Origin of the sequence: Pseudomonas sp. efr-133-TYG-103a (assembly GCF_030209235.1) — a bacterium.
Classification (GTDB): Bacteria; Pseudomonadota; Gammaproteobacteria; order Pseudomonadales; family Pseudomonadaceae; genus Aquipseudomonas.
Map to the genome: position 1 here is coordinate 57,672 of NZ_JARVSK010000005.1, position 57,116 is coordinate 114,787.

At 59.8% G+C, this 57,116-nt stretch carries 51 protein-coding genes, 2 tRNA genes and 1 pseudogene (2 of these 54 cut by a window edge); 36 read left to right on the top strand and 18 right to left on the bottom strand.

The genetic code is table 11. The annotated features are described in order from the left end of the window. A protein-coding gene (gene yhbY, locus QRN36_RS04495; protein WP_093465544.1) for a ribosome assembly RNA-binding protein YhbY crosses the window boundary here: on the bottom strand, positions 1-7 show its 5' portion. It extends 302 nt beyond the left edge of the window; the window shows 7 of its 309 coding nt (coding positions 1-7); its start codon is at positions 5-7; the stop codon falls past the left edge of the window. Between the two features lie 102 nt (positions 8-109). Here yhbY and rlmE point away from each other — a divergent pair, with 102 nt between their 5' ends. The 20 genes from rlmE (at position 110) to QRN36_RS04595 (ending at position 21,790) form a co-directional block, all read left to right on the top strand. Beyond that, positions 110-760 (top strand): 23S rRNA (uridine(2552)-2'-O)-methyltransferase RlmE, encoded by a 651-nt coding sequence (gene rlmE / locus QRN36_RS04500; RefSeq protein WP_093464329.1) that lies wholly within the window; start codon positions 110-112, stop codon positions 758-760. A gap of 187 nt (positions 761-947) precedes the next feature. Further along, complete coding sequence (gene ftsH / locus QRN36_RS04505; RefSeq protein WP_285422982.1) at positions 948-2,858, top strand: ATP-dependent zinc metalloprotease FtsH; 1,911 nt, start codon at positions 948-950, stop codon at positions 2,856-2,858. Between the two features lie 8 nt (positions 2,859-2,866). Next, a complete protein-coding gene (folP, locus tag QRN36_RS04510; protein WP_285422983.1) occupies positions 2,867-3,718 on the top strand; it encodes a dihydropteroate synthase in 852 nt (283 codons plus the stop codon). 16 nt (positions 3,719-3,734) lie between these two features. Next, the gene (gene glmM, locus QRN36_RS04515; RefSeq protein ID WP_285422984.1) at positions 3,735-5,078 is read left to right on the top strand and encodes a phosphoglucosamine mutase; all 1,344 of its coding nucleotides are present in this window, start codon (positions 3,735-3,737) and stop codon (positions 5,076-5,078) included. Between the two features lie 65 nt (positions 5,079-5,143). Continuing rightward, positions 5,144-5,899, top strand: coding sequence for a triose-phosphate isomerase (tpiA, locus tag QRN36_RS04520; RefSeq protein ID WP_285422985.1), 756 nt, complete (start codon positions 5,144-5,146; stop codon positions 5,897-5,899). A gap of 4 nt (positions 5,900-5,903) precedes the next feature. Further along, a complete protein-coding gene (secG, locus tag QRN36_RS04525; RefSeq protein WP_093464314.1) occupies positions 5,904-6,287 on the top strand; it encodes a preprotein translocase subunit SecG in 384 nt (127 codons plus the stop codon). A gap of 45 nt (positions 6,288-6,332) precedes the next feature. Next, positions 6,333-6,418, top strand: a tRNA-Leu gene (locus QRN36_RS04530). A 97-nt stretch (positions 6,419-6,515) separates the two neighbouring features. Further along, a tRNA-Met gene (locus tag QRN36_RS04535) sits at positions 6,516-6,592 on the top strand. A 129-nt stretch (positions 6,593-6,721) separates the two neighbouring features. After that, positions 6,722-7,180, top strand: coding sequence for a ribosome maturation factor RimP (gene rimP / locus QRN36_RS04540; protein ID WP_081566696.1), 459 nt, complete (start codon positions 6,722-6,724; stop codon positions 7,178-7,180). Between the two features lie 59 nt (positions 7,181-7,239). Continuing rightward, positions 7,240-8,721 (top strand): transcription termination factor NusA, encoded by a 1,482-nt coding sequence (gene nusA / locus QRN36_RS04545; protein ID WP_093464311.1) that lies wholly within the window; start codon positions 7,240-7,242, stop codon positions 8,719-8,721. A gap of 27 nt (positions 8,722-8,748) precedes the next feature. Next, positions 8,749-11,283, top strand: a complete 2,535-nt coding sequence (gene infB, locus QRN36_RS04550; RefSeq protein WP_285422986.1) for a translation initiation factor IF-2 — start codon at positions 8,749-8,751, stop codon at positions 11,281-11,283. 158 nt (positions 11,284-11,441) lie between these two features. Next, the gene (rbfA, locus tag QRN36_RS04555) at positions 11,442-11,840 is read left to right on the top strand and encodes a 30S ribosome-binding factor RbfA (protein WP_093464305.1); all 399 of its coding nucleotides are present in this window, start codon (positions 11,442-11,444) and stop codon (positions 11,838-11,840) included. Between the two features lie 4 nt (positions 11,841-11,844). Beyond that, a complete protein-coding gene (truB, locus tag QRN36_RS04560) occupies positions 11,845-12,762 on the top strand; it encodes a tRNA pseudouridine(55) synthase TruB (protein ID WP_285422987.1) in 918 nt (305 codons plus the stop codon). 150 nt (positions 12,763-12,912) lie between these two features. Further along, on the top strand, positions 12,913-13,182 hold the full coding sequence (rpsO, locus tag QRN36_RS04565; RefSeq protein ID WP_002555121.1) for a 30S ribosomal protein S15: 270 nt from the start codon (positions 12,913-12,915) through the stop codon (positions 13,180-13,182). 174 nt (positions 13,183-13,356) lie between these two features. Continuing rightward, the gene (gene pnp, locus QRN36_RS04570; protein ID WP_093464301.1) at positions 13,357-15,462 is read left to right on the top strand and encodes a polyribonucleotide nucleotidyltransferase; all 2,106 of its coding nucleotides are present in this window, start codon (positions 13,357-13,359) and stop codon (positions 15,460-15,462) included. Between the two features lie 291 nt (positions 15,463-15,753). Then, complete coding sequence (locus QRN36_RS04575; protein WP_285422988.1) at positions 15,754-16,104, top strand: BON domain-containing protein; 351 nt, start codon at positions 15,754-15,756, stop codon at positions 16,102-16,104. Positions 16,105-16,498: 394 nt separating this feature from the next. Further along, positions 16,499-17,992 carry a sensor histidine kinase gene (locus QRN36_RS04580; protein WP_285422989.1) on the top strand — a complete coding sequence of 498 codons (1,494 nt, stop codon included), beginning with the start codon at positions 16,499-16,501 and terminating at the stop codon, positions 17,990-17,992. Continuing rightward, a complete protein-coding gene (locus tag QRN36_RS04585) occupies positions 17,989-18,609 on the top strand; it encodes a response regulator transcription factor (protein WP_093464294.1) in 621 nt (206 codons plus the stop codon). Before QRN36_RS04580 ends, QRN36_RS04585 begins: the two co-directional genes overlap by 4 nt. A 302-nt stretch (positions 18,610-18,911) precedes the next feature. After that, positions 18,912-21,263 (top strand): bifunctional diguanylate cyclase/phosphodiesterase, encoded by a 2,352-nt coding sequence (locus QRN36_RS04590; protein WP_285422990.1) that lies wholly within the window; start codon positions 18,912-18,914, stop codon positions 21,261-21,263. Positions 21,264-21,424: 161 nt separating this feature from the next. Further along, complete coding sequence (locus QRN36_RS04595) at positions 21,425-21,790, top strand: response regulator transcription factor (protein ID WP_285422991.1); 366 nt, start codon at positions 21,425-21,427, stop codon at positions 21,788-21,790. A gap of 371 nt (positions 21,791-22,161) precedes the next feature. Here QRN36_RS04595 and QRN36_RS04600 read toward each other — a convergent pair whose 3' ends face one another. Continuing rightward, positions 22,162-22,734 (bottom strand): hypothetical protein, encoded by a 573-nt coding sequence (locus tag QRN36_RS04600; protein WP_285422992.1) that lies wholly within the window; start codon positions 22,732-22,734, stop codon positions 22,162-22,164. A 505-nt stretch (positions 22,735-23,239) separates the two neighbouring features. Between QRN36_RS04600 and QRN36_RS04605 the strand changes: the two genes are divergently transcribed. Further along, positions 23,240-24,241, top strand: a complete 1,002-nt coding sequence (locus QRN36_RS04605; protein ID WP_285422993.1) for a response regulator — start codon at positions 23,240-23,242, stop codon at positions 24,239-24,241. A gap of 3 nt (positions 24,242-24,244) precedes the next feature. Beyond that, positions 24,245-25,204: a diguanylate cyclase gene (locus tag QRN36_RS04610; RefSeq protein ID WP_285422994.1), complete on the top strand. Its 960-nt coding sequence runs from the start codon at positions 24,245-24,247 to the stop codon at positions 25,202-25,204. 248 nt (positions 25,205-25,452) lie between these two features. On the opposite strand, the gene QRN36_RS04615 is transcribed toward QRN36_RS04610, so the two are convergent. The 8 genes from QRN36_RS04615 to QRN36_RS04650 all read right to left on the bottom strand — a co-directional run bounded on the left by QRN36_RS04615 (position 25,453) and on the right by QRN36_RS04650 (position 33,171). Beyond that, positions 25,453-26,250, bottom strand: a complete 798-nt coding sequence (locus QRN36_RS04615; RefSeq protein ID WP_285422995.1) for an ABC transporter ATP-binding protein — start codon at positions 26,248-26,250, stop codon at positions 25,453-25,455. A 41-nt stretch (positions 26,251-26,291) separates the two neighbouring features. Continuing rightward, on the bottom strand, positions 26,292-27,080 hold the full coding sequence (locus tag QRN36_RS04620) for an ABC transporter permease (protein WP_285422996.1): 789 nt from the start codon (positions 27,078-27,080) through the stop codon (positions 26,292-26,294). Continuing rightward, positions 27,077-27,988: an ABC transporter permease gene (locus QRN36_RS04625; protein WP_285422997.1), complete on the bottom strand. Its 912-nt coding sequence runs from the start codon at positions 27,986-27,988 to the stop codon at positions 27,077-27,079. The genes QRN36_RS04620 and QRN36_RS04625 overlap by 4 nt, the downstream gene beginning before the upstream one ends. A gap of 4 nt (positions 27,989-27,992) precedes the next feature. Continuing rightward, complete coding sequence (locus QRN36_RS04630) at positions 27,993-29,111, bottom strand: ABC transporter substrate-binding protein (RefSeq protein WP_093464275.1); 1,119 nt, start codon at positions 29,109-29,111, stop codon at positions 27,993-27,995. A gap of 34 nt (positions 29,112-29,145) precedes the next feature. Next, positions 29,146-30,057, bottom strand: a complete 912-nt coding sequence (locus tag QRN36_RS04635) for a TauD/TfdA family dioxygenase (RefSeq protein ID WP_285422998.1) — start codon at positions 30,055-30,057, stop codon at positions 29,146-29,148. A gap of 292 nt (positions 30,058-30,349) precedes the next feature. Beyond that, complete coding sequence (locus tag QRN36_RS04640) at positions 30,350-31,111, bottom strand: hypothetical protein (protein WP_285422999.1); 762 nt, start codon at positions 31,109-31,111, stop codon at positions 30,350-30,352. Between the two features lie 284 nt (positions 31,112-31,395). Next, complete coding sequence (locus QRN36_RS04645) at positions 31,396-32,283, bottom strand: SMP-30/gluconolactonase/LRE family protein (protein ID WP_285423000.1); 888 nt, start codon at positions 32,281-32,283, stop codon at positions 31,396-31,398. A gap of 63 nt (positions 32,284-32,346) precedes the next feature. Next, positions 32,347-33,171 carry an NAD(P)-dependent oxidoreductase gene (locus QRN36_RS04650; protein ID WP_285423001.1) on the bottom strand — a complete coding sequence of 275 codons (825 nt, stop codon included), beginning with the start codon at positions 33,169-33,171 and terminating at the stop codon, positions 32,347-32,349. A 202-nt stretch (positions 33,172-33,373) separates the two neighbouring features. Between QRN36_RS04650 and QRN36_RS04655 the strand changes: the two genes are divergently transcribed. From QRN36_RS04655 to QRN36_RS04680, 6 genes are all read left to right on the top strand, one after another. Further along, the gene (locus tag QRN36_RS04655) at positions 33,374-34,318 is read left to right on the top strand and encodes a substrate-binding domain-containing protein (protein ID WP_285423002.1); all 945 of its coding nucleotides are present in this window, start codon (positions 33,374-33,376) and stop codon (positions 34,316-34,318) included. Between the two features lie 94 nt (positions 34,319-34,412). Continuing rightward, positions 34,413-35,924, top strand: coding sequence for a sugar ABC transporter ATP-binding protein (locus QRN36_RS04660; protein ID WP_285423003.1), 1,512 nt, complete (start codon positions 34,413-34,415; stop codon positions 35,922-35,924). 4 nt (positions 35,925-35,928) lie between these two features. Next, positions 35,929-36,900: an ABC transporter permease gene (locus QRN36_RS04665; protein ID WP_285423035.1), complete on the top strand. Its 972-nt coding sequence runs from the start codon at positions 35,929-35,931 to the stop codon at positions 36,898-36,900. Between the two features lie 140 nt (positions 36,901-37,040). Next, a complete protein-coding gene (locus QRN36_RS04670; RefSeq protein ID WP_093464255.1) occupies positions 37,041-38,126 on the top strand; it encodes an alcohol dehydrogenase catalytic domain-containing protein in 1,086 nt (361 codons plus the stop codon). A 187-nt stretch (positions 38,127-38,313) separates the two neighbouring features. After that, positions 38,314-39,846: an FGGY-family carbohydrate kinase gene (locus QRN36_RS04675; protein WP_285423004.1), complete on the top strand. Its 1,533-nt coding sequence runs from the start codon at positions 38,314-38,316 to the stop codon at positions 39,844-39,846. 2 nt (positions 39,847-39,848) lie between these two features. After that, complete coding sequence (locus QRN36_RS04680; RefSeq protein ID WP_285423005.1) at positions 39,849-40,586, top strand: SDR family oxidoreductase; 738 nt, start codon at positions 39,849-39,851, stop codon at positions 40,584-40,586. 75 nt (positions 40,587-40,661) lie between these two features. On the opposite strand, the gene QRN36_RS04685 is transcribed toward QRN36_RS04680, so the two are convergent. Beyond that, positions 40,662-41,675 (bottom strand): LacI family DNA-binding transcriptional regulator, encoded by a 1,014-nt coding sequence (locus QRN36_RS04685; protein ID WP_285423006.1) that lies wholly within the window; start codon positions 41,673-41,675, stop codon positions 40,662-40,664. A gap of 276 nt (positions 41,676-41,951) precedes the next feature. Between QRN36_RS04685 and QRN36_RS04690 the strand changes: the two genes are divergently transcribed. Together QRN36_RS04690 and QRN36_RS04695 are read left to right on the top strand one after the other, a co-directional pair. Further along, complete coding sequence (locus QRN36_RS04690; RefSeq protein ID WP_285423007.1) at positions 41,952-43,154, top strand: MFS transporter; 1,203 nt, start codon at positions 41,952-41,954, stop codon at positions 43,152-43,154. Positions 43,155-43,158: 4 nt separating this feature from the next. After that, a complete protein-coding gene (locus QRN36_RS04695) occupies positions 43,159-43,626 on the top strand; it encodes a metallophosphoesterase family protein (protein ID WP_285423008.1) in 468 nt (155 codons plus the stop codon). A gap of 5 nt (positions 43,627-43,631) precedes the next feature. Here QRN36_RS04695 and QRN36_RS04700 read toward each other — a convergent pair whose 3' ends face one another. Further along, complete coding sequence (locus QRN36_RS04700) at positions 43,632-44,423, bottom strand: substrate-binding domain-containing protein (protein WP_285423009.1); 792 nt, start codon at positions 44,421-44,423, stop codon at positions 43,632-43,634. A gap of 248 nt (positions 44,424-44,671) precedes the next feature. Between QRN36_RS04700 and QRN36_RS04705 the strand changes: the two genes are divergently transcribed. Beyond that, complete coding sequence (locus QRN36_RS04705; RefSeq protein WP_285423010.1) at positions 44,672-45,988, top strand: PAS domain-containing methyl-accepting chemotaxis protein; 1,317 nt, start codon at positions 44,672-44,674, stop codon at positions 45,986-45,988. 96 nt (positions 45,989-46,084) lie between these two features. Here QRN36_RS04705 and QRN36_RS27505 read toward each other — a convergent pair whose 3' ends face one another. From QRN36_RS27505 to QRN36_RS04715, 3 genes and pseudogenes are all read right to left on the bottom strand, one after another. Then, complete coding sequence (locus QRN36_RS27505) at positions 46,085-46,948, bottom strand: methyl-accepting chemotaxis protein (protein ID WP_373568697.1); 864 nt, start codon at positions 46,946-46,948, stop codon at positions 46,085-46,087. A gap of 39 nt (positions 46,949-46,987) precedes the next feature. Continuing rightward, positions 46,988-48,010, bottom strand: a pseudogene (locus tag QRN36_RS27510) (methyl-accepting chemotaxis protein); the annotation flags it as partial. Positions 48,011-48,272: 262 nt separating this feature from the next. After that, entirely contained in the window at positions 48,273-48,698 is a 426-nt protein-coding gene (locus QRN36_RS04715) for a hypothetical protein (protein WP_285423012.1), read from the bottom strand. A gap of 269 nt (positions 48,699-48,967) precedes the next feature. Between QRN36_RS04715 and rclC the strand changes: the two genes are divergently transcribed. Further along, positions 48,968-49,549 (top strand): reactive chlorine resistance membrane protein RclC, encoded by a 582-nt coding sequence (gene rclC / locus QRN36_RS04720; RefSeq protein WP_285423013.1) that lies wholly within the window; start codon positions 48,968-48,970, stop codon positions 49,547-49,549. A 267-nt stretch (positions 49,550-49,816) separates the two neighbouring features. After that, complete coding sequence (locus QRN36_RS04725) at positions 49,817-50,965, top strand: acyltransferase (RefSeq protein WP_285423014.1); 1,149 nt, start codon at positions 49,817-49,819, stop codon at positions 50,963-50,965. A 31-nt stretch (positions 50,966-50,996) separates the two neighbouring features. Here the strand turns inward: QRN36_RS04725 and QRN36_RS04730 are convergent, their stop codons facing one another. Both QRN36_RS04730 and QRN36_RS04735 read right to left on the bottom strand, forming a co-directional pair. After that, positions 50,997-52,232: a TIGR03862 family flavoprotein gene (locus QRN36_RS04730; RefSeq protein WP_285423015.1), complete on the bottom strand. Its 1,236-nt coding sequence runs from the start codon at positions 52,230-52,232 to the stop codon at positions 50,997-50,999. A gap of 197 nt (positions 52,233-52,429) precedes the next feature. Beyond that, complete coding sequence (locus QRN36_RS04735; RefSeq protein WP_285423016.1) at positions 52,430-53,347, bottom strand: histone deacetylase; 918 nt, start codon at positions 53,345-53,347, stop codon at positions 52,430-52,432. A gap of 126 nt (positions 53,348-53,473) precedes the next feature. Between QRN36_RS04735 and QRN36_RS04740 the strand changes: the two genes are divergently transcribed. The 3 genes from QRN36_RS04740 to QRN36_RS04750 all read left to right on the top strand — a co-directional run bounded on the left by QRN36_RS04740 (position 53,474) and on the right by QRN36_RS04750 (position 55,627). Next, on the top strand, positions 53,474-54,037 hold the full coding sequence (locus QRN36_RS04740) for a GNAT family N-acetyltransferase (RefSeq protein WP_093464229.1): 564 nt from the start codon (positions 53,474-53,476) through the stop codon (positions 54,035-54,037). Positions 54,038-54,161: 124 nt separating this feature from the next. Continuing rightward, on the top strand, positions 54,162-55,031 hold the full coding sequence (tesB, locus tag QRN36_RS04745) for an acyl-CoA thioesterase II (protein WP_285423017.1): 870 nt from the start codon (positions 54,162-54,164) through the stop codon (positions 55,029-55,031). Continuing rightward, a complete protein-coding gene (locus QRN36_RS04750) occupies positions 55,028-55,627 on the top strand; it encodes an HAD family hydrolase (protein WP_285423018.1) in 600 nt (199 codons plus the stop codon). The genes tesB and QRN36_RS04750 overlap by 4 nt, the downstream gene beginning before the upstream one ends. 805 nt (positions 55,628-56,432) lie before the next feature. Here the strand turns inward: QRN36_RS04750 and QRN36_RS04755 are convergent. Continuing rightward, positions 56,433-57,116, bottom strand: the 3' portion of a protein-coding gene (locus tag QRN36_RS04755) for an alpha/beta hydrolase (RefSeq protein WP_285423019.1). The gene runs 306 nt beyond the window's last position; only the last 684 of its 990 coding nucleotides appear in the window; its start codon lies off the right edge, out of view; it ends in the stop codon at positions 56,433-56,435.

The following is a 57,116-nucleotide window of genomic DNA, read 5'->3' on the forward strand; positions in this document are numbered from 1 at the left end:
GCGGCATAATCTGACCCTTTTCGTCTGATTCTGTAAAATTGGTGGCCATTTTACCCGAGGCCCCGTGGCTCCGCCCAGTTAATCACGACGCATATCATCGAGGTGCCCCGTGGCCCAGCGTTCCAAGAGCAGCCATAACTGGCTGAGAGAGCATTTCAACGATCCTTTCGTCAAACAGGCGCAGAAGGATGGCTATCGCTCGCGAGCGAGTTACAAGCTTCTCGAGATTCAGGAAAAGGACCGCCTGATCCGCCCGGGCATGACTGTGGTCGACCTCGGCGCGGCGCCCGGTGGCTGGTCTCAGGTGACCAGTCGTCTGATTGGTGGTCAAGGTCGCCTGATCGCATCCGACATTCTGGAAATGGACAGCATCCCCGATGTGACCTTTATTCAAGGGGATTTCACAGAAGATGAGGTGTTCAAGCAGATCCTGGCGGCGATCGGTAATACACAAGTAGACCTTGTGATTTCTGATATGGCCCCCAATATGAGTGGATTGAGCGCTGTGGATATGCCACGCGCCATGTTCCTTTGTGAGTTGGCGCTCGACCTGGCGGGTCGGGTCCTGCGTCCGGGTGGTGATTTTCTGATCAAGGTCTTCCAGGGTGAAGGCTTCGATGTGTACCACAAGGAGGTTCGCAAGATGTTCGACAAGGTACAGATGCGCAAGCCTCTGTCCTCCCGCGATCGGTCCCGTGAGCAGTACCTGCTGGGCCGGGGTTTCAAGGGCGGTTACGAAGCACCGAGCGACTTTGAGTAAAGGCAATAGCTTTTTTCAAATGGCTTTATTCATGAAGCGTAACGAACATCTTGTAGTCAAAGTTTCACAAAGGGTTACAGACGCCGCCTGCCACGCCTGTAGGATCTGTAGTAAGTTAGGCCGGTGAATATCATGCGAGGCACGCTCCAGCGTGGAGCTTGCTTCAGAGGGTAGCTAATTGAACGATATGGCAAAGAATTTGATCCTGTGGTTGATCATCGCTGCGGTCCTGGTGACCGTGATGAACAACTTCTCCAGCCCGAACGAGCCGCAGACCCTCAACTACTCCGAGTTCATCCAGCAGGTGAAGGATGGCAAGGTCGAGAAAGTTGCCGTTGACGGTTACGTCATCACGGGTAAACGCAGCGACGGCGACTCCTTCAAGACCATTCGTCCTGCCATTCAGGACAACGGCCTGATCGGCGATCTCGTCGACAACAACGTCGTTATTGAAGGCAAGCAGCCTGAACAGCAGAGCATCTGGACTCAGTTGCTCGTCGCCAGCTTCCCGATTCTCGTGATTATTGCCGTCTTCATGTTCTTCATGCGCCAGATGCAAGGCGGCGCTGGAGGCAAGGGCGGGCCGATGAGTTTCGGCAAGAGCAAGGCGCGTCTGCTCTCCGAAGATCAGGTCAAGACCACGCTGGCTGACGTCGCCGGTTGCGATGAAGCTAAAGAAGAAGTCGGCGAGCTCGTTGAATTCCTGCGTGACCCGGGCAAGTTCCAGCGTCTGGGCGGCCGTATTCCGCGCGGTGTGCTGATGGTCGGTCCTCCGGGTACCGGTAAAACCTTGCTGGCAAAAGCCATTGCCGGTGAGGCCAAAGTGCCATTCTTCACCATTTCCGGTTCTGACTTCGTCGAAATGTTCGTGGGTGTCGGTGCGAGCCGCGTTCGTGACATGTTCGAGCAAGCCAAGAAGCACGCGCCTTGCATCATCTTCATCGACGAAATCGACGCCGTGGGCCGCCATCGTGGCGCGGGCATGGGCGGTGGTCACGATGAGCGTGAGCAGACCCTGAACCAATTGCTGGTCGAGATGGACGGCTTCGAGATGAATGACGGCATCATCGTCATCGCTGCGACCAACCGTCCCGACGTGCTTGACCCCGCGCTGCTGCGTCCAGGCCGTTTCGACCGTCAGGTCGTGGTCGGTCTGCCAGACATCCGTGGCCGCGAGCAGATCCTTAAAGTGCACATGCGTAAAGTGCCAATGGGCGACGACGTCAATGCTGCGGTTATCGCACGTGGTACGCCTGGTTTCTCCGGTGCGGACCTGGCCAACCTGGTCAACGAAGCTTCACTGTTCGCTGCTCGTGTCGGCAAACGCATCGTCGAGATGAAAGAGTTCGAGCTGGCAAAAGACAAGATCATGATGGGCGCCGAGCGCAAATCGATGGTCATGTCCGAGAAGGAGAAGCAGAACACCGCTTATCACGAAGCCGGTCACGCGATCGTCGGTCGGGTCGTGCCTGAGCATGATCCGGTATACAAGGTGTCGATCATCCCGCGCGGTCGTGCGCTGGGTGTGACGATGTTCCTGCCGGAAGAAGATCGCTACAGCCTGTCCAAGCGCGCGCTGATCAGTCAGATCTGCTCGCTCTATGGCGGTCGTATCGCAGAAGAGATGACGCTGGGCTTTGACGGTGTCACCACCGGTGCGTCCAACGACATCATGCGTGCCAGTCAGATTGCGCGGAACATGGTCACCAAGTGGGGCCTGTCCGAGAAGCTCGGCCCGCTGATGTATTCGGAAGAAGAGGATGGCGGTTACCTGGGTCGCGGCGGTGGCGGTCAAAACGCCAGCCTGTCCGCTGACACAGCGCGCCTGATCGACTCCGAAGTGCGCAGCATCATCGACCAGTGCTACGGCACCGCGAAGCAGATCCTTACTGACAATCGCGACAAGCTGGACGCGATGGCCGACGCACTGATGAAGTACGAAACCATCGACGCCGAGCAGATCGATGACATCATGGCTGGCCGCACGCCTCGCGAGCCGCGGGACTGGGAAGGGGGTTCCGGAGCGTCCGGTACGCCAACCGCTCCTGTCGGGCCGCGCCCGGAAACGCCGATCGGCGGTCCAGCTGCTGACCACTAAGGGCTGACATGACTTCTGTGCTTCACCCGACCCGGTTGCCTTGCGGCAACCGGGTTCTTGATTTATCCCGGACTCATGTCATGGGAATCCTCAACATCACCCCTGATTCGTTCTCTGACGGCGGTCGTTTCGCACGGCGCGACCTGGCGCTGAGCCATGCCGAAGCCATGGTGGCTGCTGGAGCGACGCTGATCGATGTGGGTGGCGAGTCCACTCGCCCTGGCGCCCGCGCCGTTTCTCCCGTGGAAGAACTTGAGCGCGTAGCGCCCATCGTGGAGGCGATCAGCCGGGAGCTGGATGTGGTCATTTCGGTCGACACGTCTACGCCTGCGGTCATTCGCGAAACCGCTCGGCTGGGGGCGGGGCTGATCAATGACGTGCGGTCCCTGCGTCGTGATGGCGCGCTCGACGCTGCGGTCGCGACCGGGCTTCCGGTGTGCCTGATGCACATGCGTGGCGAACCGACCGACATGCAGAACGACCCGCACTACGATGATCTGGTCGGGGAGGTCAGCGCTTTTCTGCAGGCGCGTATGGATCAATGTGTCGCCGCCGGTATCCCGGCTGACAAGATTATCCTCGACCCTGGCTACGGCTTCGCCAAAACCCTTGAGCACAATCTGAGCCTGTTCAAGCATATGGACGCGCTGCATGCACTGGGCCGCCCGCTGTTGGTGGGTGTGTCACGCAAGAGCATGATCGGCAAAGTGCTGGACAAGCCGGTTGATCAGCGCCTGTACGGAGCGCTTGCGCTGGCCGCAATGGCGATGATCAAGGGCGCGAGAATTTTACGTGTGCATGATGTGGCGGAAACCGTCGACGTCGTGCGCATGATTGCTGCTGTTGAATCGGCAAAATAAGAAATCTGGAGCACCCATGAGCACTAAGAAATATTTCGGAACCGACGGCATTCGCGGTCGTGTAGGCCAATTCCCGATCACTCCCGATTTCATGCTCAAGCTGGGATGGGCCGCGGGGATGGCTTTCCGCAAGATGGGCGCTTGCCGGATTCTGGTAGGTAAGGACACACGTATTTCAGGCTACATGTTCGAATCGGCGCTGGAGGCAGGTCTTTCGGCTGCCGGTGCCGACGTGATGCTGCTCGGTCCTATGCCGACGCCAGCCATTGCCTACCTGACACGAACCTTCCACGCTGAAGCGGGCATCGTCATCAGCGCTTCGCACAATCCGCACCACGACAACGGCATCAAGTTCTTCTCCGGGCAGGGCACCAAGCTGCCGGACGAGATCGAAATGATGATCGAAGAGTTGCTGGACACGCCGATGACGGTCGCTGAGTCGGAGAAGCTCGGCAAGGTTTCGCGTATCAACGACGCGGCCGGTCGCTACATCGAGTTCTGCAAGAGCAGCGTTCCCACCAGTACCGATTTTGCGGGCCTCAAGCTGGTTGTCGATTGCGCCCATGGCGCGACGTATAAGGTGGCGCCGAATGTCTTTCGCGAACTGGGCGCGCAGGTCAGTGTGCTGTCCGCAGCGCCCAACGGCCTGAACATCAATGACAACTGCGGCTCGACGCACATGAGTGCGCTGCAGGCGGCTGTCGTGGCTGAGAAAGCCGATCTTGGCATCGGTTTCGACGGTGACGGCGACCGCGTGCTGATGGTCGATCATACTGGCGCGGTAGTGGACGGTGACGAGTTGCTGTACATCATTGCGCGCGACTTGCACGAGCGCGGGCGCTTGCAGGGCGGCGTCGTCGGGACCCTCATGAGCAACTTGGGTCTTGAGCTGGCGCTTGCCGATCTGAACATCCCTTTCGTGCGCGCCAATGTGGGCGATCGCTACGTCATCGCCGAGTTGCTCGAGCGGAACTGGCAGGTCGGTGGCGAGAACTCCGGCCACGTTGTCTGCTTCCAGCACACCACCACAGGCGATGCCATCATCGCCGCGCTGCAGGTGCTGCTCGCGTTGCGTCGTACGGGCGAGAGCCTGGCTCAGGCGCGTCAGGGGCTGCGCAAGTGTCCCCAGGTGCTGGTCAATGTTCGCTTCGAGGGCGGCTCGGTCGATCCGGTCGAGCATCCGGCGGTCAAGGAGGCTTGCGCCCGCGTGACAGCGGCCATGGGTGGTCGCGGCCGCGTATTGCTGCGCAAGTCCGGGACAGAGCCGCTGGTGCGCGTCATGGTCGAAGGCGAGGACGAAACCCTGGTCGCCGGCTATGCCGATGAACTGGCAAAACTGGTTGCTGAAGTTTGCGCCTGATTCGGCTTGCCAGTGTTGAAACTGTTGGGTAACATCTGCGCCCACTTTGACCGACGAGGTACAGCATGCGTCGCCCTATGGTAGCTGGTAACTGGAAAATGCACGGTACCTGCGCCAGCGTCGCTGAGCTGGTCGAGGGTCTGGCAAACATGACCCTCCCAAGCGGTGTTGACGTCGCGGTATTTCCGCCAAGTCTGCATATCAGCTTCGTTGTCGATTGTCTGGAAGGACAGCCGATTCAAGTGGGCGCGCAGAACTGCGCGCACGAGGCGGGACAAGGTGCGTTGACGGGCGAGCTATCTTCGACCCAGTTGGCGGATGCAGGTTGCAAGCTGGTGCTTGTAGGGCATTCGGAGCGTCGCCAGATAATGGGCGAGAGCAATGAAGTCCTTGTCCGCAAGTTTGCGGCGGCCCAGGCAAGTGGACTGACCCCGGTGCTGTGCATCGGTGAAACACTTGAGCAGCGCGAGGCAGGCAAAACGCTCGAAGTTGTCGGTCAGCAGATCGACAGCGTCATCGAAGAGCTTGGCATCGATGCTTTTGTGAATGCGGTGATTGCTTACGAGCCGGTCTGGGCCATTGGTACCGGGCTGACGGCCTCGCCGGAACAGGCGCAGGAAGTGCACGCAGCCATTCGTGCGCAGTTGGCGAAAGAGAATTCTGAAGTCGCGCAAGGTGTGCGTCTTCTATATGGCGGCAGCGTGAAGGCGGCCAATGCGGCTGAACTGTTCGGCATGCCGGATATCGATGGGGGCCTCATTGGTGGTGCCTCCCTGAATGCAGATGAGTTCGGTGCGATCATTCGCGCCGCGGGAAACTGAAAAAATGCTGGAAACAGTCGTAGTCGTTCTTCATCTGCTGGGTGCCCTGGGCGTTGTTGCTCTGGTTTTGCTGCAGCAGGGTAAAGGTGCGGACGCTGGCGCGTCGTTCGGAGCAGGTGCATCAAATACTGTCTTCGGAGGTCAAGGTTCCTCTACCTTTCTTAGTAAGTTTACTGCTATACTTGCCGCCTGTTTCTTCTTGACCAGCTTGGGGTTAGGTTACTTTGCTAAAGAGAAAGCTCACCAGCTGACTCAAGTAGGTTTGCCAGATCCAGCAGTGTTGGAAGTGAAGCAAAAACCGGCGACAGATGATGTTCCGGTCCTGGAAGGACAACAGAAACCAGCCGCTGCACCAGCTGACGTTCCTGCCGCTCCAGAACAGAAGTAACACGGGATTCGCAGTCGTTATTGGGACTGCAAAAAGAGTTGTAATGCCGAGGTGGTGGAATTGGTAGACACGCAACCTTGAGGTGGTTGTGCCCATAGGGTGTAGGGGTTCGAGTCCCCTTCTCGGTACCAATTAACAAGATAGCCCGCAGTAGCGGGCTTTCTTGTAGGTGGATGTGTCGGATTGACCCGATTCGGGATCGGTCGTATACTTCCGCCCCAGCTTTGTCGCGGGGTGGAGCAGTCTGGTAGCTCGTCGGGCTCATAACCCGAAGGTCGTTGGTTCAAATCCAGCCCCCGCAACCAGTTTTAGCGGAGCCCCTTTTCAGGGGCTTTTTGTTAGCTGGACACTTTATTACGCCGCTGTTGACGGCGTTTTTCATGATGGGCGCTTTGCCCATTTTTTATTTGCACAGCATGCACGAGGGGGTTCAGGTGTCGAGCAAGCTAGAACAGTTGCAGGCCTTGCTGGCCCCGGTGGTCGTGGCCCTTGGCTATGAATGCTGGGGTATCGAGTTTTCGGCCCAAGGTCGTCACTCAATGTTGCGCGTTTATATCGATAAAGAGGGCGGTGTGCTGGTGGACGATTGCGCCATCGTCAGCCGCCAGATCAGCGGTGTTCTGGACGTAGAAGATCCGATCAGCTCCGAATATACGCTCGAAGTTTCTTCTCCTGGCATGGAACGCCCGCTGTTCACGATCGAGCAGTTTGCAGCCTTTGCCGGGGAACAAGTGAAGATAAAGCTGCGTTCGCCCTTCGACGGTCGACGCAACTTTCAAGGCCTTCTCCGCGGGGTGGAGGAGCAGGATGTCGTGGTGCAAGTGGATGATCACGAATACCTGTTGCCGATCGATCTGATCGACAAGGCCAACATTATTCCCACGTTTGACTGAGACGTGCCAGATACTGCGGATCCCGCGGATCCAATGGCTTGCGAAAGGCGAGGCGTACGATGAGCAAAGAAGTACTGCTGGTTGTTGAGTCGGTATCCAATGAAAAGGGCGTACCGGCCGGTGTGATTTTTGAAGCGCTGGAAATAGCTCTGGCTACGGCCACTAAAAAGCGTTTCGAAGACGAAGTTGACCTGCGTGTGGAAATCAACCGCCACACAGGTGCATATGAGACTTTCCGTCGCTGGACTGTCGTTGAGGAAGACGATCTCGACGATCCGGCTATCGAAACGTGGCCGAGCAAGGTCGCCGAGACTCATCCCGGCGCCAAGGTCGGTGATGTAGTAGAAGAAAAGATCGAGTCCATCGAGTTCGGTCGTATCGCTGCCCAGACTGCCAAGCAAGTCATTGTGCAGAAAGTTCGCGAAGCTGAACGCGCTCAGGTGGTTGACGCTTATCGTGAGCGCCTTGGCGAAATCATTTCCGGCACTGTTAAAAAAGTTACACGAGACAATGTCATCGTCGACTTGGGCAACAATGCCGAGGCTCTGCTGGCGCGTGAAGACATCATTTCGCGGGAGACTTTCCGTGTGGGTGTTCGCGTTCGTGCATTGCTCAAAGAGATCCGCACTGAAAACCGCGGTCCTCAGCTGATCCTGTCGCGCACTGCGCCAGAGATGCTGATCGAGCTGTTCCGGATTGAAGTTCCGGAAATCGCCGAAGGTCTCATCGAGGTGATGGCTGCCTCTCGTGATCCTGGTTCGCGTGCAAAAATCGCAGTTCGCTCCAAGGACAAACGCATCGACCCGCAAGGCGCCTGCATCGGCATGCGCGGTTCGCGTGTCCAGGCAGTTTCCGGCGAGTTGGGCGGCGAGCGTGTGGATATCGTGCTGTGGGACGACAACCCTGCACAGTTCGTCATCAACGCCATGTCGCCTGCCGAAGTGGCAGCGATCATCGTTGATGAAGACGCCCATGCCATGGACATCGCTGTCGGCGCGGACAATCTGGCCCAGGCGATTGGCCGCGGTGGTCAGAATGTGCGCCTGGCGAGTCAGTTGACTGGCTGGACCCTGAACGTAATGACCGAATCGGACATCCAGGCCAAGCAGCAAGCGGAAACCGGCGACATCCTGCGCAACTTCATCGACGAGCTGGAAGTCGACGAAGAACTCGCACAGGTGCTGGTAGACGAAGGCTTCACCAGCCTGGAAGAGATTGCCTACGTACCGTTGGAAGAAATGCTCAACATCGACGGCTTTGACGAAGACATCGTCAACGAGCTTCGTGCTCGTGCCAAGGATCGCTTGTTGACTAAAGCCATCGCTACTGAGGAAAAGCTGGCAGACGCCCATCCGGCCGAAGACCTGCTCTCGCTTGAGGGTATGGACAAGGATTTGGCGATGGAACTGGCGGTGCGCGGCGTAATTACCCGCGAAGACCTGGCCGAGCAGTCTATTGACGATCTGCTCGACATCGACGGCATTGACGATGATCGTGCCGGCAAGTTGATCATGGCCGCCCGAGCCCATTGGTTCGAGTAAGTAAATGCGGCCTGAGGAGAGAAGTGCATGACGCAAGTCACGGTGAAAGAACTGGCCAAAACGGTCGACACACCGGTAGAGCGCCTGTTACAGCAGATGCGTGAGGCAGGTCTGCCGCACACCGCCGCCGAGCAAGTTGTGACCGATAACGAAAAACAAGCCCTGTTGACGCACCTGAAAAGCGGCCACAAGGCTAAAGTGGAAGAACCGCGCAAGATCACTTTGCAGCGTAAAACCACCAGTACTCTGCGCGTTGCTGGCAGCAAGAGCATCAGCGTTGAAGTGCGCAAGAAGAAAGTCTTCGTACAGCGCAGCCCGGAAGAGATCGAAGCCGAGCGCAAGCGCGAGCAGGAAGAGCGTCGTGCGGTAGAAAACGCCGCTCGTCAAAAGGCTGAAGAAGAAGCCCGTCAGCGTGCCGAAGAAGAAGCGCGCCGTCAGCCTGCGCCTGCTCCGCAAGCATCGGAAGCGGTTGCTGCGCCGGCTCAGTCCGAGCCAGCGCCTCAGGTCGCCGCCGAGCCTGTGCAGGAAGCTCCGGTCGCTGCACCGGCTCCAGTTGCCGAGCGCAAGAAGGACGAACAGCGTCGTCCTGACAAGCCACGCAACGACGACAACAATCGTCGCGGCGGTGGTGGTGATGGCGAGCGCAAGAACGCTCCTCATCGCGCTTCGGTCAAGGAAAAGGCGCCAGCGCCACGCGTTGCCCCACGGACTACCGACGAAGAAAGCGATGGCTTCCGTCGCGGCGGTCGCGGCAAGGCCAAGCTGAAGAAACGCAACGCTCACGGTTTCCAGAACCCTACCGGTCCTGTGGTTCGTGAAGTGAAGATCGGCGAGACCATCACTGTGGGCGATCTGGCCCAGCAGATGTCGGTCAAGGCCGCTGAAATCATCAAGTTCATGTTCAAGCTGGGCACCCCGGCCACCATCAACCAGGTTCTGGATCAGGAAACTGCCCAGCTGGTCGCTGAAGAACTGGGCCACAAAGTGACCCTGGTCAGCGACACCGCCCTGGAAGATTCCCTGGCAGAGTCCCTGAAGTTCGAAGGTGAAACCGTTCCTCGTGCGCCGGTCGTTACCGTCATGGGTCACGTTGACCATGGTAAGACCTCGCTGCTCGACTACATCCGTCGTGCCAAGGTTGCCGCTGGCGAAGCCGGTGGTATCACCCAGCACATCGGCGCGTATCACGTGGAAACCGATCGCGGCATGGTGACCTTCCTCGACACCCCTGGTCACGCTGCGTTTACCGCAATGCGTGCTCGTGGTGCGAAGGCAACCGACATCGTGATCCTGGTTGTCGCAGCTGACGACGGCGTCATGCCGCAGACCATCGAAGCCGTGCAGCACGCACAGGCCGCCGGTGTTCCGCTGGTGGTGGCGGTCAACAAGATCGATAAGCCGGGCGCTGACATGGACCGCATCCGCAGTGAGCTTTCGGTTCACGGCGTGACGTCGGAAGACTGGGGTGGCGATACTCCATTCGTCCCTGTGTCGGCCAAGGTCGGTACCGGTGTCGACGAGCTGCTCGAAGCGGTTCTGCTGCAAGCTGAAGTGCTTGAGCTGGTTGCCACGCCGTCGGCCCCAGGTCGTGGTGTCGTCGTTGAATCGCGTCTGGACAAGGGCCGTGGCCCGGTCGCCACTGTTCTGGTTCAGGACGGTACGCTGCGTCAGGGCGACATGGTTCTGGTCGGATCGAACTACGGTCGCGTTCGCGCCATGCTCGACGAGAACGGCAAGCCGATCAAGGAAGCCGGTCCATCCATCCCTGTCGAGATCCTCGGCCTGGACGGTACGCCGGATGCCGGTGACGAGATGAGCGTGGTTGCCGACGAGAAGAAAGCCCGTGAAGTGGCTCTGTTCCGTCAAGGCAAGTTCCGCGAAGTCAAGCTGGCCCGTGCTCACGCCGGCAAGCTGGAAAACATCTTCGAGAACATGGGTCAGGAAGAGAAGAAGACGCTCAACATCGTCCTCAAATCCGACGTCCGCGGTTCTCTGGAAGCATTGCAGGGCGCTTTGAATGGCCTTGGCAACGACGAAGTACAAGTGCGTGTAGTGGGCGGCGGCGTCGGTGGTATCACCGAAAGCGACGCCAACCTGGCGCTGGCTTCCAACGCTGTACTGTTCGGCTTCAACGTGCGTGCCGATGCCGGCGCTCGCAAGATCGTCGAGCAGGAAGGTCTGGACATGCGTTACTACAACGTCATCTACGACATCATCGAAGACGTCAAGAAAGCCCTCACCGGTATGCTTGGCAGCGACGTCCGGGAGAACATCCTGGGTATCGCCGAAGTTCGCGACGTATTCCGTTCGCCGAAATTCGGTGCGATCGCCGGTTGCATGGTCATCGAAGGCGTTGTGTTCCGTAACCGTCCGATCCGCGTACTGCGCGAAGACATCGTTATCTTCGAAGGCGAGCTGGAATCCCTGCGTCGCTTCAAGGATGACGCTTCCGAAGTGCGTGCCGGCATGGAATGCGGTATCGGCGTCAAGAGCTACAACGACGTCAAGGTCGGCGACAAGATCGAAGTGTTCGAGAAGGTCCAAGTGGCTCGCAGCCTCTGAATCGCGAGCTTCAGGAGTCATGGCAGTCGTCGCATGCAAATGCCCGGCGTCTGTCATGGACTCTAAACGCAACGCCCGGTCCGGCTTCTGCCAGGCCGGGCGTTTGCCGCTTTCAGACTCTGCCGCTTTTGCTGCAGGTCAGTGACAGGTAACAAGACATGGCAAAAGAATACAGCCGTACCCAACGTATCGGCGATCAGATGCAGCGCGAGCTGGCACAGCTGATCCGTCGTGAGATCAAGGATCCGCGCGTCGGCCTGGTCACCATCACCGCAGTCGACGTCAGCCGTGACGTCGGTCATGCCAAGATCTTCATCACCGTGATGGGGCAGGACACCGCCGAAGAGATCGCTCAGTCGATCAAGGCGCTGAACTCTGCCGCAGGCTTCCTGCGCATGCAGCTGGCCCGCGAGATGAAGCTGCGCAGCGTTCCGCAATTGCATTTCCACTACGACGAAAGCGTTGCCCGTGGCGCGCATCTGTCGGCGCTGATCGAGCGCGCAGTGGCTGAAGACGGTCAGCACGAGCCGGCGGCCAAAGATGGCTCGGAGGAGTAACGGCGTGGCTCAGGTCAAGCGCATCCGCCGCAATGTCAGCGGCATCATCCTGCTCGACAAGCCGCTGGGTTTCACTTCCAATGCGGCTTTGCAAAAGGTGCGCTGGCTGCTCAATGCAGAGAAGGCTGGCCATACCGGCAGCCTCGATCCATTGGCGACCGGCGTGCTGCCGCTGTGCTTCGGCGAAGCGACCAAGTTCTCCCAGTACCTGCTCGACTCCGACAAGGGATACGAGACCTTGATGCAGCTGGGCAAGACCACCACCACGGCCGACGCCGAAGGTGAGGTTTTGCAGACGCGGCCGGTGACCGTTGGTCGCTCGGATATCGAAGCGGTACTCCCGGATTTTCGTGGAAATATCAGTCAGATACCGCCGATGTACTCCGCCCTCAAGCGTGATGGCCAACCGTTGTACAAGTTGGCTCGACAAGGGGAAGTGGTGGAGCGCGAAGCGCGTTCTGTTACTATTGCGCGCCTGGAATTATTGGCGTGTGAAGGCGAGACCGCGCGTCTGGCTGTCGACTGCAGCAAAGGCACCTATATCCGCACCCTCGTGGAAGATATCGGTGAGAAGCTAGGCTGCGGTGCGTATGTCGCCGAGCTGCGTCGCACGCAGGCCGGGCCTTTCACGCTGGCCCAGACGGTCACGCTGGAAGAGCTTGAAGCGGTACACGCCGAAGGCGGCAACGAAGCAGTCGATCGCTTCCTGATGCCATCGGACAGCGGCCTGCTGGACTGGCCTCTGTTGCAGTTTTCCGAGCACAGTTCGTTTTACTGGCTGCACGGTCAGCCCGTCAGAGCCCCGGATGCGCCGAAGTTCGGCATGGTACGGGTGCAGGATCATGAAGGACGCTTCATCGGGATCGGTGAAGTGAGCGAAGACGGGCGCATTGCGCCGCGTCGGCTGATTCGGTCAGAGTGACCGAACCCGTCGAGTCAGGGTTGTCCTGGCACGGCGGTACGAGGGTGGCTGTCAACAGGCATGGTCACTCCTCACTTTTTAATACGAGAGTCTGCTCTCGGCCTGTTGAAACCGTCGCTTTGACGGTTTCCTGATATAAGGAATGCCCACATGGCACTCAGCGTTGAAGAAAAAGCTCAGATCGTAACCGACTACCAGCAAGCTGTTGGTGACACTGGTTCGCCAGAAGTGCAAGTTGCACTGCTGACCGCCAACATCAACAAACTGCAAGGCCACTTCAAGGCCAACGGTAAGGACCACCACTCCCGTCGTGGTCTGATCCGTATGGTAAACCAGCGTCGCAAGCTGCTGGATTACCTGAAAGGTAAGGACGTTAGCCGTTACAGCGCCCTGATCGGTCGTCTGGGTCTGCGTCGCTAATAACGACGTTGCAAGAGGTTGGTTGTTCGTCACGTCCCGCAGGTTTCGTACCGGTGGGCTGGCGGGCTCCCAGCCTCTAGTTTTATCTGGACTGCCGAAGGGTCCGATTCCCTCGCTGCCCAAGAATTCGCAAGAAACCAGTTCCCCCAAGAGCCACAAAGAAGGTAGGAAACCGTGAACCCGGTAATCAAGAAGTTTCAATTCGGTCAATCGACCGTAACCCTGGAGACAGGCCGCATCGCCCGTCAAGCCTCTGGTGCAGTATTGGTCACCGTTGACGACGACGTCACCGTACTCGTGACTGTGGTCGGCGCCAAACAGGCAGACGCTGGCAAGGGCTTCTTCCCGCTGTCCGTTCACTACCAAGAAAAAACCTACGCTGCCGGCAAGATCCCCGGCGGTTTCTTCAAGCGTGAAGGCCGTCCTTCCGAGAAAGAAACCCTGACCTCGCGTCTGATCGACCGTCCGATCCGCCCACTGTTTCCCGAAGGCTTCATGAACGAAGTGCAGGTTGTCTGCACCGTCGTTTCCACCAGCAAGAAAACCGATCCGGACATCGCTTCGATGATCGGTACCTCGGCTGCCCTGGCGATCTCCGGCATTCCGTTCGACGGCCCGATCGGCGCCGCGCGCGTTGCTTTCCACGAAAGCACCGGTTACCTGCTTAACCCGACTTACGAGCAACTGAAAGCATCGAGCCTGGACATGGTCGTTGCCGGTACCGAAGAAGCGGTACTGATGGTTGAATCCGAAGCCAAAGAGCTGACCGAAGACCAGATGCTGGGCGCTGTTCTGTTCGCTCACGACGAATTCCAGGCTGTCATCAAAGCCGTCAAGGAACTCGCCGCCGAAGCTGCCAAGCCGACCTGGACCTGGGCTCCGAAGGCTGAAGCCACCGACCTGCTGGGCGCCATCCGCTCCGAGTTCGGCGCAGCCATCTCCGAGGCTTACACCATCACCGTCAAGGCCGACCGCTATGCGCGCCTGGGCGAGCTGAAGGATCAAGTCGTTGCCAAGCTGGCCGTTGAAGAAGGCAGCCCGTCTGCTTCGGAAGTCAAAGCTGCATTCGGCGAAATCGAATACCGCACCGTTCGCGAAAACATCGTCAACGGCAAGCCACGTATCGACGGCCGCGACACCCGCACCGTACGTCCTCTGAACATCGAAGTCGGTGTTCTGCCCAAGACTCACGGTTCGGCACTGTTCACCCGTGGTGAAACTCAGGCGCTGGTCGTGGCGACGCTGGGTACTGCGCGTGACGCACAGCTGCTCGACACCCTCGAAGGCGAAAAGAAAGACCCGTTCATGCTGCATTACAACTTCCCTCCGTTCTCGGTGGGCGAGTGTGGTCGCATGGGTGGCGCTGGTCGTCGCGAAATCGGTCACGGCCGTCTGGCTCGTCGTTCGGTTCAGGCCATGCTGCCGCCGGCTGATGCGTTCCCTTACACCATTCGCGTGGTGTCGGAAATCACCGAGTCCAACGGTTCCAGCTCCATGGCTTCGGTCTGCGGTGCTTCCCTGGCTCTGATGGACGCTGGTGTGCCGATGAAGGCGCCGGTTGCCGGTATCGCCATGGGTCTGGTCAAGGAAGGCGAGAAGTTCGCCGTTCTGACCGACATCCTGGGTGACGAAGACCACCTCGGCGACATGGACTTCAAAGTGGCCGGTACCGCCAAAGGCGTCACCGCGCTGCAGATGGACATCAAGATCAAGGGCATCACCGAAGAAATCATGGAGATCGCCCTGGGCCAGGCCCTGGAAGCTCGCCTGAACATCCTTGGTCAGATGAACCAGATCATCGGTCAGTCGCGCACCGAGCTGTCGGAAAACGCTCCGACCATGATCGCGATGAAGATCGACACCGACAAGATCCGTGACGTCATCGGTAAAGGCGGCGCGACCATTCGTGCCATCTGCGAAGAGACCAAGGCATCGATCGATATCGAAGACGACGGCTCGATCAAGATCTTCGGCGAAACCAAGGAAGCCGCTGAGGCAGCACGTCAGCGCGTTCTGGGCATCACCGCAGAAGCTGAAATCGGCAAGATCTATGTCGGTAAGGTTGAGCGCATCGTCGACTTCGGCGCGTTCGTCAACATCCTGCCTGGCAAAGACGGCCTGGTGCACATCTCCATGCTGAGCGATGCTCGCGTCGAGAAAGTCACCGACGTGCTGAAAGAAGGTCAGGAAGTCGAAGTGCTGGTACTGGACGTTGATAACCGCGGTCGTATCAAGCTGTCGATCAAGGACGTTGCAGCTGCCAAGGCGTCGGGCGTTTAAGCGCCCCTGCTTCGGCAACGAAAAGAGCCCTTCGGGGCTCTTTTTTTTCGTGTGCAATTAGTGAGTTGCGCGTTTCGGCGGCCTGTGAACTCGTGCAGAACATGCAAGTTGCAAGCGGAACTTTCCGTAAACGGGCAATCTGCACGATGCATCATTCGACTATTGTTTATAACTCATTGATTTAAATGAAAAAATCTCGTTGGATAAGTTTGGCACACCGCTTGCGATATACCAGTAACCCTGCAGCCAACGACGTTGGCGCAGATTTTGAGAAAAACAGGAGTTACTCGTATGAAGAAGTTCGCTATCGCTGCCGCTACTGCCACTGCTCTGACGCTGACTATGGCTAACGTAGCCATGGCTCAAACCTCTACTCAGGCTCCAATGGTGGTAGCCGCAGGTGAAGTCGCCAAAACCAAAGAAGCTACTTCCGACACCTGGATCACCACCAAGGTCAAATCCGACCTGCTGACCGAGAAAGGCATTCCAGGCTCCGACATCAAGGTTGAAACCAACAAAGGCGTGGTTTCCCTGTCGTCGACTGTCGCTGTGACTGAAGCTCAGAAAACCACCGCAGTGGCTATCACCAAGAAAATCAAAGGCGTGAAAGCTGTTTCGGCTGACGGCCTGAAAGCTGAGTAATACCGATTCGACAGAACCGAAAGAACGGGCGATCGACGGCCAGGGAGGCCGCCGGTTGATCGATTGAAGGTTCATGCGAAGGCCATAAGGATGTGGCCATTACAGGCCCCGGCGCTCGCGTCGGGGCCTGTTCTATTTGGGCCAGGAAAAGAACGGAGCACAGCCGTTCAGGATTGAATGTCGGCTCATTGATAATCTGTCTCGATCAGGATTATGTGGGTATATTTGTATCCGCTCTGACACTTTGGTGTGATGGGCAACTGCCTTTTTTTGAATAACTATTACGCTGCGTCGCTCCGCCCGCTTTTGGGCCGGGGGCGATGAAGGGCGTTTGCCCCGGTCGACACATTTGCGCTGCCAATCCAGTTACCCACAATAAGGCCAGACTGTCGCAATGAATACCGTCCCTGCAGCGAGTCTGCGCAACCCTCGGGCTGAAGTGTCGCCCAGCGTCTGGTTGCTCAGGCTGGGTTCCGCCATGCTGACGCTGGTCATCTTCCTGATGGATTGGCTCAGCACCCTCGATGTTGCAATCGCCGTGCTCTATGTCGCCGTGATTCTGATGTCCGGAGACCTCTTCTCACGCAAGGGGGTGGCCACCGTTGCGTGCGTCTGTGGTTTTCTGACCCTGCTGGCGTACCTGCTCTCCCATGGAACGGGCTGGCTGCTGCCGCCGTTCGCCCGCTGTCTGGTGAGCCTTGCAGCGATCGGCATCACCGGCCTGCTCGTCCTGAAATACAGAATCTCCAAAGACGCGTTACGCGAGCAAGTGCGCCTGCTGCATCGCAGCGAGGCATTCCTGGCGGGCGCTCAGCGTCTCAGCCAGACCGGAAGCATCGGGCTTAAGCTGCCCAGTGCCGAAATGTACTGGTCCGACGAAGCCCGGCGTATTTTCGACTTCGATGAGCAGCTGCAACCGACGCTCGAATACATGATGGGCCGCGTTCATCCGGAAGACAACGACGGGCTCAAGGCGCTGATCGAGCAGGCGTACGCGCAGCACGCCAATATGGAAACCGAATTTCGCGTGCTGATGGCCGACGGTTCGAGCAAATTCGTGCGCATGCTTGCGCAGCAGGCGCACGACGCGTCAGGGTGCTGTGAATACATCGGCGCGTTGATGGACGTCACAGCGAGCAAGAATGCCGAAGAGGCCCTGCATCGCTCGCAGAGCCAGCTGGCCCACGTGACTCGGGTGACGACGCTGGGTGAGATGGCGGCCTCCATTGCCCACGAAGTCAATCAACCCCTGGCCGCAGTGACCACCAACGCTGAAGCCGGATTGCGCTGGCTCAACCGCGACGTGCCGGATCTGGGGGAGGTGCGCAGTGCCATCGAGCGCATCAAAAGCGAGGCGCATCGTGCCAGCGAGGTCATCCGCCGTATCCGCAGTCTTTCCCGCAAGAACGACCCCAGCCACGTGCAGGTGGATATTTTCGACGTGCTGCAGGAATCCGTGGCGCTCATTCGGCGCGAGATCCGTCGCCATCGCGTCAGCCTTGATGTGTATCCTGGCGACGGCGTTCATTGGGTCAAGGGCGATCGCGTGCAGTTGCAACAGGTGATCATTAACCTGTTGATGAACGCGATGCAGGCGATGTCCGGCATGCACACCAAAGAGCGCACCTTGTCGGTCGCGCTGGGTACGGCCATGAACGGCGATGTATTGCTGCGTATCAAGGACAACGGTCCAGGCGTGTCGGAGCAGAACCTGCCCAGCCTGTTCAATCCATTTTTCACCACTAAACCTGAGGGGATGGGCATGGGCCTGTCGATTTGCCGCTCGATCATTGACGCTCACGGCGGCCGCATCTGGGCCGAAAGCGAGTTGGGGCATGGCGCGGTCATGAGTTTCTCGCTTCCTGCCTACGAGCACATGCCGTCATGACGCCGGTCGACAAGAGCCCCATCGTCTTCGTCGTCGACGACGATCCCGCCATTCGCGCCGGGCTGGACAGCCTTCTGCGCTCGGTCGGCATGCGCGTTTACACCTACGCTTCGGGCGCGGAATTCCTCCAGCACGCCTTCGAAGATGCCCCGGCGTGTCTGATTCTGGACGTGCGGCTACAGGGCGAAAGCGGCCTGGATTTTCAGGTGCGGCTGGCTGAAATGAAGGTGTCCATGCCGATCGTCTTCGTCAGCGGTCATGGCGATATCGCGATGTCGGTCAAAGCCATGAAGGCCGGCGCGCTGGACTTCCTGGTCAAGCCTTTCCGCGAGCAAGACCTGCTGGATGCCGTCACCCTGGCACTGCAGAAAGACAGCAAACGGCGCGAGACGGGCAAGGTGTCTGCCGAACTCCGCGCACGTTTTCAGACCCTGACCGCACGGGAGCAGGAAGTCATGTCCTACGCCGTGACCGGTCTGATGAACAAGCAGATCGCTTCGGAAATGGGCTTGAGCGAAATCACCGTCAAGATCCATCGCGGCCACGCCATGAAGAAGATGCAGGCCCGCACCTTTGCCGATCTTGTGAAGATGTCCGAGGCCCTGGCAGGGGAATGATTCCTGCCGCAGCCTGGGCGTCAGGCGACTCGCCCGCGCTGGGCCATTGAAATGATGGTCTTCCTCCTATACGGGAGTATGAGTCGCTTAGCCTGATAGCTAATCGGAATCATGACCCCGTAATGTTAATTTTCCCTACGTCCTGAGTTCCTTCACGAAAGCGTCGGTTCATTGCTCTGATTCGAGTGGTGAAAGGGGAAAGCACATGCCATTGAATTCGATCAGCAGCTGGAAACGCGTTCGCTCCCTTGCGGCAGACGGACTCGCCCAGACCGCATGCGCGGCTCATTGAGGCACCATCCATGAACACCGTTCTGATCGAGCCCGCCAACGACCGTGTGTCGCGGATCACTTGCCTGCTGCCGGCAGAGCCGGATCATTCGGCCACGCCGGTGCCCGTGGTCAAGATTCAGGTGTGGATGTGGGGCGGGCTTGCGCTCGGGATACTGGTGCTGCTCGGTGCGCTCCTCGGCCTGCTTTACCAGCAGGCACGCAATCAGGCAGTTGCCGATGTGAGCAATCTGAATCGCATTCTTGAGGCCCGGCTGACCAGCATTCTGCATGACACCCAGACCGATTTGCAGGGCATCGCGCTGCGCCTGGACGATGACCTCTTGCGCGGCGGGGCTGCTCCGGCAGATGACGGGCGTCAGTTGCGGGCGTTGGGTCGGCGATTTCCTTCGGTGGGCCATTTCGACGTGCTGACGGCTGAGGGAAGCTTTCTTTTCGGTTCCGACGCCCGCCCCGACACGCCGACCGCCAGCCAGCAGCGCTTTCGTGATGAACTTGCCCGACAGTCGCCCGGCGACGCCGCCGGTGAGTCGGCCGTGCTCGATCACGATGTCGCGCGAGAGCTGCTTTACATCGCGGTTCCGGTGTTTGATCGGCAGCGGCATGTAGGCTGGATTGCGTCCAGCCTGCCGCTCAAATCCATTTTTGACGTTATCAGCCAGGTGAACGTCGGCGACCACGGGGTGATCACGTTACGTCGCTCGGACCGGCCCGACGCAGTGCTGCGCGTGCCCTCGGCGGCTGATTCGAAGCGAGATTACAAAACCGACAGCATCGATCGGCTGGTGGCGCGGGGCAGCCAGGAGGGCGTGCTGGTCACGCGCTCGCGGGTTGACGGCGTCAAGCGTCTGTACGGCTACAAACGCGTCGGGGATTTTTCGCTGGTGCTGGTCACCGGGCTGGCCGCGCAGGATTATCTGCTGGGCTGGAAGTACACGGTGATCGCGTCGCTGGTCGTCTGCGGCGTGCTGTACCTGCTCATCATCGGCCTGACGCTGCGCTTGCAGGCCAACCGGATTCGTCGCCAGCAAGTGGTGGATGAATTACGTCAGAGCGCGTATCACGACGAACTGACCGGTCTGCCGAACCGGCGCTATTTGCTTGAGCGGGTCAATCAGGCCATCAACGACTGCGGGCGGGGTCAGCGTCTGGCGCTGCTGTATTTCGATGTGGATAACTTCAAGACCATCAACGATTCTCTGGGGCACGTCGCCGGGGACACGATCCTGCAGCGTCTGGCGCAGCGGCTGGTGGCCATGAAGCCTGCGGTGGACACGGTCGCCCGGCTCAGTGGCGACGAGTTTCTGGTGCTGGTGGACGACGATGACCCCGTCGCGCTGGCGCATCTGGTCGCGCGCATGCTTCAGGTCTTGCAGCAACCGCTTGAACTGGCGGGGTTTCCGCTGTCGATCTCAGCGTCCACCGGCCTTGCGTTGTACCCCGCCCATGGCCACGATTTCGGCTCTTTGCTCAAAGCGGCCGATACTGCACTGGCGCAGGCCAAGCGCAATGGGCGCAATACCTGGGTGTTCTATGAGGCGGCCATGGGCGCGCGCGAATTGCGCCTGCTGCACATACAGACCGAACTGCGTCAGGCACACGAGCAACAAGAACTGGAGATCCACTATCAGCCGCAAATCGATCTGAAGACCGGCGAAGTCATCGGGGCGGAAGCGTTGCTGCGCTGGAATCACCCCGGCCTGGGCCAGATCACCCCCGGCGAGTTCATACCGGTCGCCGAATCCAGCGGCCTGATCATTCCGATCAGCCGCTGGCTGTTGAGCAAGGTCTGTCATCAGGCGGTGGCGTGGCAAGAGGCTGGGTTCGGCGAACTGACCATGGCGATGAATTGCTCGGCGGTGCAGTTCCGCCAGGGCAACCTGGTGAATGAGGTCAAAAGGGCGCTGCACGAAAGCGGCCTCAAGCCGCACTTGCTGGAACTTGAGCTGACCGAATCCATTCTGATCGAGCATTCCGAACACGTGCTGGAAACCGTCCATGGCCTGAAGGCGTTGGGCGTGCGCATGTCCATCGATGATTTCGGCACCGGCTATTCGAGCATGGCTTATCTGAAGCGCTTTGCGGTGGACAAGCTGAAGATCGATCAGTCCTTCGTGCGCGGTTTGCTCAGCGACCCGCAGGATGCCGCGATCGTCCAGGCGGTGATCACGCTCGGACACAGTTTCGACATGAAGGTGATCGCCGAAGGCGTCGAGGATTTCGCCATTCTCGATGCGCTGGCGCTACGCGGATGTGACGAAGCGCAGGGGTATTGCTTTGCCAAAGCGCTGTCGCCAGTGGCGTTTGATGTGTTCATGCTGGCGCGTATCGAGTCCACGTTCATCGCAGAGAGATGGGTCTGAGCCGATCCCGAGGTTGTCTGAATGGTCAGAAAATGTCCGTCCGTCGCCAATTATCCCGAGTCATACGCCCGTATAATTCTCTGGTGCACGGCAGGTCGGTAACGTGTGAGCTGTTTCAATGCGCAACTTCGCGCTCTATTTTTCCGTTTAAAGGTAATCCTTTGTCCAGCCCCCCAATGATCGCTGTGGTCGACGACGACAATGCGGTCCGAGCCAGTATTGACAGTCTTGTCCGCTCTCTGGGTTTTGTCGTCCGGGTTTTCTCCTCGGCGGAGGAGTTCCTTGGGTCTGCCGAATTCACCAAGGCCGCGTGCCTGATCACTGATGTACAGATGCCCAACATGAGTGGCGTGGAGTTGCATGAGCACCTGACGTCCCACGGATTCAGCATCCCCACCATCTTCATCACTGCGTTTCCGGAAGACTCGGTACGCAAACGCGCCATGACCGGCAGCGCAATATGTTTTCTCGCCAAACCGTTTCAGGCGAAATCATTGATCGACTGCCTGGAATCCACGCTGAAGTGACCGGGATGTCGAGCACAGTATCGTTCACATCCGCACGCTGATAATCAGGCAGTCAGTCGGCTGACTTCGCAACATACTTTCCAAGACGGCTCCAGGCGCGGGGCAGGGAAGAAAGTTCATACATTGATGAGTGGCGCAGTCGCAACGCAGCGACACAAAAATAATGTGCGCCTAGTCAATCTTCAGAAAAAATTCAATCAGATCATGGCTTTGCGCCATTATTTGAATTTCTCGACTTCGGCTTTTGATTCAAACTTAAAGTGGCGCTGAGCCTGGGCGACGGGCGACTCGCTCGTGGGTCGAACGAAAGTTCGTTCCTGGCGTTGCCCAGTGGGGAGATGAAACAAACGAGCGTGCCGCTTATTGCTGATTCACGTGCTCGCTGGAAGAGGTACAGGCGACACATTCGCAGACTCGCTCGGCAGATGGATCTGAATCAACGCCACTAGTTGACTGATCTGATGAATGCAGTCGGTCATCATATGCAGGCTGTTGTAATCCCCTTCGATCACTGCTTTGTCCATGAGACTTTTGGTCTGCGCGGCGAATTGAGCGAGTACGTGGGTGCGGGTCGCAACGTGCTGCAGGCTGGCGGCAAAACTCTGGTCGTTCCAACCCGGCATTTCCTGCAATTCCATGTGCGCGGGTCGCGAGGCGGCAGCCGCGCCCAGATCATGAATGCGCTCGGCCAGAAACGCGATGCACAGCTCAGTCGCCTCACCGATACGATGAAACATCCTGCGCACGTCCACGAAGGTGACATGACGCGAGCGCACCTCCAGGCTCACGATATGACGGTGGAGTTCCTGTGCCGTGATCAAGTGATCCTGCAGCAATTGCACAAGGGCCAAGCGGTCGGACAGCCTGGTCGAATGACGGGCACCATAGTGGGGCGAGCCCAGTGACAGGGCGTAGCGCGTGTGCACTTTCTTATGGCCGTTCATGACGATCTTCCTCGCAATCCGATGTGAGCAGTGATCTGAATCGTGGTGCCATAAACAATAAATCACTCGGCGACAAGCCTCACTCCTACCTGAATACAGACGATTAGTACCTGCGGTTAGGTGCTTAATACTTGAGTATTGGCACGGCTCTCGGGCGGTGAGGCGCCCGTTGCGCATGTCCTGTATGTCGCTGCGAGATAAACTCAAATAAGCGGCAAGATAAAATATTGGCGCCATTAAACAAGCGTCATGCTGTTGTTTTATATAAATAAACGCGAAGGTTGATCGAGGTCATCAACCGAGGTGGAACTTTAGATAACGGTGTGCATAGATATTGCATACCACGCAGTTTATCGTTGAATGAGTGAAGAATTTACCCACTTGCCGCTGATACGTGAATGAAAGAATTCTTTGGCAGCATGGGCACTCAACTACTGTTATGCGTAATAAGTGCACTGATCTCCCGGGCCAGGCCTGAAACTCTTTTGTTGTGAGATTGAAAGCGATGCCCACTATCCCGCTGCTGATTTGCGACGATTCCAATATGGCGCGCAAGCAGCTCATTAGAGCCTTGCCTGCCGATTGGGGCGTGTCGGTCACGACGGCCACCAACGGACACGAAGGTCTGCAAGCCATTCGTCAGGGGCTGGGGCAAGTGGTGCTGCTGGACCTGACCATGCCGGACATGGACGGTTATCAGGCGCTCGCGGCCATGCGTGCAGAAAACCTGCAGGCGAAGGTCATCGTCGTCTCCGGCGACGTCCAGGAAGAGGCTGTCCGCCGCACCCTGGAGCTGGGTGCGCTGGCGTTTCTGAAAAAGCCGGCCGATCCGGTGGAGCTGCAGCAGACGCTGGAGCGGCTTGGGTTGCTCGGAGCGACTGGCCAGCCAACGCAGTCTCCGACGCCCAGAGTCGAACACTCCACCATCAGCTTCCAGGATGCGTTTCGCGAGACCGTCAACGTCGCAATGGGCCGAGCCGCGGCGCTGCTGGCTCGAGTCCTGGGTGTTTTCGTGCAGTTGCCGGTGCCCAACGTCAACATGCTCGAAGTCGGCGAGCTGCACATGGCGCTCGCCGATGCGCAGGCCAACGACCGCCTGACTGCCGTCTGCCAGGGCTATATCGGCGGCGGCATCGCCGGTGAGGCGTTGTTGCTGTTCCATGATTCGGAAATCTGCGACATGGCCCAGCTCATGAAGATAGATGACCGCGATTACTCCGAGATGGAAATGCTGCTGGATCTGTCATCGATCCTGATCGGCGCATGTCTGAGCGGCATCGCCGAGCAGATCGACATCGCTTTTTCTCAGGGTCATCCCCAGGTGCTGGACGTGCACAGTGGCATCGAGGAGCTGATCCGGATCAATCAGCAACGCTGGAAAAAGACGCTCGCAGTGGAGATCAGTTACAGCCTGGAAGGCCACAACGTCCATTTCGACCTGCTGATGTTGTTCACCGAGGATTCGGTAGAGCGGCTGTCGCGAAAACTCGCCTACCTGATGAGCTGATTCATGAACGATCGTATCGACATCAAAGAGCTTCACTGGCTGCTGACCATCACCCAGAGCATCGACGTCGGCGTGGTGGTGCTCGATCAGGATTACTGCGTGCAGGTCTGGAACACCTTCATGGAAAACCGCTCCGGTGTGCTGCCTTACGAAGCGGCGAACCGATCGTTTTTCGAGCTGTTTCCCGAAGTGAATCAATGCTGGCTGAAAAAGAAAATCGACAGTGTCATCACCTTGGGCACGCCGGCGTTCACCATCTGGGAGCAGCGCCCGTTTCTGGTCCGGTTCAAGAGCTACCAGCCGATCACCGGGCAAGAAGATTTCATGTATCAAAACACCACGATGTTTCCGCTGCGATCCACCAACGGCGAGGTGACGCACGTGTGCCTGGTGATCTACGACGTGACGGATGTGGCGACCAACCGCCTGCAATTGCAGGCCGCCAACCGAGAGCTGCAGAAGCTGTCCAGCACCGATCGACTCACCGGCCTCTATAACCGCGGGCACTGGGAAGAAGCGTTGCGTCTGGAGTACGCGCGTCATGTGCGTTACGGCACGTCTGCGGCGCTGGTGATGTTTGACATCGATCACTTCAAACGCGTGAACGACACCCACGGGCACCAGTGCGGCGACAAAGTCATTCAGCGCGTCGCCGATGTGATTCGCGGGCATATTCGTGACTCCGATATCGCCGGTCGCTACGGCGGCGAGGAATATGCGGTGCTGCTTCCCGACACCGATAAATACGGCGCCGGAATGTTTGCCGAACGTTTGCGTGTTGCAGTCCAGGAGCAGGAAATCACCCACGAGGGCGAAGCCATTCGCTGCACCATCAGCCTGGGCGTGGCCGACATGAACACCCCACTCACCGAGCACAAGACCCTGATCGAATGGGCGGATCAGGCACTGTACGCGTCGAAGAAAAACGGGCGCAATCAGGTTTCGTTGCACCAGGCGGGGTGAAGCGCCGTATGACTGAGTGATGCAACATTTGCAAGAGTGAGCGAGCTGTCTTTGACGACCCCTTCGATCAACGGCTTAACATCCGACGCCTTCCCGGCTAAAGCCGGTCCTACGAAAAGCTTGCGGCGTCGTAGGACCGGCTTTAGCCGGGAAGAGGCCGGCGCGTACTGTGGAGATGCAGGGGTAGGAAATCAGTCTTCGTCCGATGACGGCCCCGAGCGTGCTCACTCCCTCAACTGTCTGTTGGGCTAAGACAATTCGGCAAAATCACTCAGCACGTCGTCGCGCAGGGCAATGAAGCGCGCATCGCTGCGGTTGCGCGGGCGGGGCAGGTCGATGTCGACGATACGCCGGATCCGGCCGGGATGCGGCTGCATCACCACCACGCGATCGCCCAGATAGACCGCCTCGTCGACGTCATGGGTGACGTGGACCATGGTGATCTTTTCGTGCTGCCAGATGTTCTGCAGTTCTCTCTGCAGGCGGGTTCGGGTCAGGGCGTCGAGGGCACCGAAAGGCTCGTCGAGCAGCAACACGCTGGGGCGATTCACCAGCCCTCTGGCAATGGCCACACGCTGCGCCATGCCGCCGGAGATCTGATGCGGATAAGACTCCGTGAAGTCCTGCAGACCGACCAGATGAATGTGCTCGCGTACGGTGTCGCGTTTCTGCGCGGGCGTCAGCGGCGCATTTTTTAGGCCCACGGCGACGTTTTGCTCCACCGTCAGCCACGGAAACAGACGGTGATCCTGAAACACGATCCCGCGTTCCAGGCCGGTGCCTTTGATCGGCTTTTCGTCCAGCAGAATGCGCCCGTCGAATTCCTCATCCAGCCCCAGAATCAGCCGCAGCAGCGTGGACTTGCCGCAGCCGCTGGCGCCGACAATCGTGATGAATTCGCCGGGGGCGATGTCGAGCTGAACGTTGTCCAGTACTTGCAGCCGGGTGTCGGCGCTGGCACTGAAATGTTTGCTGATGTTCTCCAGGCGCAGGCCGTTGCCTTGCTGGGCTGGCGTCTGCGCAGAGCGTGATTGAATGGCGGGCATGATTGATTCCTTTGAAATACGGGATAAGTCGGGATCGGTGGTCAGCGCGGCAAAATGCCGTAGAGCCGTTGCATGCGCCGTTCCAGACGACGGGCCAGGACGTTGAGCGCCCAGCCGACGAGGCCGATGACGATCATGCCGAACAGCACCAGATCCATCATGAAATGCTCGCTGCCGTCGATCAGCGCGTTACCGATGCCTTCGCCGGAGACCAGCAGGTACTCAGCCCCAATGGTTGCCAGCCATGAGTACACCAGCGCCAGATAGATGCCGGTGAATATCGACGGCAGCGCGGCGGGAAGCATGACGCCGACGATGGTCTGCCAGCGGGTGAAACCGTACACCTTCGCCACTTCCAGCAACGCAGGGGAAACGCTGCGCAGGCCGTCGCATGTGTTGACCACCACAGGCACCAGCGCAGCCAGCGAGAGAAACACCACTTTGGCGACGTCACCCAGGCCGAACCAGACCGAGATCAACGGAATCCAGGCGAACAGTGAGATCTGCTTGAAGGTGTTGAAACTGGGCCCTACCAGACGCTCGAACAGTCTTGAGAAACCCAGCAGGCAACCGAGCACCAGGCCCAGTGTGGTGCCGATGAAAAAGCCACTGAGATCACGGGCCAGGCTCGCTGAAATCGCCCGCCAGAATTGCCCGGACGACACTTGCTCCCACGCAGTGACCGCCACTTTGCCCGGCGACACCAAGAGCCCGGAATCACTGAATCCCTGACTGGCGGCCAGCCACCACACAGCGATACCCACAATGGGCACGACCCAGCCTCGGTAGCGTGGACCCTGACTGCTTCGCGCAACCGTCAATGTGCTCATGCCAGGCTCCTCGTCGTGGTCGTCCGACCTTTGTTCAGACGGCGTTCGATGAACTCGAAACCGCGATCGATCAGCAATCCGACTGTGCCGACCACCACGACCGCCGCCATCACCAGATCGAGCTGAAACAGCTGACGGCCGTAGGCGATCAGGTAACCCAGCCCTTCACTGGACGCGAGCAGCTCGACGACCACCAGCGACAGCCAGGCCTTGGTGAAACCCAGGCGCAGCCCGGTGAAAATCGGTGCCACGGCCGAGGGCAGCACGATGTCGGTAACGATTTGGCGTTGGCTGAAACCGTAAGCGCGACCCACTTCCAGCAGGCGTTTGGGCACTTCGTGAAACGCCTGGAGCGTGCACAGCGTCACGGGCACCAGCGCGGCGTGGGCGATCAGCACGTACTTGAGCGGCTCGCCGATGCCGAACAGCAGCAACGCAAAGGGCATCCAGCCCAAGACCGGAATCTGCACCAGCGCGTTGAAGGTCGGCAGCAGGTAATCCTCGATCGTTTTCGACAATCCCATCGCCAGACCCAGGCCGATGCCCAGACTCGAACCGATCAGAAAGCCCACCAGCACGCGTTGCAGGCTCGCCGACGCGTTGAGCCACAAGTCACCGCTGGTGATCAGATCTCCCAGCGTCTGATAAACAAACGCAGGGGGTGGCAGCACTTGCTCGGACAGCCAGCCCCGCTCGGTGCCCAGGTACCAGAGCCCGAGCAGCGCCAGCGGCAGTAGCCAGGGCAGGGCGCCGTTGAGGGCGCGGCTTCGCCAGGCGGTTTTCGCCGCGTGCGCGTGCGGTACGCGTCGAGGCGCGCGCACCGGGGCCGCAGGCAGGCGTTCAATGGTCGCGCGCTTCTTGGCGGACAGCGATTGCGCGTCGAGCGCAGGCGCATTGGCTCTGGCCATGTCATCAGCCTCCGTTATTGACGGGTTTGTCCGAAGACGCCGTCGCGTTGTTCGCAGGCTGCTTGCCGTCGGCGCCATAGGCGGTCCAGTAATTCTGCAGACCCTTGGCCTTCAGCGCGTTCTCCAGATAACGGGTTTCAAACCAGCCATCGATCGACACCGGCCGACGGATCATTTTTTCTTCCTTGGCCTGGTCGGCGACCGCCTGATAGCGCGTGCGCAGGAACTCGTCCACCAACGGCGAGGCGCTGTCGCGCAGGCTCAGATGATCGAAATCGGCTTTGAGCGACGCCACCGGCTCGTTGGTTTTGGCCCATTCGTTGAGTACGGCGTCGCGGTTGTTTTCATCGGATTCCCACTTGGCCGCATCGACCAGCGTGTCGACGACTTTCTGCACGTTGTCCGGGTGCTCTTTCTCGTAGGCGCCGCGAACCACGAGCGCGCACTGACGGGTGTAGCGCACCTCGTTTTTCGGGTTGTCGAAGATGATGTCGACCAGCCCCTGATCGCGCAGCTTGAACAGCTCGCGCCCACCGAATGCCGCGTCGACGCCTTTGGAAACCAGAGCGGCCTGACTGCTGCCGCTGTCCAGGTTGATCACTTTCAGGTCGCGTTCGGTCAGGCCATGATCGGCCAGCAGGTTGATCGAAACCAGATGGCCGTTGGTGCCGCGAAATACGGCTACTTTCTTGCCCTTCAGGTCTTCGATGGTTTTGATGTCCGAGCCCTTGGGCACGGCGAGGTAGACGTTGGAACGCACACCGATGGCCGCCAGCAGCTTGGTGTCCAGGCCATTGGAGCGGCCCACCACCTGCGGCAGGTCGCCTTCATAGGCGAAGTCCAGTTGCTGATTCGACAAGGCCTCGTTGACCGCAGGCCCCGCGCCCTTGAAGAAGAACCACTGCACTTCGGTGCCGGTCCCCGCGAAGGCTTTTTCCAGCAATTGCTGATTGCGCACGATGCCCAGCGGCGAGCCGCTGAAGGTGACCGGATCACCGCCACCGGCGGACGCCACACCAATGCGAATCACGTCCGCTTCGGCCAAGGGCATCATCAGCAGCGCCGCCAGTGCGGTAGCTACGCTTTTTGTGCTGAATACAGATGTTCGCTTGGCCTTTGCCATGACGTTTCTTCCTTAGATAAATGAGAGGTGCGAGTCAGGCCGCCAGGTGTTTCTTGTCGGCTTCTGTCTTCGGCGAGAGGGTCTCGGGTGTGGGTTTGATCGCCTGGCTTGCACGACCGTCAACGCCCACCGGAATGTCGCCCGCAACGGTGGTACGACGCACCACGCGTTCGGCGTTGCCGTAGTCGTTGATGGCGATGTGTTGAGTGGCGCGGTTGTCCCAGATGACCACGTCGCCCTCGCTCCAGCGCCAGCGCACGGTGTTGTCCAGATGGGTGATGCGATCGTGGAACAGGCGGATCAGCTGCTTGGAGTCATTGCTGCTGACGCCCTGAATCTGCTTCACGAAATGCCCCAGCAGCAGGCTGCGCTCGCCGGTTTCCGGATGCACGCGCACCAGTGGGTGTTCGGTCTCATAGACTTCGGCGGTGAACTGCTCGCGGTAGCGCTTCACGCCCGCGTCGCCGGTATCCCGTGGCGCGGCATAGTCGTAAAGGTTGGTATGCAGGGCGCGCAGGCTATCGGCCAGGGCTTTCAACGGCGTCGGCAGGTCGGCGTAGGCCGAGGCCGTGTTGGCCCAGACGGTGTCGCCGCCGTAGGGTGGAATCACCACACCGCGCAGGATGGAAATCTTGGGGTAGTTGGCGACGAAGGTCACGTCGGTGTGCCAGGAATTGGCTCGCGTTTCCTTGGCGTCGAGATGAAGAATGGCGCTGCTTTTCTCGGCCGAACGAACGGTGGGGTGCGGGACCTGATCGCCGAAGCGGCGGGAAAAACTTTCGTGTTCTTCGTCGTTGAGAAACTGCTCGCGGAAAAACAGGACCTTGTGTTTGAGCAGTGCCTGGTTGATGAAATCGAAATCCTGCTCGGAAATATCACCGGAAAGTCGGACGCCGCTCAACTCGGCGCCAATACGTCCTGCCACGGGTTTGATCTGAATCGCCATCTGCCTGACTCCTGTTCAGGTTGTTGTGGCTCAGATCATAAAGATATAAATCGGTAGATCGCTAATCACCTTTTTTCATAAATATAGAAGGAGAGTTTATGCGCCGTGTTTATGAAGATAACCAAATAACATAAGGTTATTTCGAACTTTGTCGAGTTGCTTCATTTCGGTGAATGGCAATCAGATGGGACAGTGGAAGGATCAAGCGCCTGGCTTGTTCGCGATGCCCTGCACGGCAGCCAAGAACCGCTTGAATGCGGCGTGCCAGGCACACCGCATCCTCGGTTCTGCGTCAGGTCTGGGGCACGTCGTCCTGAAGATTGGGGCCCTTCAACGTGCCCAGAGATTTGCGCAAACGACTCGCCAGCGAACTGCTGCCGTGCACGTTGTGATAGTGAAAGACCGCCGTTGCGCGTAACGCGTCCTCGGCCACCGGCAGGTTGGTGTGCAGCGAGCGGTAGCCCCAGAACAGGTACATGTGTCCGGGCTGCATGACGATCCGGGTAAACGCCTGTTCATCACGTGCAACCCGGTCTCTCAAGTAGCGCTGCACCCACTTGTTGTCCACCAACACCTTGTCCAACAGGTTGTGCAGGTAACTGCGCCGGATGGGCCGGCGATTGGGCAGCATCAACAGATCGCCGCGCTCTCCGGTCTGGGGCATGCACACCGGCATGATTGTGGTGAGCACGTAGGAATCGTAATGAAAGATCAGCGACTCCCGACGCCCGCCGTTGCCGGTCAGGCAGCGCAAGGTCTGGGTCATGCCGTTGTCGGCCGGGCGCTGCCCGGTGACGCCGGCCGTGATGCGTCGGCACAGGTCGACGAAGTCATGCGACATGCCCCAGTCATAAAGAGGCGTGCCCTGAACACTCTGGCGGCCAGACAGCGCAACGTAATCGTTGCCAGCATCGGCCACGGTCTGACTGACCAGAGCGCGCAGTTCGTTCAATTGTCGGGGAGTGGCCCAATCCGGCAAGACGGCATAACCGTCAGCGTCGATGGCCTTGATCAGGCTGTTGACCTGAGCATCCGAAAAGGTCGTGTAGGGCATCGATTGCAACCTCAGTTCGTAGTCCGTGGAACGTGGAAAAGCCCTCGGACCTACTGCCTGAGATGTACCGATTCAGCCGGGCGAATCGACAGACTAGCACCTAGCACAAACTTATTTTCATGCCCTGATAAAATATTTCAAATAATTTCGATTCGCGTCCAAAAACGCTTTTTTTCGTCCGTTTTTGAAACAGATCGGCGCAGAAGCCGCCTGTGGCGCGGCTTCTGACTGTCACAGATTTGTGTCACATTCTGTTGCGGAGCTAACTCAGAGGCGCTGCCGTTTCATCCCTGAAACAACGGCTCTTCGATTCCGCACACGCCAGGTCGCAATGCAAATACGCCGCCGGCCAGTGGTTGATCCTTCAGGTCGCCGCCCGGCCGAATCGAGGTCACGAAAAGCGTGTCCAGATCGCGGCCGCCGAAAGCGCACATGGAAGGCTTCTTCACTGGCACGGACAGTGAGCGATCCAGTTTGCCCTGCGGTGTGAAACGGTGGATCAGTCCCTCGTCGTTACCGCAGATCCAGTAGCACCCTTCGGCATCGACCGCCGCGCCATCCGGACGACCCGCAAACGCCATCATGTCCACGAACAGTCGGCGATCATGCGGCGTGCCGCTGTCGATGTCGTAGTCGAACGCCCAGATTTTCTGTACCGAAGGATGCGAATCGGAGAGGTACATGGTCTTGCCGTCCGGACTGAAGCCCAGACCGTTCGGCACGATCATGTCGCTGACGTAAGCCTGCAGCGGCTCAGCCTGCTGCGCCGAATAGCGATACAGCGAACCCACCACCGAGGCTTGCGCCATGTCGGTGAACATCGTGCCCGCCCAGAAGCGGCCCTGGCGGTCACAGCGGCCATCGTTGAAGCGCATGCCCGGACGCGGATGGTCGACGTCGATCAGCCGCTCTGACGCCAGGCTGCCATCGCCCTGAGGACGAAGGCGAAACAACCCGTCTTCCATGCCCGCCAGCCAACTGCCGTCACCGTAACCGGCAATGCAGGCCAGCATCTGCGGGGCCTCCCAGCGGGTTGTCTGATTATTCGCCGGGTTCCAGCGATACAAATGCCGCGCTGGAATATCCACCCAGTAAAGCGCCTGCTCGTGTGCATTCCAGACAGGGCACTCGCCGGTAGCATTGCGTGCGTCGAAAATCAGCTCAGCCTGCATGGCGAACCTTCTGTGAAGTGTGTCGGAGGGAGGCTGACGCAAGGTCAGCCGTTTCGCGAGGCATTATTCGTCGCCGAATGGCCCCGAGGCCACGAAGGCGCCGCCCTGATAGACCATTGCAGGATCGTCGGAGGCCGGCATCGGCTGCGCTTCGACTTTGCTGCGAAATTGCGCGGAGCTGTCCTTGGGCGAATAGCCCAGGTGATTGGCCAGGCGATTGTCCCACCAGACTTTCTCGTTGTTGGAAGCGCCGTACACGACGGTGTGACCGACGTTTGGCGTGAACAGGCCGCGTTCGATCAGTTGGGTCAGGTCGTCATAGCTCAGCCAGCTGCTCAGCATGCGGCGGTTCTGCGCTTCCGGGAAAGAGGAGCCGATGCGGATGCTCACGGTTTCAATGCCGTAACGATCGAAATAGAAGCTCGCCACATCTTCGCCGTACGACTTCGACAGGCCGTAATAGCTGTCAGGGCGACGCACGGCACTGGCGTCGATGGTTTCATCCTGGCGGTAGAAACCGATGACATGGTTGGAGCTGGCGAAGATCACACGCTTGACGCCATGACGGCGGGCGGCCTCGTAAATATGGAAAACACCGCAGATGTTCGGGCCGAGGATTTCCTCAAAGGAGCGCTCAACGGATACGCCGCCAAAGTGGACGATTGCGTCAACGCCTTCGACCAAGGCGTCCACGGCCTTTTTGTCGGCCAGATCGCACAGCTGCACTTCTTCGTGGGGACCGGCAGCAGGCGCCATTTCGGCGATGTCGGACAGGCGCAGGATCTTGGCATAAGGCCGCAGCTTTTCGCGCAACACTTTGCCCAGACCGCCAGCGGCGCCGGTCAGCAGGATGCGATTGAGCGGGGGCTGAAGATTGGATTGAGTCATAAGGTGGGCCCTGATTCAGACGTTGTTGTTATTAAGGTCATATGTTGTCGTATGACATGCCAAGGATTATCTGCAGCGCTCGTCGGCATTGTCAACGAAACCCCTTTCTTGTTTGTTGCCAGCCCGATTTTTCTCTGCTAATTTCAAAAATGTTAACGATGACATTTCCGCTTTAACAATAAAAACAACGGGATTTTTCGCTATGACAACTCGCCTCAAGAAAGGCTGTTCAGCCGTTTTCTGTTCGCTCGCTATCGCTGTAGCCAGCGCCGGAGCCGTCACCGCCCAGGCTGCCGACGCCAAGGCCGGCCCGTTGAAAATCGGCGCCTCGTTCCAAGAGATCAACAACCCCTATTTCGTGACCATGAAGGACGCCCTGCAGGATGCGACCGGCAGCATCGGCGCGACCTTGCTGGTCACAGACGCGCGCCACGACGTGTCCAAGCAGATCAGCGACATCGAGGACATGCTGCAGAAGGGCATCGACATCCTGATCATCAACCCGACCGATTCGGTGGGCGTGCAGTCGGCGGTCAAGCAGGCTCACGACAAAGGCGTGGTGGTGGTCGCAGTCGATGCGCAGGCCAATGGCCCGCTCGATTCCTTCGTCGGTTCGAAAAACTACGACGCAGGCGTTCAGGCGTGTGAATACCTGGCCAAGAGCATCGGTGGCAAAGGCGATGTGGGGATTCTCGATGGCATTGCCGTGGTGCCGATTCTCGAGCGTGTGAAGGGCTGTAAAGATGCGCTGGCCAAACATCCGGACATCAAGATCGTCAGCATCCAGAACGGCAAGCAGGAACGCGATCAGGCGCTCAGCGTGACCGAGAACATGCTGCAGGCCCAGCCGAATCTCAAAGGCCTGTTCAGCGTCAACGACAACGGCTCGCTCGGGGCGTTGGCGGCGATCGAATCAAGCGGCATGGACGTCAAACTGACCAGCGTCGACGGCGCGCCTGAGGCGGTGAAAGAAATCCAGAAGCCGAACAGCAAATTCATCGCCACGTCCGCTCAATACCCCCGCGATCAGGTGCGTCTGGCCCTGGGCCTTGCGCTCGCGAAGAAATGGGGCTCACAAGTCCCGGCAACCATTCCGGTGGACATCCTGCTGGTGGACCAGGCCAAGGCCAAGACCTTTTCCTGGTAACGGGCCTGTGGTCGCCCGGCTGACGCTTGAGGATCAGGCGGGCGCCACGGATTTGGATTGAGTAGCGCAGTGATCCTGCTGCGATGAGGTGCGCATGAGCTGCCTTCTGCAATTGGAAAACATCTGTAAAAGCTATCCCGGCGTACACGCGCTCAAGTCGATCAACCTTTCGGTCGAGCGCGGCGAAATTCATGCCCTGCTCGGCGAGAACGGCGCGGGCAAATCGACGCTGATGAAGATCCTTGCCGGTGTCGAACATCAGGACAAGGGCAGCATTCTCATCGACGGCGCCGAGCAGCATTTCGCGACGTACAACGAAGCCATCGCTGCCGGCATCGGTATCGTGTTTCAGGAGTTCAGCCTGATTCCCTATCTCAATGCCGTGGAGAACATTTTCCTCGGTCACGAGATCGTCAACGGGCTTGGGCTCTTGCGCAAGAACGAGATGCGCGGCAAGGCCATCGCGCTGTTTGATCGTCTGGGCGTGAAGATCAACCTCGATTGTTCGGTGCAGCACCTGAGTGTGGCCGAGCAGCAGTTCGTCGAGATCGCCAAGGCCCTGGCCCTCGAAGCGCGCCTGTTGATTCTTGATGAACCCACCGCAACCCTGACGCCGTCCGAAGCGGAACTGTTGTTCGACATCATGCGCGAGCTGAAAAGCCAGGGCGTGGCGGTGATCTTCATCTCTCATCATCTGGAGGAGATTTTCCAGGTCTGCGATCGCATCAGCGTGTTGCGCGACGGTGCCAATGTCGGCGCGCTGACGGTTGCCGACAGCGACATCGACACGCTGGTGGAAATGATGGTCGGGCGTCGTCTGGAGGCAAGCTTTCCGCCCAAGCCGACTCAGGCCCGTGGCGAGGTCGTGTTGCAGGTTCGCGACATTCAGCTCACCCGCAACGGCCCGCACAACAGCTTCGATCTGCATAAGGGCGAAATTCTCGGATTTGCCGGGCTTGTGGGCTCCGGGCGGACCGAACTGGCACTGGGCGTCATCGGCGCGTTGCCGGTGGTGAGCAAGGACGTGCTGCTGCGCGGCCAGACGGTCAACCTCAGCGATCCGGCTCATGCGCTGGCCAATGGCATCGGGCTGCTGCCGGAAAGCCGCAAGAGCGAAGGGCTGATCGTCGATTTCACCATTCGCGAAAACATCTCGCTGAACAATCTGGGCAAGTACGAGGGCACAGCGCATTTGCTCGATCGGCATAAGGAAGACGTGACCACCGAAGACCTGATGAAGCAGCTGTCGATCAAGGCGCCGACCTGCGAAAGCCGGGTGCTCAACCTCAGTGGCGGCAATCAGCAGAAGGTCGTCATCGCCCGCTGGATCAATCATCACTGCGACATTCTGATCTTCGACGAACCGACGCGAGGCATCGACGTCGGCGCCAAGGCGGAAATCTACAACCTGATGCGCAAACTCACCGAACAAGGCTTCGCGATCATCATGATCTCTTCGGAACTGCCGGAAATCATCGGCATGTGCGATCGCGTCGCCGTCTTCAACAAGGGCGCCATCGTCAACGTGCTGCAGGCAAGCGACATCAACCCGCAAGAGGTGATGCGCCATGCCACCGGGAGTCTGACCAGTGAACACCTCCATTAAAACCATGACGACGCAAACCGACCGCACCCGGCACAACATGAAGCTCAACTTCGCCAGGCTGATCCGCTCTCCGGCGTTCTACCCCTTCGTCGGGCTCGTGGTGGTAACGGTTTTCATGATCTTCGCCAGCGACAAGTTCCTCACCGGCGCGAACCTGGAAAACATCGCGCGGCAGGTGTCGATCAACGCAATCATCGCGGTCGGCATGACCTGCGTGATTCTCACCGGCGGCATCGATCTGTCGGTGGGTCCCGTGATGGCGCTGTCCGGGACGCTGACCACCGGGCTGATGGTGGCGGGCGTGCCTGCACCGATCGCGATCCTGATCGGCTTGATGATCGGCGTGGGCTTCGGCGTCGGTAACGGCATATTCGTCGCCTACCTGAAAATGCCGCCGATCATCGTCACGCTGGCAACCATGGGTATCGCCCGCGGCCTGGGCCTGATGTACACCGACGGGTATCCGATTTCCGGCATGCCGGACTGGTTCGCCTGGTTCGGCCGGGGCACGTTGTTCGGCATTCAGGTGCCGATCCTGATCATGTTGCTGACGTACTTCTTCGCCTGGGTGCTGCTGCAGCACACGCGCATCGGTCGGTATGTATACGCCATCGGCGGCAATGAAGAAGCGGTGCGTCTGTCCGGCGTGCGTGCCTCGCGCTTCAAGCTGCTGGTGTACTCGATCAGCGGCCTGACGGCGGCGATTGCCGGGCTTGTGCTGTCGTCGCGCCTGATGAGCGGCCAACCGAACGCCGGTGTCGGTTTTGAGCTCGACGCGATCGCGGCGGTGGTGCTCGGCGGTGCGTCGATTGCCGGCGGTCGCGGCGTGATCATCGGCACCCTCGTCGGCGCGATGTTGCTGGGCGTGCTCAACAATGGTCTGAACATGCTCGGCGTGTCGCCTTACGTTCAGAGCGTGATCAAGGGCGCAATCATTTTGCTGGCGATTTTCATCAGTCGGCAGCGGCATAAATAAACCGATTTGAACACTGCACCTGTAGGAGCGCGCTTGCCCGCGATTGCGTCATGTCAGACGACAATATGTTTCAGGGCTGACGTCATCGCGGGCAAGCGCGCTCCTACAGGGCACCAATCAGCCTCATGAGGTAACCCGACATGGAAAACAACACAAAAACCACCATGCAAGCCGTCGTCTGCCACGCCCCGAAAGACTACCGTCTGGAGCAGATCAGCAAGCCGGTCGCGCGCATCAACGAACTGGTGATCCGCATCGGCGCCTGCGGCATCTGTGCCAGTGACTGCAAATGCCATTCGGGCGCGGCCATGTTCTGGGGCGGTGAAAGCCCTTGGGTCAAGGCTCCAGTGGTGCCCGGGCATGAGTTCTTCGGTTATGTGGATTCAGTGGGCGAGGGCGCCGAAGAGCACTTTGGCGTGAAGGTCGGTGACAAGGTGATCGCCGAGCAGATCGTGCCCTGCGAGAAGTGCAAATTCTGCAAATCCGGCAAGTACTGGATGTGCGAAGTGCACAACATTTTCGGTTTTCAGAAAGACGTAGCCGAGGGCGGCATGGCGCAATACATGCGCATCCCGAAAACCGCCATCGTGCACAAGATTCCGGAGTCGGTGTCGCTGGAAGACTCTGCGCTGATCGAGCCGATGGCGTGCTCGATCCACACCGTCAACCGCGGCGATGTGCAGCTCGACGACGTGCTGGTGATTGCCGGTGCCGGCACGCTGGGCCTGTGCATGGTTCAGGTCGCGGCATTGAAAACGCCGAAGAAGCTGGTGGTCATCGACATGGTCGACGAACGTCTGGAGCTGGCGAAGAAATTCGGCGCCGACGTCGTGATCAATCCGAGCCGCGACAATGCGAGGGAGATCATCAACGGCCTCACCGACGGCTACGGCTGCGACGTGTACATCGAAACCACCGGCGTGCCGGTGGGCGTCACCCAGGGGCTGGACCTGATTCGCAAGCTGGGGCGTTTCGTCGAGTTCAGCGTGTTCGGCGCCGAGACGAGCGCCGACTGGTCGATCATCGGCGATCGCAAGGAACTGGACGTGCGCGGCGCGCACCTGGGGCCGTACTGCTACCCGATCGCCATCGACCTGTTCGAGCGTGGGCTGGTCACCTCCGAAGGCATCGTCACCCACGACTTCGGCCTGGACGACTACGCCGAAGCGTTCGAACTGGCGAACTCCACCAAGTCGATCAAGGTGCTGCTCAAGCCGGTCAGTTGATGCCTCACCCCTGCAGGAGCGTGGCTTGTCCCGCGAACGGCGACGGAGTCGTCGTAAATCCGATGAATACGGTGTGTCAGAAAGACCGTATTGGCAGATTTCACGACGGGTTCCCCGCCGGTCGCGGGACAAGCCGCGCTCCTACAGGTGATGCGCAACACCTTCAATAACAAGAGAGCGCACGAAGATGGAATACGTCATTGGGGTCGACATCGGCACCCAGAGCACCAAGGCGTTGCTGGTCGATGGCCAAGGCCGGATCGTCGCACAGCACAGTCACAGTTATAAGGTCGACACCCCCAGACCGCGCTGGGCCGAGCAATGGCCGCAGGTGTGGCTGGACGCCGTTGAAATCTGTATCGCCGCGTGCGTGCGTGACGGCGGCGTGCCCAAAGACAGCATCAAGTCGCTCTGCGTCAGCAGCCTGTACGGTGGCTCCGGGATTGCAGTCGATGCCCAGATCAAAGCGCTGTATCCCTGCCTGATCTGGATGGACCGCCGCGCTGAAGAGCAGGTCGAGTGGGTCAAGGATCACGTCGACCTCGAGCGGCTCTACGCGATCACCGGCAACGGCGTCGACAGTTATTACGGCTTCACCAAAATGCTCTGGCTGCGGGATAAACAGCCGCAGGTCTGGCGCGACACCCGCTATCTGCTCCCGCCGAACAGTTACATCAATTACTGCCTGACTGGCGAAGTGGCGGTCGATCACAGTTCGGCCGGCAACATCGGCGGCGTCTACGACGTGGCATCGCGCGGCTGGTCGGCGGAGATGCTCGACGCGCTTGGCATCCCGCCTTCGATGATGCCCGAGCGGCTGGTGCACTCGGGTGAAGTGGTCGGCGGACTGCTCCAAGCGTGGGCCGAACGACTGGGTCTCAACGCCGGGATTTCCGTGCTGGGCGGCGGCGTCGATGCAGCCATGGCGACCTTCGCGGCAGGCGTGACCCAGGCCGGAAACCACGTCGCGATGATCGGCACCAGCATGTGCTGGGGTTACATCAATCAGCAGGTCGACGCCCGGCATGGGCTGGTCAGTTTTCCCCACGTCTTCAACGGTGCCAAGGACCTCTACATTTTCGGCGGCGCGATCACGGCCGGGGCTTCGGTCAGCTGGTTTCGCGAGCAGTTCTGCCAGGCCGAAGAGCAGCAGGGCCGGGAGACCGGCGAAGACAGCCATGCCATTCTCGAACGCGCGGCGAGCACCCTTCCGGCCGGCAGCGATGGCCTGCTGTTTCTGCCGTACCTGATGGGCGAACGCAGCCCGGTCTGGGACGCCAAGGCCAGTGGCAGCTTTGTCGGCCTGAACCTGTTTCACAGCCGTATTCACCTGTACCGCGCGGTGCTGGAAGGGGTGACGTTCGCGCTTCGGCACAACATCGAGGCGGGCACGCGCGGTGCGCAGTCGCTGGATCCGCGATTGATCGTGGTTGGGGGCGCCAGCCATTCGGATTTGTGGATGCAGATCATCGCCGACGTCACCGGTTTCCCGGTCTACACCATTGTTCAGGAGGTTGAGGCCGCCTTGGGCGCGGCGTTGCTCGCAGCCCATGCCGTCGGTCTTGTCGATGAGGATCAGGTGCACAAGGGCTGGGTCGAGCTGAGGCTGCGCGCCGAGCCTCAGGCGCAAAACGTCGCAGTCTATTCGCGGCTGTTCGCCGATTACGTGGCGCTGTATCCAGCGTTGAAACCGATCATGCATCGTCTCCAGGAAGCCTGAATGTGAACACTGTCCGTTTTGATTTCAGCGGCCAACGAATACTCGTCACCGGGGCGAGCAGCGGCATCGGCAAAGCAGTCGCTCAGCAATTGATCGACTGCGGCGCTGAGGTGTACGCCATGGGGCGCGATGCGGCGGCGCTTGAACAGCTCGCCGGGCAAGGCTGCAAACCATTGCGCGTGGAGATGTCCGATCAAGCGCAACTGGCTGCGGTTCTCGCCGATCTGCCGGTGATGAACGGAGTGGTCAACTGCGCCGGCATCTCGATTCTGGAAGCGGCTACCGATATCAGCGCCGCGGCCTTCGATCAGGTCATGACGGTCAACGTCCGCGCCGCTGCAATGGTCGCGGCCAGTGCCGCCAAAGCCATGATCGACGCAGGCGTGGCCGGCAGCATCGTCAACGTGTCGAGCCAGGCGTCTCTGGTCGCGCTGGACGATCACCTGAGTTACTGCGCGTCCAAAGGCGCGATGGATGCGATGACGCGCGTGCAGTGCGGCGAGTGGGGCCGACACGGGATCCGGGTCAACAGCGTCAACCCGACCGTGACGCTGACCCCCATGGCGCAGATGGCCTGGAGCGAGCCGAGCAAGCGCGACCCTGCATTGGCGGCCATTCCACTGGGGCGCTTCGCGGAAACCGCGGAAGTGGCCGCGCCGATCCTGTTCCTGTTGAGCAGCGCGGCGTCGATGATCAGCGGCGTGTCGCTGCCAATCGATGGCGGGTATACCAGTCGGTAGTGATCAGGCCTTGTAGGAGCGCGCTTGCCCGCGATGGCGTGGTGTCATACGAGGTTGGAGCTGGAGCGCGACTCCTCACAACACCCCATTCTCCAGCTCCCCGACAATCACCACTTTGGCTTTCGGCAGAAACCGGTCGTGTATCCGCTCAAGCAGCATGGTGACTGCGCTGCTGCCTGCCCGTGAGGCATCGTGGGCGATGCAGGCGATGGGAATGCCGAAAATGTCAGCGAACGGAAGGCGGTCGATGCCGCAGATGGCGACGCTGTCGTGGGCGATGTTTCGGTCGCGCAGCGCTTTCATGGCGCCCAGCGTGATCAGCTGGTTGAAGCCGAAAATCGCATCCGGGACAGGCTGTTCGCGCAAATAATCCAGGGTGCTCTGGTAGGACGGCTCCAGCGTGTAATCGCCCGCGAACACGTGCAGTTGCACCGGGTTGCCACGCTCGGCCAGGGCCGCCTTGACGCCTTTGAGCCGCTCCTCGGAAATCCGCGAGTGCGCCGGGCCCGTCAGCACCAGCATGCGTTCGGCCTGCGGACTTTGCGTCAGCAGATAGCGCGCGCCTTTCAGACCGCTGTGGTAGTTATCCAGCACCACATGGCTGAATCCACTGGCGTGCAGCGCGCGGTCCAGTTGCACCACGGGCACATCGCCGTTGCTCAGGCGACTGAGGTAGCCGGGCTGGTACTCCGGTTCGTCGGAGACCGGCGACAGAATGATCCCGGCCACGCGATAGCTGAGCAACGTGTCCACGGCTTTGGCTTCAAGCTCTTCGGAACCGTCGGTGTCGACCAGCATGATGGTGTAGCCGTGCTTCTTGGCCTCGCGGGAAATCGCCTTGATCATCTCGCTGTAAAACGGGTTGTCCACCGAGGCGGTAATCACACCGATGATCATGCTCTCGCTGCGTTTGAGGCTGCGGGCAAAGGCGTTGGGGACGTAATCCAGTTCCTGAGCCACTTCGAGAATGCGCGCCAGGGTGGCGGGCTTGACCAGATCGGGTTTGTTCAGCGCGCGGGACACAGTGACAGGCGTCATGTTCACGCGGCGGGCAATGTCGGAAATGGTGACAGGCGTCTTTTTGCTCATGGGGCTTATTGGCTGCCTTGGAATCGGACTACATGAGGGCAGTCACAGTCGTCGCTCGATGACGCAAGGCTAGCACGAAGACGCCCGAAATGGACTCGACGGGCGCGTGGAATGTTATCGTTTTCATGGCCGGATTACGCGGCATTGCAGGCAGTCATGCATGGCGGTCGAACGCAGGGATGCATGCCGCAGTCCATTCGCTACAGCGAATATTTTCAATACGCGGCACAGGCTTGGGCGGATAATCGTCGTCCACCCCCGTTTTCAGGAGACTTCATGACCTCGTCAGCCTCATCTTCCACGCGCGACTTCTTCATCGCCGCCTGCGCTCTGCTGATCGCCATGGTCGGCACCACGCTGCCGACGCCGCTGTATGCGATCTACCAGCAACGACTGGGTTTTGATGCGAGCTGGTTGACGATCATTTTCTCGATCTACGCAGCCGGCGTGATCGCCGCCTTGCTGGCGGTCGGCAGTTGGTCCGATCAGCTCGGGCGCAAGCCGCTGCTGATTGCCGGCCTGACGATGGGCGCGGTGAGTGCGGTGATTTTTCTGCTGAGCGATTCGGTCGGCGGCCTGCTGATCGGGCGCCTGTTTTCGGGTTTCAGCGCGGGCATCATGACCGGCACCGCGACGGTGGCGGTGATCGAGCTGGCGCCGAAAACCTGGAAAAACGCCACGCTGGTGGCCACGGCCGCGAACATGCTGGGCCTCGGGCTGGGCCCGCTGCTCGCCGGTTTCACGTCGCAATACTTGCCCGACGCGCTGCACCTGGTGTTCTACGTGCACCTGGTTTTGCTGCTGCTCGCAGCGGTCGGGATCTTCGTCATTCGCGAAACGGTGCAGCGTCCGGAGACACTGCAGCTGGGCATCCAGAAGCCTTCTGTTCCCGCCTCGGTGCGCAGTGTCTTCATCTCCGCCTCGATTGCCGGGCTGGCCGGTTTCAGCGTCGCAGGTCTGTTCACCAGCATGGTGCCGTCGGTGATGATTCACATCATGCAGGTGCACGCGGGGTTGCTGATCGGCGCGGTGATCGGCCTGTTTTTCGTCGCATCGATCATCGGTCAGGCGCTGCTGCAATGGCTGCCCAAAGCGCAACACATGACGCTGGGCTGCGTGGGCCTGATCGTGGGCATGATCTGTCTGGGCCTGAGCATCGCGACCGCGCATCTGGTGCTGCTGATTGCCGCAGGCGTGGTGAGCGGCATCGGCCAGGGCATGATTCTGCGTGCGGGAATGGGCGCCGTGACGGCCAGCAGTCCGCCGCATCAGAAAGCCGCCGTGACGTCGGCGTTCTTCGTGGTGCTTTATGTTTCGATCTCGGTGCCCGTGGTCGCAGTCGGTTTCAGCGTCAGGGCGTTCGGTCTGGAGCACGTCGGCGAATTCTTCGCATCGCTGGTGGCGGTGGTCGCCTTGCTGGCGATGATCAGCATGAAGCGGGTGCAGTCGCGTCAGGCGCAAGCTGCCGCCGGGAGTTGAAACGATGAGCGTGAAAGTCGGCCTGATTTCAGACACCCACGGCCTGTTGCGGCCTCAGGCGCTTGAGGCGCTGCAGGGGTGTGATTACCTCATTCATGGCGGCGACATCGGCAACCCGCAGATTCTGGAAGCGCTCGGCGCGATTGCGCCGCTGACCGTGGTGCGCGGCAACAACGACACCGATGAGGCCTGGGCTGCCGACGTCCCTTACGAGGCTGTTCTGCGGGTCGGCAAACTGGCGATTTATGTCACTCACATTCTTGCCGACGTGCCGGAGACGCTGCCGCCCGATGTTACCGTGGTCGTCACCGGGCATTCGCACAAACCGCTGCAGCAGACCCGGCACGGCGTGCTGTTCATCAATCCTGGCAGCGCGGGGCCACGGCGCTTCAAATTGCCGATCAGCGTGGGCGTGCTCTATATCGACGAGCACGAAGTGCGTGGCGAACTGATTGAGCTGGCGCTGAGCTGACGCGCTTACTTCGCGATCGGGTCCAGGCCACTGGCCTTGATCGCGGGCGCTGCCGCCGACGAACTCAGGAAATCCAGAAACTGTTTTGCCTGTTCGGGGTGTTTGCTCTTGGTCACGACGCCCGCCGAATACAGTGTCATCTGTTGAGCCTGATCGGGAATCAGACCGATGATGTCGATGCCGTCCACCGGCTTCAGTTCGCTCAACTGCTGGAAGCCGATTTCGGCCTCGCCGTTGGCGACTACTTCACCCACCGGTTTTGCCGGAATCATATGGCTCTTGCTTTGAATACGGTCGGCGACGTGCATCTGGTTGAACAGCACGCGTGACAGATAAACACCGCTGGCGCTGTCGGAATAGGCGATGCTCTTGGCGTCGAGCAGGGTCTGTTTGAAGGCGTCCATCGTGCTGATATCAGGATGCGGCGCACCATGACGCACGGCCATGGCGATGTAGGATTTGCCCAGATCGACGCGGGTTTTCGGATCGACCTGGCCGTCTTTGATCAGCTTGTCGAGCGCGGCGCCGACCATCAGGACGACGTCGGCAGGCTCTTGTCTGGCCAGTCGGTTGGGAATGGCTTGCGGCGTCGCGCCCATCGATGGCGCCACCTCGCCCTGCAATCTGACGCCCACGCGCTGCTCGTATTCCGGCGTGACCGCCTTGAAGGCGCCCATGATGCCGCCGGAGCTCAGAACGATCAGTTGCACGGGCGCGGAGGCCGTTGCGGCATGAGTAAAAGCCGCAGGAATGAAGGTGATAGCGGCGCTCAGCAGGTAGGGCAGGATTTTTTTCATGAAGATTAACCTGGCAGTGTTGGATGTGGATCTGACGATAGAAAACAGCGCGGGCAGTATGTGGCAATTGTGCGACGAGTAAATCCCTTTCTTGCGCACGCCCCCCTTCACTGACGCCATTGCCGGCACCAGGTTCAGTCTGACGCGCCCGTGCAGCCGACGAGGCGCCCCGCCTCTGCCTCAAGAAAGCCGGGCCTGCGCCGATGTTCATATCGATCCCCATCATCTTTGTGGAAGTTCACACCGTCATGTTCAATAAACGTCTCAAACAAGAGCTTTTGGCCCTGCGCGAGGAGCTTTCGTCCGTGGAGCAGGTGAGGAGCAGTCTGGACAGCGAGATGCTTGGCATGCGTCTGGACCCACAAGGAAGGATCGAGTCAGTCAACGGCAATTTCGAAAACGAAATGCTCTACAGGAATTCGGATCTGGCCGGTCGGTTGATCGATGACCTGGTTCCGACCCACGTCAAAGGCCTGGATTTCTATCAGCGGCTGAAAAATGCAATCAGCCGCGGCGAACATCTGAGCGGGGCATTGCGCCTGCTGCGCGGGAATGGTCAGGAGGCGTGGCTGCGCTCGATTTTGCAGCCGGTGCATGACAGCAACGGCCGGGTGAAGTACTTCACCATTCACTCCAGCGACCTGACCCGCACGATCGAAAACTCCCGCGAGCATGAGAACCTGATCGAAGCGTTGCAGCGCTCGACTGCCGTGATCGAGTTCAACCTCGATGGCGAAGTGCTCACCGCCAACCAGCGTTTCCTCGGCGCGATGGGTTATTCGCTGGCACAGATTCAAGGCAAGCATCACCGGATGTTCTGCGAGCCGGAAGAATACAACTCCCCGGAATACCGGATGTTCTGGGATAAATTGCGTCGGGGCGAATTCATCGCCGAGCGTTTCAAGCGAGTGGACAGCCAAGGGCGGGTCGTCTGGCTGGAGGCGTCGTATAACCCCATCACCGACGCGCACGACCGGCTGTACAAAGTGGTCAAGTTCGCCACGGTCATCACTGAGCAAGTCAATCGCGAGAGCGCGGTCGCGCAAGCGGCCACGATCGCCTTCAGCACCTCAAAGCAGACTGACGGCAGCGCTCAGAAAGGAGCGTCGGTGGTGCGGCAGACCGTCGAGGTCATGCATGAACTGGCCGAACACATGGAGCAGGCCGCCGAGCGCATCGCTGCGCTGGACAAGCAGTCCCAGGTGATCGGATCGATCATTCAGAGCATCAGCAGCATCGCCGACCAGACCAACCTGCTGGCACTCAATGCCGCCATTGAAGCTGCCCGCGCCGGCGAGCAGGGCCGCGGTTTCGCCGTGGTCGCCGATGAAGTGCGGCAATTGGCGTCGCGCACCAGCAAAGCCACGGAAGAAATTGTCGGTGTGGTGCAGCAGAACCAGCAATTGGCCGAGCAGGCCGTCAATGTGGTCATCAGCGGCAAGCAACAGGCCCAACAGGGCTTGGAACTGGCCGAGCAGGCGGGCGCTGTGATCGTCGAGATCCAGGACGGCGCGCAGCGAGTGGTCAGCGCGGTAGGGCAGTTCACCAATCAGCTGTCGAGCTGACGCTGCACGCGCTTCATGCGTCCGTAAACCGCTCGTTTCCTCTTAAACCAGACAGACAACTGCGCCGGGTGATAAACCCGGCGCAGGCGAGGTGCGTTACACCTTGAAGTGGCTGACCAGCATTTGCAGCTGATTGCCCAGGCGGGCCAGTTCGACGCTGGAGGCTGCGGTTTCCTCGCTCGCGGCGGCGGTCTGTTCGGAGACGTCGCGTACGTTGAGGATGCTGCGGCTGATCTCTTCGGCCACAGAGCTTTGCTGCTCCGCGGCGGCGGCGATCTGTTGGTTCATGGCCTGAATATTGGACACGGTGTTGGTAATGCTTTCCAGCGAGGTGCCGGCTTTGCGTGTCAACGCCACGCTGCTGTCAGTGAGGTTGCGGCTGCTGAGCATGATCTCCGAGACCTGACGCGTACCGTTTTGCAGGCCGGCCACCAGCCCTTCGATTTCTTCGGTCGACTGCTGAGTGCGTTGCGCCAAGCCCCGTACTTCATCGGCAACGACCGCGAACCCGCGACCCGCTTCACCCGCGCGGGCCGCTTCGATGGCGGCGTTGAGTGCCAACAGGTTGGTCTGCTCGGCGACAGCCTTGATCACGTCCATCACCTTGCCGATCTTGTCGCTTTCCTGCTCCAGCACCGTCATGGCGTCTGTAGAACGGATCACTTCGCTGGCCAGTTTCTCGATCTGGGCGATGGCCTCGCCGACGACTTTGTCGCCGTCCCGCGCTTCCATGTCGGCAGCCGATGCCGCGACGGAGGCCTGTTCGGCGTTACGTGCGACCTCGTGAACGGTGGCTGACATTTCGTGCATGGCGGTGGCGACCTGGTCGGTTTCGACCTTCTGGCTGTTGACCCCGGCGCTGGTCTGCTCGGTGACCGCAGACAGTTCCTCGGCAGCGCTGGCGATTTGCGTGACGCTGTCGCGGATGCCGCCGATCAGTTCGCGCAACGTCGTGCCCATGCGCTGGATGCCCACTTGCAGCGTGCCCAGTTCGTCCCGGCGGGTGACCACCAGGTCTTGCGTCAGGTCGCCCGAAGCGATGCGGTCGACCACGGTCAGGGTCTGCTGAAGCGGACGGGTGATCTGACGGGTAATGATGACCGCCGCCAGGGCGCCGAAAATCAATGCCAGCAGCGTGCCGCCAATCTGCAGCATGCGGGCCTGTTCGGTGTCTTTGTCGCCGAGGGTTTTCTGGATGTCGACCAGTTGCTGACTCAGCTTGACGATGGCTGCGCCTTCATCCGTCATCTCGGCACGAGCCGCGTTGATGCTGTCGTTGGCGGTCTTGAAGCCCTGCACCGAGGTGCGGTAGCCGATCAATGCGGCTTCCAGTTGGGTGAGGCGCTCAGCCTGAGTGCTGCCAAACGTGGCTTTGAGTTGCTCAAGGCCGTTGATGGCGCTCGTCAGCTGCTGGGTGGCGGCCTGTTCGGTCTTGTCGGTGACGTTGCCGGTGTAGCCGCGCACTTCGTAGCGCACCAGCATCACGTCTTCTTTGGCTTTGATAGCCGCCTGATACTGCTCGAAGCGGCGCTCGTCGGCCGGATCCAGCTTCATCACGTCGTCGTTGATGGCTGCGATCAGTCCTGCCGCTTTCACGGCATCCACACCCATGTCCGCCCGCACCTTGGCGCTGGCGCGGTAGCCTTCGCGCATTTTGTTCAGGGAACTCTGATACGCCGCAACCTGATCGCCCAGCGCCTTGATCGGCGGGACGTTGACCGGGTTGCTGAAAGTGTTCTGCAGGTATTGCTGCTGGGCCTTGAAGCCGTCCAGCGCGTTCTGCACGTTTTGCGCGACCGCTTCGTCACCATTGGACAGCATGTATTGCAGGCGGGTGATGCGCAGGTCCGTCAGCTTGGCCGACAGCTTGGAAATGTCCGAAACCCGGTCGCTGCGGTAGGTCATGTTGCCCAGGCTGGTCCAGCCGATCAGCGCAAGCAGGGCAGTGAAAACAAGTACAACACCGAACCCGAGGGCCAGTTTCAGATTGACGCTGATGTTCGCGAACCAGCTGTTCATCATGATTCTCCAGAATGTCCATTGTTCGAAATCGTCAGCTGGAGATTTGTTGTTGTAGAAACCAGCAAAACATTCAAATGTACGAATGCATCGGCGGCGTCGGAGATTTCTGAAAAAAATGTCAGAAATGAGTCGCGGGAAAATGTTTCAGCGCGTGAATTTCGCTTGAGTCGATAGCTGTGACGCGGGCGCAGGCAGGATTTGCGGGGCTCAGAAACAATCAAACCCGGCGATTGCCGGGCTGGTAGGGGAGAGAACGTCTGGATCAGCTCAGGCGGTTTGCACCGACGTGATCGGCGCCGTCAGCAGCGATGCGGCCCAGTTGAGTGTGTTCCGAACCGTTTTCAGCGACGCGGTTAGCACCGACATGATCAGCACCGTCAGCAGCGACGCGGTTTGCACCGACACGATCAGCACCATCAGCAGCGACGCGGTTTGCACCAACACGATCAGCACCATCAGCGGCGACGCGGTTAGCACCGACACGATCAGCACCATCGGCGGCAACGCGGTTTGCACCGACACGGTCAGCACCGTCAGCGGCGACGCGGCCCATGTTGGTATGGGAAGAGCCATTTTCTGCAACGACCGGAGCATTGACGTATTTGCTGGCGTCAACGGCTGGAAGTGCGAACGCGCTGGTTGCCAGTACGGAGAAGGCCAGGCCAAGGATCAGTTTGTTGGTTTTCATGATGTTTACTCCAGAACTCGTTAGTTGGTAACTTGCTATGGAGGCAATGTTACTCGGCGCTGGATTATTAAGAAGTCAATACGATTGGTAGCGAACATCGCTGCAATTGATAGTTGCCAAAGCCGCGAGCCAGAGCCTCTGGACGAATGATGAAGGTCTGTAGGCAGCGGACTGAGACGATTGCGCAAAAGCTTGAGAGGATCAGACGCAACGGTGCGTCCCGTGAACTTTAACCTTGAGCCCACTGAATACACAGAGGACTCACCATCATGTTCACGCTCAACTCACTGCTGCGCAAAGCGACACGTCTCGACACCCTCGGCATCCACCTGATCAGGATTGGTGTGGCGATCATTTTTATCTGGATCGGCGCACTCAAATTCGTCCCCTATGAAGCCGACAGCATCACCCCGTTCGTGGCCAACAGCCCGGTCATGTCGTTCTTCTACAACCATCCGCACGAATACAAAGAGCATCTGACTCACGAGGGCCAGCTCGATCCAGTCAAACGCGAGTGGCAAGTCAGCAACAACACGTACACCTTTTCCGATGGCCTTGGCACCGTCGAGATTCTGATCGGCCTGCTGGTGCTGTCCTACGCGTTCTCGAAACGGCTGGGAATGGTCGGTTCGGTGCTCGCGTTCCTGACCCCGATCGTCACGCTGTCTTTCCTGATCACAACGCCTGAGGCCTGGGTCTCGAACCTGGGTGACGCCAACTTCGGTTTTCCGTACCTCTCGGGGGGCGGTCGGCTGGTGCTCAAGGACGTGCTGATGCTGGCAGGCGGCGTGGTGATGATCGCTGACTCAGCCCGGCAACTGCTGAACGAGAAGGCCTCACGCAGCGCCTGATCAACGGCCTGCAAGCTATCCGCAACGCAGCGCCTTCGAGGCGCTGTGTGCTTTCTCCAGTCTTTTATCGAAGCGTCCGGACCATTTGGTTTCTTTATGACTGTGCGGTCGTGTTCGTCAAACAATGGCGTCAAGTTTTGCGCCGTGGTTTGTATCAGACATGAAATATTTCAACTATCGACGCTGTGCTGAACGCAATACCGTGTCACTGCCGCGAGCCTTCGCTGCCGCCGAGCGCGCTTCATAAACCGGGACGGAAGTTGTGCCATGGAACCAGTCAAGCGATTCACCACCCTCGACAGTTTCAGAGGTGTCTGCGCACTGTTGGTGGTGTTCTATCACCTGCATGTCGTGGGCTCATTTACCGAAATGCCGTTTTTTCGAAGAGTGGACATCCTGCTCAATTTCTTCTTCGTTCTGAGCGGCTTCGTGCTGGCCCATTCCTACGGGATGAAACTGAGGCTCGGGTTCAAGGACTTCTTCATTTCCCGATTTTTCCGTCTCTATCCGCTGCACTTGACGATGCTGCTGGTGTTCATTGCTTTCGAGCTGGTGCGCTGGGCGGCTTACAACAAAGGATTCAACCTCAATAACGTGCCATTCACCGGGCTGTTCGCGCCTGCGGAGATACTCCCCAACCTGCTCTTGCTGCAAGCGTGGACGACGCTGACCGAAACCATGTCGTTCAATTACCCGTCGTGGAGCATCAGCATCGAGTTCTACATTTATATGCTGTTCGGCCTGGTGTGCATTTTTTCGATGCGCAACCGTTTCCTGCTGGCGGCCTGCATCTCGGTGATCGCGTTCGTTCTGATCTTCACGGAAAACGAGCCGCTGGTGTGGCGCGCCATGCTGGGGCTCTCGTGTTTCTTCGCCGGCAACATCACGTATCTGGTCTATCGGCTGATCCGCGACCGGTTCGTGCCCGTGCAATGGTCGATGACCGTACTCGAATGCCTGCTGATGTTTGCGACGTACTGGCTGATCATGAACGACTTCGAAGATCGCTCACCCATCGCCAGTCTCATGTTCTGCCTGCTGGTGCTGGTGTTTGCGTTCGAAGGCGGGCTGGTGTCGGCGCTGTTGAAAACCGGGTTGTTCACGCTGCTGGGCAAGCTGTCGTATTCGATCTACATGACCCACGCATCGCTGCTGTTTTGCCTTTCGACCGTATTCATCGTGGCGCAGAAACTGACCGGTCGCGACATGGCGCCGATGATCGAAGGTCAACGCTACATGGACACCGGTTCATTGCTGATCAACAACGGCTTTGTCGTGGTCGTTACGCTCGCGGCTATGGGGCTGGCGGCATTGGCGCACACCTACATCGAGATGAAGGGCGTTGCGCTGGGCAAGCGAGTCATCAATGCGTCGCGGCGCAAGGCCTTGGTCAGCAAGGCGGCGATACCGGGCTGAGGCCGCCCGTGCGAAGGGATCGTGAAGCGGCTCAGCCTCGGCGCAACCACTCGACGATCCCGAACCCGGCGGCGCGTCCGCTGGCGAAGCAGGCAGTGAGCAGGTAGCCGCCGGTGGGCGCTTCCCAGTCGAGCATCTCACCGGCGCAGAACACGCCCGGCAACGACTTCAGCATCAGTTGCCCGTTCATGGATTCGAACTTCACGCCGCCCGCAGTGCTGATGGCTTCGTCCAGCGGACGCGGCCTGATCAGCGTCAGCGGCAGGGTTTTGATCGCCTGCGCCAACAGGTCCGGATCGGCGAAAGTCTCGGCGGGCGTCAGCTCACGCAACAGCGCGGCCTTGAGGCCATCGAGTCCCAACTGGCTGTGCAAATGTTTGGACATCGAGCGTGAGCCACGGGGTTTGCTCAGGGCTTTTTTCACATCCTTGATGGCTTTGCCGGGCAACAGATCGATCTCCACCACGGCGGCGCCGTGCTGATTGATCGCCTCGCGAATCTGCGCCGACAGCGCATAAATCAGGCTGCCTTCGACGCCGTTGCGGGTCACCACACATTCCCCCAGTCGCTGCGGCTGACCGCGCAGGCCGATGGCAATGTTCTTGAGCGGCGTACCCGCGAACTTGCTGCTAAGCAGTTCACTCCAGGCGCTTACGTCGAACCCGCAGTTGGCGGGCTGCAGGGCGGCGACCTGCACATCGTGCTGCTTGAGCAACGGCAACCAGGCACCGTCGGAGCCGAGCCTCGCCCAACTGGCGCCGCCCAGCGCCAGCAAGGTCGCGGCGGGCGCGATGGACAATTCGCCCTCAGGCCCGGCAATGCGCAGGGTGTTATCGGCGTTCCAGCCAAGCCAGCGATGGCGGGTGTGGATAACTACCCCGGCGTCCCGCAGGCGCTTGAGCCAGGCGCGCAGCAAAGGCGCGGCTTTCATGTCGGTGGGGAAGACGCGACCCGAGCTGCCCACGAACGTCTCGATCCCCAGGCCATGAATCCACGCGCACAGCGCCTGCGCGTCGAAACCGCGCAGCAACGGGGCGATCATCGGCGCGCGCTCGGCGTAGCGGGAGAGGAACGCCGGCCAGGCTTCGGAATGGGTGATGTTCATGCCGCCCACACCGGCCAGCAGAAACTTGCGCCCCACCGACGGCATGGCGTCATACACATCGACCCTGAAACCTGCCTGACTCAACACTTCCGCCGCCATCAAGCCGGTGGGTCCGCCGCCAATGATGGCGACTGTCTGAGCGCAAGGGGTGTTCGAGGTCATGGCGGGCTGCGGATCGATGAAAGAGGCCGCGCATTCTACCCCAGGCGTACGACGAGCGAATGATCTGTGGACAACTGTTGAGCAAAAAACGTACAGAGGGCGCCAAGCCACGCGCAATACGGGCTCTGTCGGCTTGCGCTCAGGTTATCCACAGGCCGCTCCACAGTGGATGTGGGTAAATCGACACTGAGGCAGGTTTACAGCCCTTCAGATATCCACACCCGTTGGGCGCTGTGGTGCAGGATGCCGTGACGTCGCGCGAGGGCGTGCCGATCCTTGCTGTAGCCGCCACCGATCACGGCCGTGACCGGGATATCGCGGCCCAGGCAATGACGCATCACGGCCTCGTCGCGACGGGCAACCCCCGCATCGGTCAGTTGCAGATAACCCAGGGCGTCGTCCTTGTGCACATCGACGCCGGCGTCGTAGAGCACCAGATCAGGCCGATACAGCGGCAACAGGTAATTGAGCGTGTCATCGACCACCTTCAGGTAATCGTCGTCACCCATGCCCATGGGCAGCGGAATGTCCCAGTCGCTCTGCGCCTTGCGCGCCGGAAAGTTCTTCTCGCAGTGCAGCGAGACCGTGATCGCGTCTTCGGTGTGTTCGAGGATTCGCGCCGTACCGTCGCCCTGATGAACGTCGCAGTCGAAGATCAGCACACGGTCCACCCGACCGCTCTGCAGCAGGTAATGGCTGATGATCGCCAGGTCGTTGAAGATGCAGAATCCCGCCGGATAATCGTAGTGCGCGTGATGGGTGCCGCCCGCCAGATGACACGCCAGACCATGCTGCAACGCTTTCTCGGCGGTCAGCAGCGAACCGCCCACCGCGCGCACCGTACGTCGGGCCAGATCCTCGCTCCAGGGCAGGCCCAATCGGCGCTGATCCTCGCGGGAAAGCTCGCCCTGCATGTACCTGCGGATGTAGGCAGGGTCGTGCGCCAGCGCAAGAATGTCGTCCGGGCAGACCTCCGGGCGAAACAATTGAGCATCCGTGGTCAGGCCGCTGTCGATAAGGTGGTCGTGCAGCAGCCGGAACTTTTCCATCGGGAAGCGATGATCGGGCGCAAACGTCGGGCTGTAGTCTTCGTGGTAGATAAGAGGCAGGGGCATGGCACTTACGCGTCGGGTTCGAAGGGGAATCTTGCCAGTTACGGTGGTCACCGCACAGCGATTTGCTGGGCCGGGGCGCTGGTAAACTGACGGGAAATTTGAGGTGTCGGGCAGGAGAGACGTTCAATGGAGCCGATACTCGAGCTCAGCAGCGCGCGTTTGTTGATGCGTCAGTGGCGAGATGATGATTTGCCGGCCTTCGCGCAAATGTGCGCGGATCCGCACGTCATGCGTTACTTCCCGGCGTGCATGAGCCGGCTGGAAAGCGCCAAGATGATTGGCCGTGTCCGCGGGCATTTCGCGGAGTACGGCTTCGGATTGTGGGCACTGGAGCGTAAGGATACCGGCGAGTTCATCGGCTTCACCGGACTCAACGTCGTGGGATTCGAAGCCGCATTCACGCCTGCGGTCGAGATCGGCTGGCGGCTGGCCAGAGAACACTGGGGCCTGGGCTACGCCAGTGAAGCCGCATGGACCGTGCTGGGCTGCGGTTTCGAACACCTGGAACTGGATGAGATCGTGTCCTTCACGGCCACCAGCAATCTGCCGTCGCAGAAAGTGATGCAGGCGATCGGCATGCAGAACAACCCCGCCGACGATTTCGCCCATCCCAACCTTCCGGAAGGCCATCCGCTGCGGCCTCACGTGCTGTATCGGATCAATCGCCAGGGCTGGCTCGCGACGCTGTGATTGCGTGCGCGAAACGGGCTGCAAACTCTGTATCATTTCGCAATCTTCCACGGCGTCGTCTTGACCGGCCCGTGGCCTGTTTTGTGATGACTGGTGTGTGATGACCGTTTGCGAGGAACCCCGAATGAGCCATGTGCTGGATGATCTGGTAGCGCTGTTGAGTCTGGAACCCATCGAAGAAAATCTCTTCCGCGGGCGCAGCCAGGACCTTGGCTTTCGTCAGCTGTTTGGTGGGCAGGTGCTGGGGCAGTCACTGTCGGCGGCCAGCAAGACCGTTGAGGACGAACGCCACGTGCACTCGTTGCACGGCTACTTCCTGCGCCCGGGTGATGCGCATCTGCCGGTGGTTTATCAGGTCGACCGTGTGCGCGATGGCGGCAGTTTCAGCACGCGTCGGGTCACGGCCATTCAGAAGGGCAACCCGATCTTCACCTGCAGCGCTTCTTTTCAGTACGACGAAGAAGGGTTTGAGCACCAGAGCCAGATGCCGCAGGTGGTCGGACCGGAAAATCTGCCTTCGGAACTAGAGTTGATGCGTCAGCGCGAGCACCTGATTCCCGAGCACATGAAGGACAAGCTGCTGTGCCCCAAGCCAATCGAATTCCGGCCGGTCACCGAGTCCGACCCCTACAACCCCAAACCGGCCGATCCGGTCAAATACGTGTGGTTCCGGGCTGACGGCTCGCTGCCGGACATCCCCGCGCTGCATCGGTACATGCTCGCCTATGCCTCCGACTTCAACCTGCTGACCACCTCGCTGCTGCCCCACGGCAAGACGGTCTGGCAGAAGGACATGCAGATCGCCAGCCTTGATCACTCGCTGTGGTTTCACGGCGAACTGCGCGCGGACGAGTGGCTGCTCTATGCCATGGACAGCCCGTGGGCCGGCAATTCCCGCGGATTTTCACGGGGCAGCGTTTACAACCGGGACGGCAAGCTGGTGGCTTCTGTCAGCCAGGAAGGGTTGATTCGTCACCGCAAGGATTGGTCATGAGGCTGGCGCAGCTTCGGCATTGGGTGTTCGACATGGACGGCACGCTGACGGTTGCTGTCCATGACTTCCCGGCCATCAAGCGCGCGCTGCAGATTCCGCTGGAAGACGACATTCTCGGTCATCTGGCTGCATTGCCCGCCGACGTTGCGGCCGCCAAGCACGCGTGGCTGTTGGAGCATGAGCGCGAGCTGGCCATCGCCTCACGACCGGCGACAGGCGCTGTCGAACTGGTACGCGAACTTGCCGGTCGCGGTTACCGGCTGGGTGTTCTCACGCGCAACGCCCGCGAGCTGGCCCACGTGACGCTGGAAGCCATCGGCATTGCAGACTGTTTCGCCGTCGAAGACGTCCTCGGACGTGACGAGGCGCCACCCAAACCCGACCCCGGTGGTCTGCTCAAACTTGCTCAGGCCTGGAACGTCGCCCCCGCTGAGATGGTGATGGTGGGCGACTACCAGTTCGACCTGGCCTGCGGCAAAGCGGCCGGCGCGCGCACCGTGCTGGTCAACCTGCCCGAAAATCCATGGCCGGACCTCACCGATTGGCATGCCGAAGACTGCCGGGTGCTGAAGACGATGATCGGCGCGGGTGTTTGACGGAAGATAACGCCGCAGCATTTCCGTGGACCAACCTGCAGGAGGCCTGGCGGAGACGCCGAGTAATGTCCGCGATTCCCTTGTAGGAGCGAGCCAACTGGCTTTAACGCCCCTTTCGATCAGCGGGGTAACGCCCGACGCCTTCCCGGCTAAAGCCGGTCCTACAAAGAAGTCGCAGCGTCTGTAGGACCGGCTTCAGCCGGGAAGAGGCCGGTGCAGACTGTGGAGATGCAGCAGTTGAAAACAAGTCTTCGCGGGCAAGCGCGCTCCTACGGTTCGGAGGCCTGGTCGGGAAGTCGGGTAATTCCGCAATACCGTTGTGGGCGTGAGCCAACTGTCTTTCACGCCCCTTTCGATCCGCGGCGTAACGCCCGACGCCTTCCCGGCTAAAGCCGGTCCTACGAAGAGGTCGCAGCGTCTGTAGGACCGGCTTCAGCCGGGAAGAGGCCGGTGCATGCTGTGGAGATGCAGCGCTTGGAAACAAGTCTTCGCGGGCAAGCGCGCTACTACGGTTCGGAGGCCTGGCGGGGACGCCGGGTAATGTCCGCAATCACCCTGTAGGAGTGAGCTTGCTCGCGAAAAGACCCTGCCATCCGCTGAAGATGCAGCGGTTGAAAACAAGTCTTCGCGGGCAAGCGCGCTCCTACGGTTCGGAGGCTTGGCCGAGAAGTCGGGAATGTCCGCAATCACCCCGTAGGAGCGCACTTGCCCGCGATGGCGGCGGGTCGGTCGGCGACGAAGTCTCAGGCCTCACCCCATCGCGAGCAAACTGAAAAAGGCGCGATCCGACACGCGCCCGTCACGCTCAATTGCCCTTGAACAACGCCGTCTGACCTTCGGGAGAGGTGAACATCGCGTCGCCGTTGTGACCCACATTTTTCACTTCGACCAGTCGCTGGTTCAGGCCTTCGGGGTGGCGCTTGGTCAGATAGTCGAAATAGTTGTGGCCGCGCGCCAGGCGCTGCGGGCCTTGGGCTTCAGCGCCGCAATCCTTGTCCAGCGCCGGGTGCTCGGGGTCGGTGTCCAGCTCGCCCAACAAGTAAGTGATGTCGCGTTTGACGTAGGCGGCTTCCAGCTCAGCGGGCGTTTCCTTGCCGGCATACGCAGGCAGTTTGTTCAGACCGTATTTCCAGGTATCGAACGTCGGGCAAGTCGCGGCATCCACGGACACCGGCCGTGTCGCATCGAAATAGGCATACGACGACGGGTTGGCGATCACATAGCGCAGCTTGATGCCTTCCTTCTTCAACAGCGCGTCTTCCTTGCCCCCGATCATCGCGTAACGCTGCACGACCTGCGCGCCGCCGGAGTGGCCGGCAATCACGACTTCTTTCAGATTCGGGAACAGCTTGCTGTCGCTCAGGCGCTTGAGGATATGGTCGATGACCACGAACGAGCTGACCGGTTTGGCGCCGATCGACTTGTCGCCCGCCATCCAGTCGTTACCCCGCCAACGCAGGACCGCATCGGGCAAGTGATGGGCGACGAT

Bases quoted from the DNA above. Each gene is read 5' to 3' on its own strand.
- infB (WP_285422986.1), top strand. From the start codon at position 8,749: ATGACGCAAGTCACGGTGAAAGAACTGGCCAAAACGGTCGACACACCG.
- rclC (WP_285423013.1), top strand. From the start codon at position 48,968: ATGTTCACGCTCAACTCACTGCTGCGCAAAGCGACACGTCTCGACACC.
- QRN36_RS04610 (WP_285422994.1), top strand. From the start codon at position 24,245: ATGAACGATCGTATCGACATCAAAGAGCTTCACTGGCTGCTGACCATC.
- QRN36_RS04645 (WP_285423000.1), bottom strand. From the start codon at position 32,283: ATGCAGGCTGAGCTGATTTTCGACGCACGCAATGCTACCGGCGAGTGC.
- QRN36_RS04730 (WP_285423015.1), bottom strand. From the start codon at position 52,232: ATGACCTCGAACACCCCTTGCGCTCAGACAGTCGCCATCATTGGCGGC.
- QRN36_RS04685 (WP_285423006.1), bottom strand. From the start codon at position 41,675: ATGAGCAAAAAGACGCCTGTCACCATTTCCGACATTGCCCGCCGCGTG.
- ftsH (WP_285422982.1), top strand. From the start codon at position 948: ATGGCAAAGAATTTGATCCTGTGGTTGATCATCGCTGCGGTCCTGGTG.
- QRN36_RS04650 (WP_285423001.1), bottom strand. From the start codon at position 33,171: ATGACTCAATCCAATCTTCAGCCCCCGCTCAATCGCATCCTGCTGACC.
- glmM (WP_285422984.1), top strand. From the start codon at position 3,735: ATGAGCACTAAGAAATATTTCGGAACCGACGGCATTCGCGGTCGTGTA.
- QRN36_RS04640 (WP_285422999.1), bottom strand. From the start codon at position 31,111: ATGCCCTACACGACCTTTTCGGATGCTCAGGTCAACAGCCTGATCAAG.
- QRN36_RS04740 (WP_093464229.1), top strand. From the start codon at position 53,474: ATGGAGCCGATACTCGAGCTCAGCAGCGCGCGTTTGTTGATGCGTCAG.
- rbfA (WP_093464305.1), top strand. From the start codon at position 11,442: ATGGCAAAAGAATACAGCCGTACCCAACGTATCGGCGATCAGATGCAG.
- QRN36_RS04590 (WP_285422990.1), top strand. From the start codon at position 18,912: ATGAACACCGTTCTGATCGAGCCCGCCAACGACCGTGTGTCGCGGATC.
- QRN36_RS04695 (WP_285423008.1), top strand. From the start codon at position 43,159: ATGAGCGTGAAAGTCGGCCTGATTTCAGACACCCACGGCCTGTTGCGG.
- tpiA (WP_285422985.1), top strand. From the start codon at position 5,144: ATGCGTCGCCCTATGGTAGCTGGTAACTGGAAAATGCACGGTACCTGC.
- QRN36_RS04700 (WP_285423009.1), bottom strand. From the start codon at position 44,423: ATGAAAAAAATCCTGCCCTACCTGCTGAGCGCCGCTATCACCTTCATT.
- tesB (WP_285423017.1), top strand. From the start codon at position 54,162: ATGAGCCATGTGCTGGATGATCTGGTAGCGCTGTTGAGTCTGGAACCC.
- QRN36_RS04675 (WP_285423004.1), top strand. From the start codon at position 38,314: ATGGAATACGTCATTGGGGTCGACATCGGCACCCAGAGCACCAAGGCG.
- QRN36_RS04705 (WP_285423010.1), top strand. From the start codon at position 44,672: ATGTTCAATAAACGTCTCAAACAAGAGCTTTTGGCCCTGCGCGAGGAG.
- QRN36_RS04580 (WP_285422989.1), top strand. From the start codon at position 16,499: ATGAATACCGTCCCTGCAGCGAGTCTGCGCAACCCTCGGGCTGAAGTG.
- QRN36_RS04600 (WP_285422992.1), bottom strand. From the start codon at position 22,734: ATGAACGGCCATAAGAAAGTGCACACGCGCTACGCCCTGTCACTGGGC.
- folP (WP_285422983.1), top strand. From the start codon at position 2,867: ATGACTTCTGTGCTTCACCCGACCCGGTTGCCTTGCGGCAACCGGGTT.
- QRN36_RS04665 (WP_285423035.1), top strand. From the start codon at position 35,929: ATGACGACGCAAACCGACCGCACCCGGCACAACATGAAGCTCAACTTC.
- QRN36_RS04750 (WP_285423018.1), top strand. From the start codon at position 55,028: ATGAGGCTGGCGCAGCTTCGGCATTGGGTGTTCGACATGGACGGCACG.
- QRN36_RS04585 (WP_093464294.1), top strand. From the start codon at position 17,989: ATGACGCCGGTCGACAAGAGCCCCATCGTCTTCGTCGTCGACGACGAT.
- rpsO (WP_002555121.1), top strand. From the start codon at position 12,913: ATGGCACTCAGCGTTGAAGAAAAAGCTCAGATCGTAACCGACTACCAG.
- QRN36_RS04660 (WP_285423003.1), top strand. From the start codon at position 34,413: ATGAGCTGCCTTCTGCAATTGGAAAACATCTGTAAAAGCTATCCCGGC.
- QRN36_RS04670 (WP_093464255.1), top strand. From the start codon at position 37,041: ATGGAAAACAACACAAAAACCACCATGCAAGCCGTCGTCTGCCACGCC.
- QRN36_RS04635 (WP_285422998.1), bottom strand. From the start codon at position 30,057: ATGGCGATTCAGATCAAACCCGTGGCAGGACGTATTGGCGCCGAGTTG.
- QRN36_RS04605 (WP_285422993.1), top strand. From the start codon at position 23,240: ATGCCCACTATCCCGCTGCTGATTTGCGACGATTCCAATATGGCGCGC.
- QRN36_RS04575 (WP_285422988.1), top strand. From the start codon at position 15,754: ATGAAGAAGTTCGCTATCGCTGCCGCTACTGCCACTGCTCTGACGCTG.
- QRN36_RS04725 (WP_285423014.1), top strand. From the start codon at position 49,817: ATGGAACCAGTCAAGCGATTCACCACCCTCGACAGTTTCAGAGGTGTC.
- nusA (WP_093464311.1), top strand. From the start codon at position 7,240: ATGAGCAAAGAAGTACTGCTGGTTGTTGAGTCGGTATCCAATGAAAAG.
- QRN36_RS04655 (WP_285423002.1), top strand. From the start codon at position 33,374: ATGACAACTCGCCTCAAGAAAGGCTGTTCAGCCGTTTTCTGTTCGCTC.
- QRN36_RS04690 (WP_285423007.1), top strand. From the start codon at position 41,952: ATGACCTCGTCAGCCTCATCTTCCACGCGCGACTTCTTCATCGCCGCC.
- QRN36_RS04715 (WP_285423012.1), bottom strand. From the start codon at position 48,698: ATGAAAACCAACAAACTGATCCTTGGCCTGGCCTTCTCCGTACTGGCA.
- QRN36_RS04615 (WP_285422995.1), bottom strand. From the start codon at position 26,250: ATGCCCGCCATTCAATCACGCTCTGCGCAGACGCCAGCCCAGCAAGGC.
- QRN36_RS04630 (WP_093464275.1), bottom strand. From the start codon at position 29,111: ATGGCAAAGGCCAAGCGAACATCTGTATTCAGCACAAAAAGCGTAGCT.
- QRN36_RS04620 (WP_285422996.1), bottom strand. From the start codon at position 27,080: ATGAGCACATTGACGGTTGCGCGAAGCAGTCAGGGTCCACGCTACCGA.
- QRN36_RS04625 (WP_285422997.1), bottom strand. From the start codon at position 27,988: ATGGCCAGAGCCAATGCGCCTGCGCTCGACGCGCAATCGCTGTCCGCC.
- secG (WP_093464314.1), top strand. From the start codon at position 5,904: ATGCTGGAAACAGTCGTAGTCGTTCTTCATCTGCTGGGTGCCCTGGGC.
- QRN36_RS04735 (WP_285423016.1), bottom strand. From the start codon at position 53,347: ATGCCCCTGCCTCTTATCTACCACGAAGACTACAGCCCGACGTTTGCG.
- QRN36_RS27505 (WP_373568697.1), bottom strand. From the start codon at position 46,948: ATGGGCACGACGTTGCGCGAACTGATCGGCGGCATCCGCGACAGCGTC.